Below are 47,652 nucleotides of genomic sequence, written 5' to 3'. Positions count from 1 at the left end.
AGTAAGTCATCGCCAGCTCATTATTCTAAACACCCCCTTCAATAGAAGGGGGTGTTTTTTTATGTGAAAAAAATCGAATTTGAAAATAATTTGAGTAGATATCGCGAAATTTTTGGATTCATTCTGATGTTTAGTGTACTGCTGAAATTTTCTCTAAAAAATATTTTGTCCTTTCATGTCGCTCTAGTGGCTTATTAAAGAAGTCATCAGTCGGGCAATCCTCTAGAATTTTGCCTTGATCCATAAATATCACTCGATCTGAAACTTTTTTTGCAAATCCCATTTCATGGGTAACACACATCATCGTCATGCCTTCTTTTGCAAGTTGGCTCATGACTTCAAGCACTTCACCCACCATTTCAGGATCTAATGCAGAAGTGGGTTCATCAAAAAGCATACAGACTGGGTCCATACAAAGACCACGTGCAATCGCGACACGTTGTTGTTGACCACCTGATAATTGTCCTGGAAATTTATCTTTGTGTGCTGTCAAACCTACTCGATCCAAATATTGTAAGGCCTTTATTTTAGCGTCTTCAGTTGAGCGATTAAGTACTTTGATTTGTCCTATTGTTAGGTTATCTAACACAGTCATATGAGGAAAAAGTTCAAAATGTTGAAATACCATACCTACTCTAGATCTGAATTTTGCTAGATTCGTTTTAGAGTCTTTTAAAGCGGTACCATCAACGATAATATTTCCTTGTTGAAAAGGTTCTAAAGCATTTACTGTCTTAATAAGTGTAGATTTACCTGAGCCAGATGGACCGCATACAACGACAACTTCACCTTTGTTGATAGTGGTTGAGCATTCGCTAAGTACCTGAAAATCTCCATACCATTTGGATACATCTTGAATTTCAATCATTGGCATTTTGATTCTCCTTATCGAATAATGGCTATTTTTTGATGTAAGCGTTTAACTAGTCGTGAAAGTGCAAATGAAATGACAAAATAGACGACAGCAACAACTAGATAGAAAACGGCTTTGGTTTCCGAACCATAGGTATTAGCTAAAGTATTTGCATTGCCTAAGAAATCTGGTGCACTGATGACATAAACCAAAGACACATCTTGAAAAAGAACAATGGATTGCGTCAATATCACGGGTAACATATTTCTAAAAGCTTGGGGTAAAACTACGTATGACATCGTCTGGCGATAATTAAACCCCAAGGCGTAACCTGCATTCACTTGTCCTTTAGAAACTGATTGAATGCCAGAACGGACAATTTCTGAAAAAAAGGCAGCCTCAAAAATGGCGAAGGTTACTACACTTGAAAATAAAGGTCCCCAATAGGTGTGATATTGGAAATCGAAAAACTTAGGAAGTAAAAAGTAAAAGATAAAAATAACTTGAATGAGGGGAACACCTCGAAAAAAGTCGACATAAAATTTTGCAAATCCACTGGCAATTTTATTATTTGATAGACGCATCATCGCGATTGGTGTACCAAGAAGAATCCCACCAATAATCGAAAGAATGGTTACTGTAACTGTAAATTTAAAACCAGCGATCAAACTTGCAACGACATCGGGATGAGTTAGAACACTAAAGTCCATTTTATTTACCTCCCGAACCTAGACCTGGTACAGCCATCCGTTTCTCAATCCATGCCATCAGGTATTTAATTGAATAAGTGATGATGAGATAAACAGGTGTTGAAAGAATTAAAATGACCACGTCTTGAGAGGTTTCTTCTCGCATTGTTTTGGTATATGCAAAAAAATTCAAAACACTTAAGGCAAAAAGTACGGCTGAATTTTTAAATACATTCATTGCTTCTGATGTCAGTGTTGGCCAAACGATTCGATAAGCCACTGGCAGAATGACATAACGATAACTTTGGTTTAAATTTAAACCAATCGCATAAGCTGCATTTTTTTGACCTTGTGAAACGGTATTAATACCTGCTCGAACCTGCTCAGCAATCCTTGCAGCGGTATATAGACCCAGTGCAAATACACCAATAATTGCTGGATTATTATTTAAAATATTTTGCCACCATCCGCCAGGAACCATTTCACCACTTCCAGTACTCATACTTAATGGCAGGAGTTGAGGAAAAACGAATGCCCAGAAAAATAATTGAACGATTAAGGGTATATTTCTGAATAACTCTACATAACAAGTCCCAATGAATGAAAGTAACTTATTGGGTAATGTACGCATAATGCCAATAAGTGAACCAAGTAAAAATGCGATGAAAAAGGCAATGACAGCAGTCCAGATCATGGTCCAAATACCTGATCCAAGTATTTGTAACCAGGTCGGTGCATCAGCAACAGCTGAATAACTTGAACCTCCAATCGCACTACAGATAGATTCAGCCCAATCTTTTTTATCAACGCCATATTCGTTGGATGCCAAGCAAAATGACGTCCAATTTAAAGAACCAACAGCCATTGAAATTTCCTGCAATGGTTACGAGAAAAAAGGGCTTAAGTGTTTTTATTTAAGCCCTCATAATTTTTGTTATTTAATCCCTGCATCATTCGGAGATGCTTTTAATTTTTTAAATGAGCTACTCATAGGCATGTTTAGATTGATATTGCGTGGTGGAATAGGTGATAAGAACCATTTTTTATAAAGGGTATCCATTTGACCATTTTTCCACATTCCAGTTACCACACGATCTGCAATCGCTTTAAACTTGGCATCCCCTTTAGGCAGCATAATTCCGTAAGGTTCTGACGAAAGGACTGGACCTACAATTTTAAAATCTTGAGGTTTTGATGATTTGGCAATGAGCCCTGCAAGAATATTGTCATCCATAACAAATGCAGCTGCACGTCCCGAAGCGACCATTGCAAAAGAATCAGCATGATCTTTACCATAGACATTGGTAACTTTTATTTTTTCTCCTCGTGCACCCATTTTAATATATTTATCCGAGGTTGTTCCTTGCGTTGTGGCAACGGCTTTACCATTTAAATCACCTAAATCTTTGAAAGGCGCTGAAGCTTTGACTGCCATACGTACTTCAGTGGCAAAGTAATTTGTAGAGAAGTTGACTTGCTGTTGTCGCTGGACAGAGTTGGTTGTCGTCCCGCATTCCATATCAATGTTTCCAGCGAGCATTTCAGGAATTCGCGTGGAAGAAGTAACCGCTTTATATTCAACTTTTAAGTTGGGGAGTTTTAAGTCTTTTTTTAATTCGTTAGCTACGTTATTACAGATATCGATGGCATAACCCATAGGTTTACCACCCACGATATATGAGATTGGATCAGAAGATTCACGATACCCGATGATCACTTTTCCATTTTTTTTGATTTTCGCAATGGTGTCAGTGGCATTGGCTTGACTCATTGTTCCGCCAGCGATGATGAAGCCTAATGCGCTGAGAAGGACTTTACCAGATAGACTTTTCATCAAGAAATCTCCATGTCTTGTAGTGCATCGTTCTTATAATTTTGACAGTTCTCAAATTTGGTTGAAATCTATTCAAAATAAACTATTAATTATTTTTATACTTTCTATGAGAATAAGTAAAGAATAAAAAATACTCGAAATTCAAATGAATTTAGATTTTTTGATCAACGCGAAATAAATCATGAGCTTATAAAACCTTGATCATGAGTAAGTGGTTTATTTTTAATCAACCATAACTGCAGATAACGCTAAAAAATTATTTTTTTTAATTTAAACTTGAGTGTTCATATTTTTTTTGAATATTAATTAAAAAAAAGTGATTGAATTATAATATATTTTATACTTGTTTTTTATTAACAATTAAGACTAATTGATTAACCTAGCACTTGAAACTTATGTTATAAGAATTGTAGGCATGATTATTGCTTGAATAATAACGATGTTAGGGGGTAATGATTTATGAAATTAGCGTTAGGACTAAAAGTATCCAATTCTTTGTCTTTGACACCCCAGCTCCAACAAGCGATCCGACTTTTACAATTATCCAGCTTAGAGTTGGAGCAAGAAGTTCAATTGCAGTTGGATAGTAACCCCTTACTTGAAAAGGTGGATGATGATTCTCCAATGCAAAGTTTGGAGGACTTGAATCAGGAAAATTCTGCTAGTGATCTTACTCGAGAATTAAATGCAGATCATTTGCCAAATGATTTACCTGTAGATACGGAATGGGATGATGTATATACCCATCAATCATCATCAATGGAATTACCAGAATATGAAGAACGTGAGGATAATCGATCAATTCAAAATACACTGAAAGATCATATTTTAGAGCAAGTTAATCTTCTAAATTTCTCCCAAACTGATCTTTTGATCGCTTATTGCATCGTAGATGGTTTGGATGAAAAAGGCTTTTTAGATGAGAGCGTTGAAGAAATTCACCACGCAGTGCTGACTTTACTCGCACAGATGGATATTGAAGAAGATGTTGAGATTGATGAAATTTTAGTGGTGTTGAAACATATTCAAAGACTAGAGCCGATTGGCGTTGGTTCACGCAATCTTGTGGAATGCTTATATGTTCAGCTTCAAGTTTTGCCTAATACCTTACCATGCCGTAATGACGCGTTATTGTTATTGCAGCATTATGAATTATTGATTGCCAATGACCTAAATAAATTACTGAAGCAAACAGGTTTTAAACTTGAACAGTTAAAAGCAGCGATACAACTTTTAAAATCATTACAACCCTATCCAGGGTTAATGTTTGAAAATAAAGAATCTGAATATCAAGTGCCTGATGTTGTGGTGGCAAAGAAAAATGACAGTTGGCATGTGCATTTAAATCCGGATATTTTGCCAAAATTACGCATCAATCCTTATTATGCAAATATGATTCGTCGAGCTGATCAAAGTGCAGATAATCAATATTTACGTAATCAAATGCTTGATGCTAAAAATTTTATTAAAAGTGTAGATGAGCGCCACAAAACGCTTTTAAAAGTAGCGACATGTATTGTTCAGCATCAACGAGATTTTTTGGAGTTGGGTGCTGAAGGAATGAAACCTTTGGTGTTGAGAGATGTGGCGGAGGAGGTTGAGTTACATGAATCAACAGTATCTCGTGTAACGACCAATAAATATTTGCTTACTCCGAGAGGGTTGTTTGAACTTAAATATTTTTTCTCAAGCCATGTTGGAACAACGTCAGGTGGTGAAGCTTCTTCAACTGCGATCCGAGCAAAAATTAAAAAGTTGATTGCTGAAGAGAACCCAAGAAAACCATTATCTGATAACAGTTTAGCTAAGTTGTTAAATGAGGATGGTATCGATGTTGCACGTCGTACAGTCGCAAAATATCGCGAATCGTTACATATTCCTGCATCATCCGATCGAAAAGTCTTGATCTGAAATTTGAAGTGTGATTATTCTAGAGGTTCATTATGACGAAATAATGAATCTCTTTTTTTTAGTTACACGAGGTTTAGCCAGCATGATTTCATGACTTAAATTTGCAGAATAATTCTATGTTGAATGTTCTGTCATGCAATCACATGGCTTAACTCAATCAAATCCTTTAGAAGGAGAGGGATAGGATTATGCAAATAACAATTCGTGGACATCATTTAAGTATTACTCCTGCAATAGAAGAGAATATTCGTTGTAAATTCGCCGAAATGACCAAGCACCTTGATCAGGTCAATAGTATGCAGGTGAAACTCACAAAGGATCACCAAGTCGATAAGCGTTCGAAAAAAGGAAGTTCGAATCATATCGCTGAAGCAATCGTGCGTTTACCAGGCGTCGAACTATTTGCTCAGGCATCTGGCGATGATATGTATGCATCAATTAAAAAATTGACTGAGAAAATAAAAAGACAGTTAATGCGATATCGTAAAATGCAAATGGCTTTTCAGCCGCTGCCTATATGACGGTATATAGCTGAAAATAAAAAAAGAGGTATATTGCCTCTTTTTTTTATAGATAAATTGTATAGCTGATGAATTCATTGAATGAGTTATAGTAAAATAATCCGTTTTTACACAATCGATCGTCCCATGAGAGGTCTTTGCAATGAATAGTGAACAGCTCACTGAAATCTTAAAAGCTGCTTTCCCTTCTGCTGATGTTGCTGTAAGTGGACAAGGTGGGAAATTTGACCTCCGTATTGTAGATGATCTGTTTGAAGGTAAAAGAACAGTTGCTCGTCAACAAGCAGTTTATGCTCCTCTTAACGAATATATTAAAAGTGGTGCAGTTCACGCTGTAACCATACGCGCAATGACAAAAGAAGAATGGCGCAAAGCTAGTCTTTTCGGAGCTTAAGGAATAAATGGATAAATTTCTAATCACTGGTGGTAAAAGACTAGAAGGCGAAGTTCGCATCTCTGGTGCAAAAAATGCTGCATTGCCACTTTTAGCAGCAATGATTCTTGCTGAAACACCAATTACGCTCAGAAATGTACCCAAGCTTAAAGATGTTCATACGCTTGTAAAATTAATTGCAGGTCTTGGGATTACCATGAAGTATGAAGGTGATACTGTTGTCGCTGATACTTCAACCCTTGATAATCAATTTGCACCATATGAACTCGTCAAGACTATGCGAGCGTCTATTTTGGTGCTTGGCCCATTGCTGGCGCGCTACGGTAGTGCAAAAGTATCTTTACCTGGTGGTTGTGCTATTGGCTCACGTCCTGTTGATCAGCATTTAAAAGCATTAGAAGCTTTAGGTGCGGAAATTGAAGTCGAAGCCGGCTATGTCAATGCAAAAGTTGATGGTCGCTTAAAAGGCGGTGAAGTTGTTTTCGATATGGTCACTGTAGGTGGGACAGAAAACATCCTCATGGCTGCTGTTTTAGCAGAAGGTGTTACTACCATCCGTAATGCGGCTCGTGAACCTGAAATTACTGATCTTGCACAAATGCTCATTAAGATGGGTGCGAAGATTGAAGGTTTAGATACGGATACATTAATCGTCACTGGTGTAGAAAGTTTGCATGGTTGTGAATATTCAGTTGTTGCTGACCGTATTGAAACAGGATCTTATTTAGCTGCTGCTGCTATTACGGGTGGACGAGTTAAAACGACACATACAGATCCATTGCTGATGGAATCAGTGTTGGATAAATTTGAAGAAATGGGTGCAGAAGTTACGCGCGGTGATGACTGGATCGAACTCGACATGATGGGTAAGCGTCCTAAAGCCGTTAGTTTCCGTACATTGCCTCATCCAGATTTTCCAACAGATATGCAAGCACAATTGATGGCGGTCAATGCAATTGGTCGTGGGTTTGCAACAATTTCAGAAACGATTTTTGAAAACCGTTTTATGCATGTACCTGAATTGTCACGTATGGGCGCTAATATTCAGGTTGAAGGTAATGATGCAGTTGTAACAGGAGTTGAAAAACTTTCAGCTGCACCTGTTATGGCAACAGATTTGCGTGCTTCATTTTCTTTAGTTTTGGCTGCTTTAGCTGCTGAAGGAGAGACTTTAATTGACCGTATTTATCACATTGATCGCGGTTATGAAGATGTTGAAGCAAAATTACAAGGTTTAGGTGCCCAAATTAAGCGAGTGAGCGAGTAAGTTAATGAGCGATATGAGAAACGATGATCCTAATTTTGACGTAATGGGCAATTTTGATCATGGTTTAACCTTAGCATTAAGTAAAGGTCGTATTTTAAAAGAGACATTGCCATTGCTAGAAACAGCAGGGATTAATCTTTTAGAAGACCCAGATAAATCGCGTAAATTAATTTTTCCTACGACGCATAAACATGTTCGAATTTTAATTTTACGTGCATCTGATGTACCAACGTATGTAGAAAATGGTGCGGCTGATATTGGTGTTGCAGGTAAAGATGTACTGATGGAACATGGTGCACAAAATGTCTATGAACCATTAGATCTTAAAATTGCAAACTGTAAGTTAATGACAGCGGGCAAAGTGGGTATGGAGCGTCCGAAAGGTCGTTTGAAGATCGCGACCAAGTACGTGAATTTGACGCGTCAATACTATGCGAGCTTAGGTGAGCAAGTTGATGTGATTAAACTTTACGGTTCGATGGAGCTTGCACCATTGGTTGGTTTGGGTGATTACATCGTCGACGTCGTGGACACAGGTAATACACTTCGCGCGAATGGCTTAGAGCCTCTTGAAGAAATTTGCAAAGTGTCTTCTCGTTTAATCGTGAACAAAGCGAGCTTTAAGCGTAAGCAAGCCTTACTTAATCCGATTCTTGCACAGCTTGAAAAAGCGGTGGATGAACGTGAAGCAGCTAAAAAAGCATAATTTAATTTATGTTTGATAGACCGTCCGAAAGGGCGGTTTTTTTATTCTGCTAGAATATATTTTCTAACTTGCCGTTTATAGATCTTATTATTTTTCATAAATAAATTTCTATAAGAATCAAGGATATCTAATATTTCACCTGCTGATAAATTGTGATTTAAGCAGTTAAATATTGTTCTTTCAAGTTGGTTTAAGAAAAAGGAATAATCATTTCTTATTTTAAAGAAATTAGGATCATCATTTAATTCATAGAGTATCATTGATTTGGAAAGTATTTTCGATGAGTTAGTGGATAAGTCTCTTAAAAAATGTGAAATATCTTCGTTATATATTTCCTGAATTTTTAAATCAGGATTAATAGTTCTAAAAAAGGATGAGATATCTGTAAATATTCTAATATCATCATTAATTGCAATGAGTAATTCTTTAGCTTCATCTGCAAGAATTAGTGAGTTATGCTGCATTTTCCAATTTAAGAATCCGATAATTGCAACTATTGGCGTCAGTACATAAGCGGTTACAGTTACTATATCCACGATTCCAGTTTTAGTAACGGCACACATCAATGATTGACCTTGACAGTAATAAAAGTATTGAAAGAATCCACAAATAGCTAAAACAACGACATAAACACCTAAATAGTATCCAACATATTTTTCTATTTCTTTCATCTAAAATTCCCTCGAATAAAAACGAATAATTTTAAGAATATAGCTGAAAAGAAAATTCAATTTAATCAAAAGTTATTTTCAATGATCTCTATACGAGTTGGTTGAATGAAGATGCCCACAAATCAACAGAAAACAGGTAAACTAAAGCTTCCCTTTTATTTCATTGTGGATAAATTGATGCGACGTTTATCGACTCAAGATCAAAATTTTAAGCAAGACTTTGCTGACTTGCTCGCTTTTGAAACCGTGAGTGACCCAGAACTTTTAAAAACAGTAGACCAAATCATTGCCGATGTTCGTCAACATGGTGATGCTCATGTTCTCAAACTCACACAACAGTTCGATCGACATCCAGCGCATCAATTTTCAGATTTAGAACTGACACAAGAGCAACTTAAAGCTGCATTTGATCACTTAACGACTGAAGTTCGAGAAGCTTTAGAGTTGGCTGCAAATCGTGTCCGTGAATTCCATCAGGCACAAAAACAAGATGGTTGGACCTATGTTGATGCTTTGGGTAACACCTTAGGCCAAAAAGTGACGCCGCTTGACCGTGTTGGAATTTATGTGCCAGGTGGTTTAGCTTCATACCCATCATCAGTACTCATGAATGCAGTTCCTGCACACGTCGCAGGAGTGCCTGAAATTATTATGGTTGTGCCTGCACCAAATGGTGATTTAAATCCATTGGTGTTGGCAGCTGCGTATTTGGCAGGTGTCACTCGTGTATTTACGATTGGTGGTGCGCAAGCGGTTGCAGCATTGGCCTATGGTACTGAAACTATTCCAGCAGTAGACAAAATCACTGGACCTGGCAATCGTTTTGTTGCAGCAGCAAAACGCGCCGTATTTGGTCAGGTAGGTATTGATATGATTGCAGGTCCTTCAGAAATTTTAGTGTATGCTGAAGGGGACAATAATGCAGAATGGCTTGCAATGGATCTTCTGTCTCAAGCGGAGCATGATACTGTTGCTCAAGCTGTATTTATTACGCCAGACGAGCAACTGCTTCATGATGTCGCGATTGCAATTGAAGAGCACTTAAAAGCACTTCCTAAAGCAGAAATCGCACGAACTTCTATTGCTAATCGTGGTGCACTCGTTTTAGTTAAAGACCGTGCCGAAGGTGTGGAATTGATCAACCAAGTTGCCCCTGAACACTTGATGCTATGTTTAGATGAAGCACAAGAAATGGCTGAAGGTATTCGCCATGCAGGTGCTATCTTCATGGGGCGTTATACGCCTGAAGCAATTGGTGATTACTGTGCAGGTCCGAACCATGTATTGCCAACCTCGGGTACGGCACGTTTTTCATCACCACTCGGGGTGTATGATTTCCAAAAGCGTTCAAGCTTAATCATGTGTTCAGAAGATGGCGTGAAAACTTTAGCGAAAACAGCAGATATTCTTGCACAGCAAGAAAACTTAGATGCTCACGCTCGTTCAGCGCGATATCGTTATCAGTAATTTAAACCATAAATTTGGTATGAATATTCCTCTCTAAATCTGTTTTTAAGCATTGCTTGAAATAGAAATGCAAGTGAGGTTAGGTGAGGGTAATTAAAAAATCTCTCCCTAACCTCCTTAGTCAGTGAGGGGAATTTAGAGAATTTAAAAATGAATATTACAGTAGAACAAATGCGTTTTTGGAGTCCAGAAGTACGTGAACTAGAGCCATATGTGCCTGGTGAACAACCCAAAATCCAAAATCTTTTAAAATTAAATACCAACGAGAACCCGTATCCACCATCTCCAAAAGTTGTAGAAGCGGTACAACAAGTTTTAGCAAATGGCGCGGATGTTTTACGTTTGTATCCTGACCCTGATGCATCTGAATTAAAGCAAGCAATTGCGAAACAGCAACATGTTCCAGTGGGACATGTATTTGTTGGTAATGGTTCTGATGAAGTTTTAGCACATATTTTTAAGGCATTTTTTGTTCAAGATTTGCCAATTCTTTATCCAGATATTACCTACAGTTTCTATCCTGTTTATAGCCAATTTTTTGGAGTGAAAACTCAAATTTTGCCTTTAAACGAAAAGTTTGAAATTGTTGTGGATGACTATAAGCAACCAAATGGCGGCATCATTATCACCAATCCAAATGCTCCTACCAGCATTGCACTTGGTTTGTCTGCAATTGAGGAAGTACTTCAATCGAATCCAAATTCAGTGGTTGTGATTGATGAAGCGTATGTGGACTTTGGTGCTGAGTCTGCGGTGGCTCTCGTAGAAAAATATGACAACTTGGTGGTCTGTCAAACGACCTCGAAATCACGTTCGCTTGCAGGATTACGGGTCGGGTTTGCGATTGCACAGCCGCATTTAATTGCAGCGTTAGAAGCAGTAAAAAATAGCTTCAATTCATATCCAATGGATCGTTTTGCGATTGCCGCTGCAGTGGCGTCTTTCGAGGATCAAGCCTATTTCGAAGCGCAAAATGCCAAAGTGATTGCCAGTCGTATAAAGTTAGTTGAGCAACTGCAATCTTTAGGATTTGATGTGTTGCCTTCTGCCGCAAATTTTATATTTGCAACTTTACCATGCAAAGATGCAGGTCAGCTTGCAAATGAATTGCGAGAGCGTGGCATTATCGTAAGATATTTTAATAAACCACGCATTAATCAGTATTTGCGTATCACCATTGGTACCGATGAGCAAAATCAACGTTTAGTAGACACCTTGAAGAATGACATTTTAAAAGTGTGAGTGCTGCAAATTTTTGTTGTGGAAAAAGCGACCAGATAGGTCGCTTTTTTTATGATTCGTACCATTGATTCATCAGTTTTAGCATGGCATCAACCTTATCAAAACATTCTTGATATTCTGCATCGCAATCTGAACTGATTGTGACACCACCACCAGCCCAAATAGACACATCTTGCTGATATTTTTGAATTGTTCGAATCAAAATATTCCAAGAACCAGTACCGTCAAAATTGAAATAACCAATAGAGCCACAGTATGCACCGCGTGGGGACTCTTCAAGTTCTTCAATAATTTCCATCGCTCGAATTTTGGGTGCCCCCGTTATTGAACCGCCGGGGAGCGCTGCGTGTAAAACATCTAATTGATGAACATCGGATTTTAACATGGCTTCAATTTCACTGACCATGTGGTGGACTTGATTAAAGCTTTCAATGTTAAATAATTTTGGTGTCTTGACAGTGCCAGTTTCTGCATAAATGCTTAAATCATTCCTGAGAAGGTCAACAATCATCAGATTTTCGGCCTTATCTTTCTCAGAGTTGATGAGTGTTTGTTTGGATTCTTGATCTTTTTGAGGATCTTTAAAGCGTGGCGTGGTGCCTTTGATCGGTTTAGTGATCATTTTTTTATTGGGTCTAAATTCGATAAACAACTCAGGTGAACAGCTCAAAAGTTCAAGGTTATCAATTTTAAGATAAGCAGCATAAGGAGCATTTGTGAGTGCCCAAAAAGGTTTAGCTACACTCAGTAGCTCACCTTCAGCTTGTGCTACAAACTCTTGAGTTAGGTTAATTTGGTAACAATCCCCAGCAACAATGTAATCTTGTACTCGTTGAAATGCAGTTCGATATTGTTGTTTAGTCCAACGTGCTTGCATGGGTGAACTGAGTTGAAATGATGATGGACTAGATTGCTGAATGCAGTTTAATAATTGCGTATAAAGGCAATCGGCATTATGTTCAGTGCTATAGAAAATCCAATCATTATTTTCATAAATCAAATAGCTTTCATACAAGCCAAAAAACAATTGTGGTTGTTTTTTTACCTTGGTGTTGATTTGAAAATTTGCTGCAAAATTATAATCATAGTATCCAATGTAACCACCTCTGAAATAATGGCGTGCAGAGTCAGAAAGTGGATTTTCACTACATTGAACAAAATCTTTGAGTGAAGAAAATTGACTTTCATACTGATAATTAAAATCAGAGCAACGCACAAATTGACTGAATCCGCCGTTTATATAAACGCAATATTTTTTTGGCAAAAATCCGATAATCGGTAAATCCTGATTTTCAAGATATACCAATCCTGTCAATGAACCAATTTTTTGCAAAAAATCAGCTTTACATAGTCCTGAAATTTTTAAGTTTTGTTTAAAAAATGAAGCACTTACCATTTGTGACTTGTTACACTCTTTTCAGAAAATTTGCATCACCCATTTAATACTAGTTCACACTTATGCCATTTATCGGGAATAGGTCGAATTTTCTTAACAGATATTGATCATAAGATAACATAAGGTTAACTTAATACTGCAAAGCGAACTGCTCAAGGATGAAGTTTCAGTCGTTAAATTATAAAAACTTCAGAAACACGGAGAGCAGTCAAAAAAATGAAAAAAATGCTCTTGGGAGAGTACATAATGAAATTATTCACAAAATTGGCTTTAGTTTCTTCAATGGCGGTGAGCGTGAATGCTATGGCGATGCAGGCAATGGATGATGCATCACTCAGCGCAACGACTGGTCAAGATGGTATTACTATTGCCATTGATACAACTGCTGGTATCGAAATCGATAAGTTATATATTCATGATAATGATGGTTTTACAAATAGCGCTTTGACATTCGGTGATACGACCATTAATACAGCTGGCACTGCTGATCCAACAATTGGTGCTGGTGCAATCACGGTTAACGGTTTAACGATTTCAAAGGGTACTGGAAATACTCAAAACTTAGCAACGTTGAAAGTTGATGCCGCAGATGTTGGTGGTCAAGCGGTACTTAATGTTCTTGCTGAAACTGGTGCTTTAGACATCAATGTTGGTTCTATTGGGGTTGCAAGCTCTGGCACTTACAGTTCTGATGACAATGTTCGTGGTGTTGTTGAAGGTTCTGAAAAACAAATTATTACAGGTTTAACATTATCATTGGGTGCAACCAAAGCAAACGTTCAATTAGGTAATGCACCTCAAGGCGCTATGATTGTTGTTGATTCTGAAATCACTGGTGGTTTATCTACAAGCTTAACTATTAATGATACATCTACATCGGGCGGTGGTAGCATTGGAATCGAGGGCTTGAAAGTTACAAGTTCAGGCAGTAAAAACCTGAATGCTGACGCCAAAATTGGTGTAACAAAAGATGGATTATATATCAGCCCAGCTCAATCACCATTGAATGCTTACATCCAAAAAGTTTCTTTAGGTGAAGCTAATAAGAGTATCGGTTCAATCGAAGTTCAAGGTTTGAATTTGGGTAGCACTTCAATCAAAATTTCTGGTCACTAAGTTTTTATACAAAAAACGCGTGTTGATCACGCGTTTTTTAAATTTTGCGAATTTGAAATTAAAAAGTAAAAGTACTGTATTTTTAGGATGAAAAAGGTATTCTGAATATAAGAATAAATGTGAGTGCAAACTCCAACTACAGAATCATAAAGGCAAGTACGCCGAACTAGAACAGTTAACATTATGATAGAAATTACTTTAGGCTCTGCAATTATGTATTTTTTTGCGAGTCATGCTCTCGAAATTAAAGAAAAACCACGCGAAGCAGTTTATTACAGTGAGATTGCAGACTCACGACATCTATCTTATACAAAAAATCACCGTGAACCTGTAGCTATCAAGCCGGCTATCGAAAATCAGTTTAGAGGAATAGTTCGTCAAGCGTATGACTATAGTTGTGGTTCTGCGGCGTTGACGACAGTTCTTAATGGTCACGCTGGTCTAAATTTGACAGAACAACAAACCATGGAGGGATTGTTGCGATTTGGCGAGTATGATCGAATCATTGAGCGTAGAAGCTTTTCATTATTGGATATGAAGCGCTTCGTCACTGCTTTAGGTTATGAAAGTGGGGGGTACCGTGGTGAATTCAAAGACCTGATTAAACAGACACAACCTGCTATTGTTCCAATTCACTATGCAGGTTTTAAGCACTTTGTTGTATACAAAGCATATAAAGATGGAAGGGTTTATGTTGCTGACCCTGCATTAGGAAATATCAGTTTTGATGAAGCACGATTTAAAGAAATTTGGGAAAACAATACCTTATTTTTAGTGAACGTTCCTGAATCTCAACAGAAAGATCTATTGGCATTACAAGAAACAGATTTAAGACATGTCGATGATGCAACAATTAACCGTTACGCCTTAGTTGATGCACAATTTTCGTCAGATTATATGAATAAAATCGCAGATAAAGCCTCAACTATGCGTAAAGTATTAGATCTTGATCCCAAATCTCCAACGTATAATCAACCCATTACAACATATATGCGGCTTTACTATAAACGTAAGTAATTTAAATGCAATTAAATTGAATTGAAACAAAATCCAAATAATGAAGAATTGTGGTAGGAAGTAAAATGAATAATCAATGGACGAAAAGAACGCTACTCGCAATCAGTATTCAAATGATTGTCACAGGCGTCTATGCAGCACCCGAAACAGTTGAAGCTCCATCAGAAGAGAATATTTCTCAAGATACTCAAAATAATACTGAAAATAGTTCGGCGACCGAGCTTGAACAAGCACAATCAAGTTATACGGCAGAATCTACTGAAAATGTTGATGCAACACCTTCTCTTAAGCCAGGTGTTGAAGGGCAGGCTGCAAATGCGCTCCAACAAAAAGAAGGTGATGCGACGCAAGAGACTAACTTGCAGGAAGTTTTTTCCTCTAATGAGCGACAATATTCACTGATTAAGCGTGGTGAGTTTTCAACGTTCTATGATCTTGATTATTCGTACTATCGGGATTCACAAATAAATGCTTCGATCGATGAAGGACAATTGTATCAACTTCGTATTGATGAAGATGCAAATCATACGATTACCAATACCATCACAGCGCAATATGGTTTAAGAGATAACATCACGCTAAACGCTTCAATTCCATTGGTTGCAAAGTCTGATAGTGTCAAAGATACGACCACTGCTGGATTGGGTGATATTAGTTTAGGGGCGCGTTGGGAGCCATTTCCACTGAAAGAAGGTCGTTTGCCACTTATTTTGTTTGGTAATCTATCGACAAAAACAGGTGATAGCCCCTATGAAATTAATCCTTTGACGGATCTCTCAACAGGTAAGGGGTATTATTCAGTTGGTGTTGGTGCAAGTACAACAAAATATATTGATCCAGTTGTATTGTTTGCGTCAGTATCAACAAATTATGGTTTTAAAGAATCTGGCTTAAATCAAATCCGAGGGGGAGGAAATACTCAAGGTGAAGGTTTAACCGGGCGTAACCGTGTTTTAGATACTTTTGAACCCGGTGTTACGGCTGGATTCTCGTTCGGGTTTGCATATTCATTTAACTATGATGTCTCCTTGACCATGTCTTATCAGCAATCGATGAACATGGGTACCAAATTTACATATGATACAGGTGAATATTACGAGCCTGCGACTCAGACCAGCTCTATGTTTGCGGTGGCACTCGGTGTACGTGTTAGTCCGAAGACGATTGTCAATGGAACGATAGGTATCGGTTTAACTGAAGACTCTCCAGATGTTTCTCTCGGCCTATCGTTCCCATTAGATATACTTGGCTTCGGTAAGAAAAAAGCAAGCTAAAGGAGTTCGGAAATGAGTCAATTCCGTTTGCATCCTTTAGTTATAGCAATTGTTCTGAGTGGATGTAGTACGCAAGTCTTTGCACACCTTGGGCAGAATTTATCTGTAGATGTACGCTCATTATCAATGGGTAATGCTGTCACTGCAGATCCACCCGGGATTAGTGCAATTCACTTTAACCCTGCGGGTTTAACCAAACTCAAAGGTTTACAAACCGACGTTCAAGGCTTAGTTGCTAATTTTGATATTCAGCGTGAATTTTCAGCGCCATCAGGTTATGACGTCTTTGGATATTCTGATGATCCATTAATCTGTAATGATGCGCTTGATAATCCATCAAACCTCTGTACTGATTTTAAGGATTCTGTGAGAGGTGATGTCGAGTACGCATCCTTATATATTCCTATATTGAAAAAAATGGTGGATTTAGGAGAGGGATGGCCAGTAGCAGCTCCAACTGGAGGAATCTCCTACAACCCACCAGGATCTAAGTTTACTTTCGCTACAGCAGTTTACGCACCAATGGTTGCAGGTTTCGGTGCAGAAGATGGTAATCCGGGTAACTTCATGGGGCAGCAAGTTGCCATGGAGCGTATTACATATTTATCACCATCGATTGCATATCAAGTAAATGATGAACTTTCAATTGGTGCTTCAGTGGGCATGTCTTATCAAGCCATTGCCATGAAAACAGATTTACGTTTTCCAAATGAAATGATTGGTCTTCTTCGGATGGTGGATGAGTCTGTCTGTGCCCCTTTCCGTGGAGGGAATGACAATATTGTCACGAATATTTTGTTATTCGGCTTATGTAATACCAATGAGGGCATGAATCCATTTTCAACTTTCGGGAAAATCAATGTTGAAATGGAGCAGAGTTTATCACCAAGCTACAACTTAGGTGTCTTGTGGGAACCCACTGAAGAGTTTGGTTTGGGGCTGGTTTACCAAAGCGGTGCTAAAATGCGCTTGAAGGGTAAATATATTGTAGAAAATGGAAACGCATCCCGAGAATTAATCAAAGGACTAAACTCCTCACCTACGGGGCAAGTTTTGGCAACCATACTTGGTTTTCCAAACTATGTACCTGCGATTGAAACTGGTCTAATGTCTATGGATTTAGAATATCCAGCACATTTCCAAGCGGGGATTAAGTACAAAGTATTCCCGGACTTACAGGTAAATTTCGATGTGGGATGGACTGACTATGCGGCTTGGGATAAGTTTAAATTTGAGTTCGATCGTCAAATTTCTGCTCTGAAGATTGCAAAACTGTTATCTAATGATGTAACAGACTCTTCTTTATCTCTGCCTCTAGGTTTTCAATCTCCATGGAGTTGGGGCGTTGGCGTTGAATATTCTGCCAATGACCGTTTGAAATTCCGTGCTGGTTATGAACCTAGAACAAGTGCGATTCCAGATGGAAAGCGGAATACAATGGTACCGATCAATAATGCACAATTGTTTGGATTGGGTATTGGTTACCGTTTTGATGAAGATACAGATATTGATTTATCAGTCGGGTTCCTTCGGAGCCGCGATAGAATTCCAGCGGGATCAAGTAGCCTAGCCAATCTAGACGCCGTGGATAATTTATTACTTAATCCATATGCTGGCTTAAATGTATCGACGAATACCAAAGTTACGATTTTAGGTATAAATTATAGAACGAGATGGTAATGGACTTAAATCTTGAGCAATTTAAACAAATAAAGACAAGAGTAAGCCAGTCTCTCGGTTGTGTCTTATGCGCAGGTTCTTTTTTAATATGTCCTACATTGAATGCCCAAGACTTTTACACAATTATAGGTCCAGATGGTAGACCGATTGTCATCGAAAGAGCTGCATCTAGTGCTCAAAAAAACGAATCTATTAAAAATCAAAAATCAATTCAAAGAGAAAATGTTCAGCCAAAAATCATTCAAAACAAACCAGCAGATGAGCCTAAAAAAATACAGGTTGAAATCGCTCAGCCGAGTATTAAAGCTCCTACAGCGAGCAAATCAGTTGGGCGCAGTCAAAATGACAATGTTGAACAATCAACAGTGAGTGTTGAAAAAAAGACTCAAGATCAAATGACGAAAATTGATCTTGCACAGACTAAAGTCAATACGAAACATGAGCAGTCATTAACAAAAAATAAATCTACACACGATCAAAATTCTAAAGAAAGCCTTCAACGTGTTGAGCAGATTTCAGATAGCAAAAACGCAGGTGGTTCACTGAAAGCTGAAACAGGAAGTCCTGTAACTGTGATTGATGGTGTTGAATACATTGATCATGAATATCTTGAGGATCATGAGTTTAATCTGGAAGGAAGAAAACGGTTTTATGTAGTTCCTGATACGCTGGGTGTAGGTGCAGCTCGTTTTGAAACGATTGAGCGACAAAAAGGGATTACCAAAGCCGTTTTATCTCAGTTCCTACGGCCGACAGAGCCTACAGCGAAAGAAGCAATGGCTTTATCGAGTACGTACATGCGTATTGAAGCAAAAGATCTTGCAGAATCTTTGGAACATACATGTTTTCAAGATAGAAAAATTCAGAAAGCTAAGCGTTTGAAGGGTGCTCAAGGTGAAATTGGTTTATGGCCAGTTGCGCCATTGAAAGAACGTTTTGCTTACGAGGTGGTGGAGTTAGATGAATCAATTGATCAGATTCAAATTCAATCATTTGCTTCATCTCAAAATAACCCAACTTTTTATTGGCCGATTGCAGTATTTTTGGATCAGCAAGGTTGCATTTTAGAGGGAGCGACTGGTTTTAAAAGTACAGATACTCAAGCCAACGTCACGACATACTCTGCACTCGAAGGTATATTAAAAAAACCACCTCAAACACGATATTTATTACTCACCCCTTTAGTCGAATCAATTGATATTCAAAATCAAAAACTCGTGAATACTGGTCAGCTAAAGCTTAAGGCCATCAAATAAAAGAGAACTAGAATGAAAAAGTCTAATATTATCCCATTCACGTTTTCCACGCTTTTTTTAGCACTGACTGGATGTGGTGGAGAGAGTGCTAAAATAAATGAAGATCCTAACCGTGGTTCCGTTACAACCTCTAATGGTTGTTTAACCTCAAATGATGCTAATTGTCTTGGATTTGTCTTGGACTATCCTGTAGAGGGACTAAAGTTCGATTGTAGTACTGACAAACTGAATCACTATCGAACTGAACTCGATCCTAATGTTGCAACTGGTTCATGCCAAGTGGGAGACAAAGTTACATTTTATATTCAGGGTGAAGCCAGTGCTCGAAAAATTGAGTTAGGGACGGTCGATCTAGGTTCAATTGTGCCTAAGAAAATGAGCGATGTTTATATTCAGATTGGTGTACAAGATATGGCTCAAGGGCTAACTGGTAAGCCAATTGAAAATTTTAATATGTCCGATCCTACCTATAACGCAATGGTCGGAATTATACGAATTTTGCAAACATTAGGTGTAGATCAAATCAGTAATGTACCTGGTGATATACAGCAAGTTGTGCTGTCAAAAGACAATTTGGATGGTCTTCAAGTGATCAGCCAAAATATAACGGCCAATGAGTTCAACAATGGCAGTTATGTTCAGATCCTGAAACCATGGTTAGATGTCGATAAGGTATCAATTGATGATGCGGAAAAAGTAGCACAACAGATCATCAGAATGAGAAGTGTGGGTATTTATCAGGCCAATCACTTACTCTTTATTGGACAAAATACTAATTTCGCAGGGTTTCACGGCTCAAGCCTAAACAATAATCAAGCAATTGCTGATATGAGCGTAATTACTACGCGCGAAGGTTATGCGAGTGGTTATCTCTCACAGTGGAGAGGGAAACCAATTGTTACGGGTAGTAATACTTCAGAAGAGTTAGCACGAGTATTATTAATCAATCAAGTACCACCTGAAAAATTAGATGTCGTTTCTAATTCAAAAGATTGGTTGAATAATATCTCACAAAAAATACAAAAACCTTTAGTTTTTAAAAGTATTGAATCTTCAAATGACAAATTAGAAATCTATAAAGGAACTCTGTTTGGTCAATCCATTATTCCTGGTAATCAGTATGCTTATCAAGGATTCTTAGGCAGCAAGGATACACCTACAAGCACTGAGGTATATGGGGAGTGGCATCAAGATGTCAATTCTGAGCGCTATACAGGTAAGCTTGATATTCTAAAATACAGTCCAGTGAGCTATTTAGATCGTAAAGTGTTCAAAACACGTAAAAATGTTGAAGCTGGGGATCAAATTATTTTCCCATTATACGCAGATTTAGTGTTTAACTTTAATGATAAAACGATTCCATCACAAACAGTGAGTATCGTCATTGATGAAAATGGAGATATACGAACCAATCGTACTGCATCGAGTTTAAAATCTACCACTTGTCCAAGCATTAAGAATACTTCAACCATGACCGATGAATTGGATGTTCAACAATTCATTATTGGTACGACAGGCACAACATATTCAACTGCAAATGATAAATCTCTGACAATACGTATGATTCTAGCGAATCCAATTTTTGGGAACCTAAATGGGGTCAGAGCTGGACTAAATAACAGACCAGACTTTGGAGTCGATTCTAATAGTGAACTTGTGTCATCTGGAGGTGTACGTTTAAATTTACAAAACTTAATCGTAAATAATGACATAAGAGCGGGTATTAATATCACGAGTTGGGATACTAAGGGCTCTACAGCCGCAGCTGAATGGGTGAATACGCATGCGACATACCAACACACGTACAATTCGATTCCAGAGAATAAACCAACGACTGAACAACTTAATCTAGCAAAGCTTAGAACAGGAACAATTGAAATTGCTTTAACACCTTGTTATCAAATAGGTCGAAAAGCTTAACCAAAAAAACTCCATCTTATGAGATGGAGTTTTTTTTAACCTGTTTGATCAAGTCGAGTACCTAAGGTCTCTAAGTGTGTAGGAAAATGATTCGATTTTCGGTCTTCAAAATAATGACGAAGCGTTCGTTCAACACTTGGGAAAGCTAAACTATCCCATGGAATCTCGTGTTCTTCAAATAAACGACTTTCGATGGTTTCTTCACCAGCTCCAAATTTACCTTCAACAAGGTGAGATTTAAATAATACGTAAATTTGACCAATACGAGGGATATTGTACATACAGTACAATTGCTCAATTTCCACTTCAGCTTCAGCTTCTTCACGAGTTTCACGAGCTGCACCTTGCTCCATTGTCTCGAAGAGTTCCATATATCCTGCTGGTAGCGTCCAAAGACCATAGCGCGGTTCAATCGCTCTACGACATAAGAGTACTTTATCTTCCCAAATCGCTAAGGCTCCACAAATGACCTTCGGATTCACATAGTGAATGGTCTTACAATGCGTACAGACTTGGCGTACTTTATGATCACCTAAAGGAATCTGTTCGGTCGTCGGTTGCCCACAGGCCGTGCAAAAAGGCATATGCTGTCAAGTAAAAATGAGATGATTCAGCATACCCCAAAAAAATAACTTTCGCATCATTTATAGCCTTATGCACAAAATTTCATATATGATGGGATGAGAATAAAAAAGAGAGATCGAGCTATTCAAGATGATGGATCATTCATTAACATTGCAACTGCAACAACACCTTAGGTTTTCTAAACGCATTCAAAAAGCTGATGCTGCAGTATTACTTGCAATCACCAATGAAGATGATCCTAAAATTCTGCTGACGCGTCGCTCTATTTATATGAATAATCATGCGGGTGAAGTGTCATTCCCAGGAGGAAAAAGAGATCCGAACGACACCAGTAATATTGTTGTTGCACTCCGAGAAGCATGGGAAGAAACGGCTTTGAATCCGTTCGATGTAAAGTTGCTAGGTGATCTGCCTTCAGAGCGCTCAAAAGCGGGTGTTTTAGTAAAACCTGTTGTTGGATTGATACCGCCTAATGTGAAGCTTGTCCCACAACCTACAGAAATAGATCGTATTTTTTTTGCTTCAATACGCGAAATGATGGATGCTCGCCCAACACCTTATGAAGTTCGATTGGCTAAGCAATCAATCTATTTTCCAAGTTTAAGAGTTGAGAATGAGGTGATATGGGGTCTTACAGCAAGGATCCTGATTTCGTTGTTTCAGTATGGCTTAAATTATAAAAAAAACTGGCCCTTTTTGCTCAATTCCCCAAGTTTTAAATCTTCAATTTTCAAACAACATTAAAATATTAAATGCATAGGATTGCTGCATATGATGTACAAATTTCAAGACAAAACCCCTTCAACGACGATTCAACCATGGAATGGATGGATTGCAGAAAATGCCACTGTGATTGGCGATGTTGAACTTGGACAAGAGGTGAGTGTTTGGTTTGGTGCGGTAATACGCGGGGATAACTGCAAAATTCGTATTGGTGATTTCAGTAATATTCAAGAAAATGCCGTCTTACACACTGATCCCGGCATTGAATTGAATGTTGGGCAATATGTCACCATTGGTCATCAAGCAATGTTACATGGTTGTACGATTGGAGATAATAGTTTGATTGGTATCAACGCCGTCATATTAAATAATGCTGTAATCGGTAAAAATTGCATTATTGGCGCGAATGCGTTGATTCCAGAAGGTAAAATCATCCCAGATAATTCATTGGTGATGGGCTCTCCTGGCAAAGTAATTAAAACATTAGATGAGTTTGCAGAAGCTAAACTCAAAATGAGTGCGATGCATTATGCGCATCATTTCAAAAATTTCACTCAGCTTGAAAAATTTGAATTTTAAATATAAGTGTTGATATTCATACCAGCGTTCAATAATCACTAAATCTGAACAGATCTGCTCTCGCAGGAATAATTCGAGTGGAGTATGATTAGCACCATTTTTAACGATTTATAGGGGCATGCATGAAATTGCTTGCATTAGAAACTGCCAATGAGCAGTGCTCAGTTTCGTTAATTGATGAGAATCAAGTACTTTTTTATAAACTAGATGATCGTGCAAAAGCGCAGACCCAATCTATCCTCCCAATGATTGAAGCAGCTTTTCAGCAAGCTGAAGTACACGTTTCAGATTTGGATGCGATCGCTTTTAGTCGTGGTCCTGGCTCATTCAGCGGTGTGCGTATTAATGCAGCAGTCACTCAGGCACTTGCATGGTCACATGACGTGCCTGTGATTCCTGTTTCATCCCTTCAAGCTCTGGCACAGGCTGCTTATCGAATGTATCAACTGACAGAAGTTACGGCTGTACTTGATGCAAGAATGAGTGAGGTCTACATCGCAAGTTTTCAGTTAAATGCTCAAGGTTTAATGCAGTTGGTGGATGAAGAGCAATTATTAAATTATGAAAATGCTGCAGCCTATCAAAAGTTTCAAATGATTGGTTCGGGAACAAAATGTATTCATCCCGAATTAAATGATTATTCAAATGTCCAAGCAACTGCTGAGGATATAGCGACGATTGCACGTGAACATGCTTTAAAAAAACACTGGCTCAGTGCCGATCTCGCACTACCCGTTTATTTACGTGACAATGCGTGGAAAAAAATTCCAGAACAAGGCAAAGCATAATTAGGAATTTCTATGGATCTTTTACTGCTGCTTAAAGCGGCAATTATGGGTATCGTTGAAGGTATTACTGAGTTTTTACCCATTTCTAGTACAGGCCATTTAATTTTAGCCGCTGAACTCATGAATTTCTGGACCAAGGAAAAAAGTGATGTCTTTGTGATTGCCATTCAAATGGGGGCAATCGCAGCGGTTATTTATGAATATTGGTCGCGCTTATGGGGTGCTGCAACGGGTATGGTCACTGGCGAAGCACAAGGTAGAAGACTCGGATTTGGTTTAATCTTGGCTTCAATCCCAATTGTTGCAATAGGTTTGACCTTTGGGCAAACAGTAAAAGAGCTATTATTTAATAACTACGCGATTGCAATTGGCCTGATTGTGGGTGGTTTAATTATCATTTGGGTAGAAAAAAATCCCCCAAGAATACGTGTCAAAGAAGTTGAAGAGCTCAGTTATAAAGATGCAATTTGGATTGGTTTAATTCAAGTGCTCTCTTTGATCCCAGGTACATCACGTTCTGGTGCTACGATCATCGGGGCAATGTTTTTAGGCGTTTCCCGCAAAGCAGCGACCGAATTTTCATTCTTTCTTGGAATTCCAGTCATTATTGGTGCTGGATTATTAGATTTATATCAAAGCTATGATGTGTTCCAGACTGCTGAAGATTGGGCAGTGTTGACAACTGGGTTGATTGTTTCATTTGTCTCAGCTTTATTACTCATTCGAGCTTTGGTTGCCTATGTCGCAAAACGTGATTTTATGATTTTTGCTTGGTATCGAATTGCTTCAGGTTTAGTGATCCTTCTCTTTGCATTTACAGGTTGGAAATTATGGTAAGCGAAATACGCTTATTTGCTGAACGAGATTTTCTTGAGAAAGCACAGCATTTTAATGCTGTGCTTTCTTCTCGTGGGGTGCAGTCAACAATCGAAGAGGTTGAAAAATTGAATGCTCGATTTTTCAGACATCATCCTGAACTTGCGCTTTGTGTTGATCAAGATGGGTTGTGGCTGTGCGCACAGGGCATGCGTATGCAACCTGATTGGAAAGCCGAAGTCGGTCGCTTAAAACGTGCTAGCTTGAAATCTGAAATGATTGCAAGGGCATGCCAGTTATCTGAAAAACCCCAGCTCATTGATGCCACCGCAGGGCTTGGACATGACAGTTTATTGATGGCACATTTAGGGGCAAATGTTACATTAGTTGAACGACATCCAATTTTATATACTTTGTTAGAATCTACTCATCAACAAGCGAGTCTTGACCCATTTTTAAAGAGTGTTGTTGCGCGTATTCAGCTGGTTTTTTCAGATTCCGCTGATTATCTTAAGCAATGTGCGAACCAATTCGTCAATGCCGATGTGGTGTATTTAGATCCAATGTTTCCACAGCGCGACCAAAATCAAAATGCCATTAAAAAACAAGCGCAAGTTAAAAAACAAATGCAGCTGTTACATCTTCTGTTACCAGAAGATGGAGAGATGGATTTAGGTGATGAATTATTGGCATTGGCTCAAAGCGTTGCTAAGCGAGTTATTGTAAAGCGACCAAGGCATGCTGTTTATCTCAATGCACAAAAACCTGATCATCAATGGTTAGGTGATGCATGTCGATTTGATGCCTATTTTCAAACGATTGTTTCTGAGTAGTTTGGTAAATGACTCAAAAATAATCGAAAAATTGTTATATAGTTAAAAGTAGCATTGATAATTATTTAACCGAGCATAAACTTAAAAAAGCTGATCCAAGCACCTACACAGTAATCTTATGATAGACCTTAAACCTTCAATTAACTTTTGGCATGATTTAAAAAGTAACCAGCTTGCAGGGATTTGGTTATTTTTAGGTTCAAGGAAATCACTACAGATTGTAAGGCCATCAATTCTTCAACTTATTTTTTGGGGAATTCTTGGAGGTTCAGCGAGCTCTTTATTTAGCTGGTTGTTATCGAGTGGTGCTGGAGAATTTAACTCTCAAGGATTAGTGAGTTATGCGCTCTGGCCATTTATTGCTTTAATTGTTGGGATTTTCCTTTCACAGCGCACTAATAATCCACGTTTGATGTTGGTGCCAGCATTACTTTGGTTAGTACTAGACACACATATTGTGTTGATTCAGTGTCTTATCCAATATTATTTTAATAACTTTGACTATCAACCTAATTTCCTTGTTGATCATTTGCAGCACATATTTTCTTTATTGTTTGTTTGGCAAAGCTTAGCTGTTGTTTGGGTTTTTTCGCGTGAATTAAAATGGCCTTGGTGGGAGCGACTGCTCATCATGATCGCCACGTTTTTTACACTTTTTGTGTGGCAGATTTCGTCACAAAGTCAACCAATTTGGAAGGTAGATGAGGCGCCTCCAAGTATTTCAGAACAATCATTTTACGCGCAAAGCAGATTATTAAATCAGGCGCTTGAACAGATCCAATTTGGAGAGTTCGCGAACTCGCATTGGTATTTTATGGGCGTAGCTGGTGCAAGTTATCAAGATGTATTCAAATTGGAAATTCAAAGATTTAAAGATCAATTTGACACGCGTTTCGGAACCTTTGGTCGTTCAATTGCGTTAATTAATAATCCTGCAACTCGCGAAGAATATCCAATTGCGTCAAAGACCAGTATTGATTTGGCATTGCAACGTATTGGCGCTCAGATGAATCGTGAAAGTGATGTCCTGTTTCTTTATATGACTTCCCATGGATTGAGTAACCAATTTCAAATGGAAAATACGCCAATTGATTTGGAAGACATAGATCCAAAATGGTTGCGCCAAACGCTTGATAAATCAGGGATCAGATGGAGAGTCATTGTGATTTCATCATGTTTCTCTGGTAGTTTTATTCCAGCGTTGCAATCACCAGATACATTAGTCATTACTGCAGCTGCAGCAGATCGAGAGTCTTTTGGTTGTTCAAATGATGCAGACTCGACTTATTTTGGACGTGCTTTCTTTGATTTAGCGATGCGTGAAAAAAATAGCTTACGTGAAGCCTTTGAAGATGCATCAGTCAATATTGCGCATTGGGAAAATGCACAAGGGTTTATGCCATCAGAGCCACAATGGGTCATTGGTAAGAATATGGAAATTATGTTGCCGCAACTTGAAAAGAGATTATTTCCTCAGGTTGGATTATCAACCGTAAGTAGTGAACACCAGAGTGATAGTGCTCAGTTTACGAATATGCGATGATGTTTTAAAAATTAAATGTGTGAGGCAGTGCAATGGAATTGGTTCAAAAGAATAAATGTTTTGATGGTGAACAACGTGTTTATCAGATCAATTCAAAGTTTTTGAAAAATCCGACTAAATTTTCTGTATTTTTACCTTCACAGGCACTCGAAGGTCAAAAATGTATTGCGTTGTACTATCTTGCAGGTTTGACTTGTACTGAAGAAACTTTTGTCATCAAAGCACACGCACAACGTTTAGCTGCACAATTGGGAATTATATTGATTGCTCCAGATACATCACCTCGTGGTGACGACGTGGCGGTCGGGGATTCTTGGGATATAGGGCAAGGGGCTGGATTTTATTTAAACGCAACTCAAGCACCTTGGGCTGAGCATTATCAGATGGAGTCGTATCTTATACAGGAGCTGTATTCTCTAGTTCTTACATCGTTTCCTGTACAGGATGAGGGGATTGGTATTTTTGGTCACAGCATGGGAGGACACGGTGCACTCACGCTTGCTTGGAAGTATCCAGACTTATTTAAGTCAGTCTCAGCATTTGCACCGATTTGTGCGCCATCAATTTGTCCATGGGGTGAAAAGGCATTTTCAGCTTACCTCGGAGAAGAACGTGAGTTATGGAAAGCACATGATGCGAATGAACTCGTGAAAGAAAAGGGTGCTCTATATCACGAAGTTTTAATTGATCAGGGGGGTGCAGATCAGTTTTATGCTCAACTTCATGCAGCGCTATTTGCTGAATCATGTAAAACCGTAGGTCAAAAGCTCACATTGCGGGAGCATGAGGGTTATGATCATGGATACTTCTTTATCCAAAGTTTTATTGATGATCATCTGCAATTCCATGCTTTACAATTGCAAAATTAATCTCATTTGAATTTTAAGATATTCATACTTAAGTTCGTTATAATGTGTGCGATATCACATTTAAACCATGTTGAATGATGACATCTCTCGGGATGTCATTTTTATAATCAGAGAAAATAATAATGAATTCATCAGAACACTCCGCTGAACAAGCACCCTTACCATTCATCAACGATCCATTTCCATTATCTGATGCAGATGAAAATCGACCGATTTATATGGGGAAAGTATTTAAATTTAAATTTCATGGCAATGCGATGGAGTACTTTGGCATATGGATCGTCAATATTTTATTGACGATTGCGACATTGAGCCTATATGCGCCATGGGCGAAAGTACGTCGTTTAAGATATTTTTATAACAATACCGAATTTTTTCATCGCTTTTTTGATTTTACTGGTTTACCGACTAAAATTTTGATTGGTCGACTGATAGCCATTGGCATTTGGGCAATATTTGCGATTGCCTCATATATGGATATGACGATAGCAGCATTTGGTGGACTGATTATTTATATTGCTCTTCCATGGTTGGTACGAGCCACAATTCGATTTAATGCGCGCAACAGTAAATTTGGGAACAGCCGTTTTTATTTTTCTGGCACGAATAAAGAAGCCTATAAACAATTTTTAATTGCGCTTGCTATCACCATTTTTACATTAGGAATATTTAGCCCTGTCGCAATTTGGATTTATAAAAAATATACGCTTAATCATTTGTACGTTGGACAACTCAAATTTCAATTAAACAATGACTGGCCTAGTTATATGCGAGCAGTATATGTTCCCATGATTCTCTTTGTATTGATTCTTATGCTCATCGGATTTGGTGGTTCGACATTATCAATACTCAGTGGTCATGGAATGGATATGATGCTGATGATGATCTTTGCCGTTTATGCGATTGGAATGTTGTTTATTGGTCCGTTAATACAGGCACGAATTTTTATTACTACGTGGAATAGCACAACACTCAACAGCAGTCAGTTTAAGACCAGTTGTAATCAATGGCGCTATGCATGGATTGTTGCGAGTAATTGGATCGCTAGAATCTTAAGTTTAGGATTATTGTCAGCATGGGCTGCTATTCGCATTTATCGATACCAAGTTGAATCGATGAGCTTAGAATTAAATGATGATCCAAACCTGATGATGAATATTGCGCAAAGTGATCATAGTGCCATCGCGGAAGAAATTAGTGATATTTTTGATATTGATATTTCACTTTAGGAGTTAATTCAATGAATCAACCTCTCACAGTGACATATTATGATGGTGTTCTTTCTAAGCCTTTTACAGCACAGATTCGCCCTGCTAATCAAGACAGTATCGCTGTCAGTTATACAGATAAAGGCGAAGTGAAAACAGTCTACTATCATGCAGATGAAATGGTATTGCTTGGTAAAATTGGTCGACGTAATCCAGCTTTAGAGTTAACACATGACGCTAGGATTGAATTTCATGAGCGTCAGCTTCCTGAATGGTTGCCTGTTGAGCATAAAAATTTTCATCAAAAAGTATGGAAACTTGAACGTACACCATCGTTGATTATTTTTAGTGTTATTTTCGTGGTCGCACTTGGTTTCTCCGTCATTAAATGGGGAATACCGACGGCATCGCACATTGTTGCTTTCCAGCTGCCAGAAAATACGCTGAATCGTTTGGGTGGACAGGCAGAAGTTTATTTAGCCGAATACACTAAACCTTCTCAGTTATCACAGCAAAGACAGGATCGGATTCTCGCGGATTATCTGAAATATGTTGCTGAGGGTCGTCCCGCTCAGTTGAAATTTAGGGAAGGTACCTCGCTTGGAGCCAATGCACTCGCATTGCCAAACAATACAATTTATCTCACCGATGAATTAGTGAAGCTTGCCAAGAATGATCAGGAAATTATCGGCGTTTTGGCACATGAACAAGCACATTTATTAAAACGTCACAGCTTACAACAAGGTCTTTCGAGCCTAGGATTCAGCGTACTTTATATTGCTATCACTGGTGATGGATCGGATTTAATTGCGACTTTGCCAGTTGCCATGATTGGTGCAGGATATTCACGGAAGTTTGAGTTAGAATCAGATCAGTATGCGCTAGAACTCATGCATAAACATGAAATGGATACAGTGCATTTTGCAAACTTTTTAAAACGTATGAGTGATGATATGGGAGAAGACGAAGATCAATCAAAAATTCTTGATCTCTTTGCAAGTCATCCTGCCACTGAAGAACGAATTCGCCGTGTTACTGAATTTAAACAGCAACAATAATGAAAAGCCGACTTTATGTCGGTTTTTCTTTAACTTTCTCTAGACCATATAACTTGATAGTCAGCTTGAACCATGCGATTGATATGATCAAGCACGACATTTTCTAGTCGTATTAATTCTTCTAAAGATATTTCTTCTTTATTCACAATACTGACATGAAGTTGATCAGGTTGTATTGATAATTCAACTGTCACTTTTGGCATAAAAATTTGATATTGGTCATCGGTATTGGTGACATCAAATTTATGTTTCCAATGATTGCTTAATCGTTTAGCGATACGTAATGCTTCGGAGCTGTCTATCGTTGTGGTTGTTTTCATTATTTACCGTAATGCTTGAAATTTATTGTATCTTAACATTCATCTCACCATAAGGTTGTTCCGAATATGCAACATAGCTTTGCATAAGTCATATTCCGTCCTTGAATATTTTTTAATCAACGATTTGCATTTTGAGTTGAAATTTAAATAGCAGTAATTTCGAAGGAATGAATAAACGAAGTTTTGCTATAATCATCTTTTGAATTCTAATTTCCCGCCAGGTCCTGACATGTCCAAGCCATTCTTAATTGCTCCATCGATTTTATCTGCTGATTTCGCTCGCTTAGGTGAAGAAGTCGAAAATGTACTTGAAGCAGGTGCAGATGTGGTCCATTTCGATGTAATGGACAATCATTATGTACCAAATTTAACTTTTGGTGCTGGTGTATGTAAGGCACTTAAAAAATATGGTATTCAGGCTCCAATTGACGTTCATCTTATGGTGAAACCAGTCGATCGTATGATCGGAGATTTCTTAGAAGCGGGTGCAGATATCATCACTTTTCATCCAGAAGCATCAGACCATATCGACCGTTCATTGCAGCTGATTAAAGCTGGTGGTGCTAAAGCAGGTTTAGTTTTTAACCCTGCAACGCCTTTACATTACCTTGATTATGTACTGGATAAAGTGGATCAAGTCTTATTAATGAGCGTCAACCCTGGCTTTGGTGGACAAAAATTTATCCCAATAACGCTAGATAAACTTCGTGAAGCACGCAAAATTATTGATGCATCTGGTAAAGATATTCGCTTAGAAGTTGATGGTGGTGTTGGTCCAGCAAATATTCGTGAAATCGCTGAAGCTGGTGCTGATATGTTTGTGGCTGGTTCTGCCATTTTTGGAAAGCCAGATTATAAAGCTGTAATTGATGAAATGCGTGCAGAGTTGGCGAAAGTAGGTTCAATTAACGTTTGATCCGAAACATGTATAATACTACACACATCTGTGGATAAGTTTATGGATAACTTGGTGGATATCTGTGTTGATAACAGTCTGGATAATTTGATTAGATTATAATCATATTTAGTTCAATGGTTTGTTTATTAGACAATAAATGTATAAAAAGGACTCATTTGAGTCCTTTTTTACAAAAAATGGATCTTCTTATCCTTTCTGTTGAATTGTTTGGGGGAGAAATTTTCGTTGCTCATTATTTGGCTTATCTTCGTGAATAAGTCTTAAAAGAGCGAGATAAAAAATCAATTTAAATTTAAACATCCTAGACCAGTGATTTTCTATAGTGCAGTGAAGTGTTCTAATTTGGTGCGGATTTAGTCTTCCATCTGACAATAGCGATCGCGTTCGCAATGCAATAGCCTAAAAATGCAGAAATAATCTAGAAAAGCTAGTCCTATAATGACCTATTTTTTGTAGGTGTATTTTGGGTCAAAAATTGTAAAATTGCGCCTATTTTGTGCGTGTGTTGATATAATTCAACCATCATTTGGAGGAACGACCTCCCTCATTTCTCTGAGAAAAATCGTCAGGACGGCCTGACTCTTAAATTATTTTAATTGGGAGCAGGCATCATGGCTTGGTTTATTCTTATTCTCGCGGGTTTATTTGAGATCGTTTGGGCATATAGTATGAAAATGTCTGAAGGATTTACTAAATTCACACCGACTGCAATTACTCTATTTTTTATGGTTCTCAGTTTTGGGTTGTTGGCACATGCCATGAAAACATTACCTCTGGGAACTGCCTATACGATTTGGACGGGGATTGGTGCAGTAGGGTCTTTTTTAGTCGGCATTTTTATTCTGGGTGAGCCTGCGACAGCAATGCGGATGATTGCGGCTATTCTGATTATTTCAGGTTTAGTCATGATGAAATTAGCTTCAGCGTAAGATTTAAGGCAGCGTATCCATGCGCTGCTTTTTAAATTGAGAGAGGGTTTATTTTGGCTTGGTTAGTCTTGATTGTTGCAGGGTTGTTGGAGGTGGTCTGGGCCTATTTTATGAAAGTTTCAGATGGATTCACCAAATTGACACCCAGTATTTTGACGATCGTTTTCATGATCGCAAGTTTTGCTTTACTTTCCCATGCGATGAAAACTTTGCCACTCGGGACAGCTTATACCGTATGGACAGGCATAGGCGCTGTAGGTTCATTTGTGGTTGGGATTTTTATTCTTGGAGAACCTGCAAATGCAATGAGAATGATCGCTGCAGTATTGATTATTTCGGGTTTGGTCTTGATGAAGTTATCATCAACATAGTTAGATGATTCAACTTTCAGGCGATTAAAAAATGACTCAATTTTATTTAAAAAAAATAATGACACCTGTCGGTGAACTTCAATTGGTTGCTCATGATCGAGCATTGATTGTTGTCGCTTGGGAGAATGCACTTCCTCAGTTTATCCGAAATCAAATCGTAATTCAGCGGGATGATCACGAGATTTTATGCATTGCCGAAACACAGCTTCGCGAATATTTTTTAAAACAACGTCAGGTATTTGATTTGCCCATAGAACTTTATGGGACAGAATTCCAACGCTCGGTATGGAATGCGCTGTTAAAAATTCCTTTTGGAGAGTCTAGAACGTATAAGCAAATTGCTGAGGATGTTGGGAATGTAAGAGCGGTTCGAGCGGTAGGCTTGGCCAATGGGAAAAATCCTATCGCGATCATTGTACCTTGTCATCGTGTAATAGGTGTCAATGGCAAGCTGGTCGGATTTTCAGGAGGTGTGGAAAATAAGCTTAAGCTGCTGCAGCTTGAAGATGATAAGTGGTGATGTTATAACAGCATAAACATATGAAATACAAAAATTATGTCTAATGAAAATCCTATAATTACAATTGTTTTTAATCTCATATCGCAGTTATGGTGGTTGATCTTAATTCTAGCAATCATCCCTGTATTCAAAATGTTTGTACCTTATATCAAAGGAAAATTGGGTGAATACATTGTCCAATATCATGCAAAAAAAATTTTGAATGAGGACTATATTTTACTGAATGATCTAACATTTTTGGATCAGGACAATCAGACCACACAGATTGACCATATTTTATTGAGTCCTTATGGAATATTTGTGATTGAGACCAAAAACTATAAAGGTTGGATTTTTGGCTCATCACATCAAAAAATGTGGACTCAAAAAATTTATAAATCTAGCCATAAATTTCAAAATCCATTGCACCAAAACTACAAGCATATAAAGGTTTTAGACGGATTGTTAAAAGATTTAATCGATTCAAATCTGTCGATACATGGGTTAATAGTTTTCGTGCCTAATTGTGAGTTTAAAACACCAATTCCTGTACATGTTCATTGGGGTAAAAGTTGGATTGAAGAAGTTAAAAGCTACCAAATGAAAGTGATTGATGATCGTAGACTACAGAGAATTAAATATCGTATTGAAAAAGCAGCGCTTCAAAAATCGTGGAAAACCAATAGAGAACATATCCGATCAGTCAAAGAAAGACTAAAAGATTAATAAAAAAAAGCCCACAGTCAGTGGGCTTTTTATTTAGAAGCGTTTTGGAATTCTTTGGCCACCTTCAACTGGGATTTCAGCACGTTTTAATACACCAAATAGCCATGTTTCCGCATGGTGAACTGCATTTTTAATTTGATCACCTTGTGCCAATCTCCCTGCAATAAAACTAGCAAGAGAACAGCCTGAACCATGATACTCACCTTCAAGACGAGGACATTTTGTTTCAGAGACCATATCACCGTTAATGTAGAGTGCATTTCTAATATAAGTCGGTGTGTCTTCGTGACCACCTTTGACTAATACAGCTTTAGCACCCATTTCAAATAACTTCTGTGTAGCTTGATCTAAATCTTCACAGCCGGTTAATGCGCGAAGTTCAACGGTATTCGGTGTAAGAATCGTAGCAAGAGGAATCAATTCAACAAAAGCCTTGACCAATGTTGCTTGATTTCCTAATGAGCCACCACTATTGGCAACCAAAACTGGATCGAGTACGTATTGGAAATCAGGATGTGCTCTTAGGAATTCTGCCAAAGCGGCGATATTGTCGGTAGTGCCGAGCATGCCAGATTTCACTACTTTGATAGGAAGATCGTTCACTACAGCATTCGCTTGAGCCAGCAGTAAATCTTTTGAGGTTGCTTCAAATCCAAAAACTTGTTGAGAGTTTTGAATGGTTAACGCTGTACATGCGATTGCTGCATGAGCACCACTTTGGCCGATCGCTTCAATATCTGCTTGTAAGCCAGCACCACCAGATGGATCTAAACCAGAAAAGCACAATACAGTAGGGCGCACAACAATGTCCTTCATTGATCAATTTGGAGTAGTATAGGCAAGTTTCTGAGAAGTCTCGATAGCATTTCTAAAAAAGGTACAGCATGATTAAAAATATTCTCATTGATTTAGATGGAACGCTAACTGATCCTAAAGTGGGTATTACGACTTCTGCACGCTATGGTTTAGAAAAAGTAGGTCATTTTATCGCGGAAGATGAGAATATTGATTGGATTATTGGACCACCTTTAAAAGCCTCTTTGGCCAAAATTTTGAAGGTTGATGTGAATGATGATTTGGCGGAACAGGCTTTACTTGGTTATCGTGAGCGCTTTGCTGTAAAAGGTTTATTTGAAAATTTATTATTTGAAGATGTAGCAGAAACATTGGCAACACTTAAGAACAAAGGTTACAGATTGTTTTTAGCTACTGCAAAGCCTGAAGTGTATGCTCAGCAAATTCTTGAACATTTCAATCTTACACCGTATTTTGATTATGCCTATGGCAGTGAGTTAAATGGTGACCGCACCAATAAAGCTGAACTTATTGCATATATTTTAGAGCAAGAAAAAATCAAGCCAGAAACCTGTTTGATGGTAGGGGACCGAGAGCATGATATTATCGGTGCTCGAAAAAATGGAATTGAAACGATTGCGGTGGAATACGGTTATGGCAGTGATGCAGAGTTAGCCGCTGCTGCACCCAAAGCCAGAATTCAAGCTTTCCATCAAATTTTAAATTATGTTGATTAATCTAAGCCGAAATTTGGGCTCAAGAGCAACTCTCAAGAGATTGCTCTTCGTAGCTTAGCTTAGATCCAAATACAAGGATTCTTTGACCTCTTCCATCACGATGTAACTATGGGAGGATGCTGAGGACGGAAGCATTTTAAGCAGGTCACCCAGTAGTTGGCGATAAGCACTCATTTCTTTTAGTCTCGCTTTCACCAAGTAATCGAATTCACCTGAAATTAAATGACATTCTAAGACCTCAGGTATCTCAACTAAATTCTTGGCGACTTGATCAAAAACATCTCCAGATTTCGCCGATAATTTAATTTCTAGAAAAACGAGTAAATTACGCTCCAATAACTCCGGATTTAATCGGGCGTAATAGCCCATAATAATGCCATCTCGTTCTAGTCTTTTCACTCTTTCCGAGCATGGGGTTGTAGAAAGATTTACTTTTGCAGCCAGTTCACTAATGGCAATACGACCGTCCTTTTGCAGAATATCTAAAATCATACGATCAGTGCGATCTAATTTCCGCATGAATAATTTCCTTATTTTTTAATTTTTTCAGGATAAAACCCTTAAATTACCTAAATTATAACGATTAAAAGAGTGAAAAAAACTATTAAAGCAAAAATATACTAGTGAAATAAACTACACAGTGCTGAGGGATAGTTCATGCGCGTTATTGTATTAGGTAGTGGTGTCATTGGTGTTGCAAGTGCGTATTACCTAGCGCAACAAGGAGCAAGCGTCACTGTATTAGATCGTCAATCAGGTCCTGCCGAAGAAACGAGTTTTGGCAATGCAGGACAGATTTCTCCTGGGTATTCTACACCATGGGCCGCACCAGGAATTCCATTTAAAGCGGTTAAATGGATGTTTCAACATCATGCACCATTAGCAATTAATGTAGATGGAAGCTTGTGGCAGCTGAAATGGATGGCTCAAATGTTGAAGAACTGCAATGCGGCACATTACGCCATCAATAAAGAGCGTATGGTACGTGTTGCTGAATACAGTCGAGATTGTTTAAGAGAATTACGCGAAAATATTGGCATATCTTATGAGAATCGTTCAAAAGGAACATTACAAATTTTTCGTAAGGATGCGCAATTAGAAGCAGTTCAACGAGACATTGAAGTTTTAAAAGAAACAGGTGTCGAATTTGAGTTATTAGATCGTGAAGGTCTAGGTCGAGTTGAACCTGCATTAGCGGAAGTTAAAGACAAATTAGTCGGTGGCTTACATCTTCCAAATGATGAGACTGGTGATTGCTATATCTTTACCAACGCGCTTGCTGAATATGCAAAAGGTATTGGTGTTGAGTTTAAATTTAATCAAAATGTTGAAAAACTCGTAGTTGAGGGCGACGAAATTAAAGGCGTTATTGTAGACGGTCAGGTACTCACGGCAGATCGTTATGTACTTGCCTTCGGTAGCTATTCACGAGATTTTATTAAACCATTAGGTCTAGATTTGCCCATTTATCCTGTAAAGGGATATTCATTAACTATACCTATCGTGGATGCGCAATATGCCCCTCAATCAACTGTCTTAGATGAAACTTACAAGATTGCAATAACTCGTTTTGATCAACGAATTCGTGTTGGTGGGATGGCTGAGTTAAGTGGTTTTAATAAAGAGTTAAATGAGGATCGCCGTGGCACCTTAGAGATGGTAACACGTGATTTGTTCCCAGGTGGAGATATGGCACAAGCCAGTTTCTGGACGGGACTACGACCGATGACACCAGATAGTACGCCTATTATCGGTGCGACGAAATATAAGAATCTATTTTTAAATACTGGACATGGCACGCTCGGCTGGACCATGGCATGTGGTTCTGGAAAGCTGATTAGTGATTTAGTGCTGAATCGGACTCCAGAGATTAGTACCGATGGACTTTCAATTCAACGTTATAACCACGCAGCTTAAAGGCTGCGTGGTTTGCTATTAAAAAATATAATAGGACAAGGAATATGTCTCGCCCGATACAGGCTGTCATTCATTTAAACGCAATCAAACATAATTTGAAAGTTGCTAAGCAACATGTGCCAAATGCCCAAATTTTTGCTGTTGTAAAAGCTAATGCTTATGGCCATGGGATCGAGCGCATTTATTCAGCCTTAAAGGATGCTGATGGGATTGCACTTCTAGAGCTGAGTGAAGCACAACGAGTTCGAGATTTAGGTTGGAAAGGCCCAATTTTGCTTTTGGAAGGTATCTTTCAAGAAGCGGATTTACAGTTGTGTCATGATTTGGAACTTCAATTTACCGTTCATAATGAGATTCAATTCGAATGGATTAATCGGTGCGGTTTAGATGCTCATTTTAATATTTTTCTGAAAATGAACAGTGGCATGAATCGTTTAGGATTCCAACCTCAACGTTACTCTGAAATTTGGAGTCTGTTAACTGAATTGCCGCAAGTGTCATCAATCACTCACATGACACATTTTTCTGATGCTGATGGCGAGCGCTTGAATCAGGTTGGCGTTGACTATCAAATTTCAGTATTCAATCAAATCGTCAGTGCTTTAGGTGGTCCTTGCTCAGTAAGTAATAGCGCAGCGATTCTTAGACATGCCAATCATGTCCACTCTAACATTGTACGTAGTGGCATTATGTTGTATGGGAGTTCACCGGATTATCCAACCCATACTATTCAAGATTGGGACTTAAAACCAACAATGTCTTTAAGAAGTGAATTGATTGCAATTCAAGAAATTAATCCTCAGCAAAGTATTGGCTATGGATCGACATTTTTTGCAGAACAAGCTATGAAAATTGGCATTGTCGCTTGTGGATATGCAGATGGATATCAACGGATTACTCAATCTGGCACAGCAGTGCTTGTGAATGGGCAAAAAACTTCTTTAATTGGTCGTGTAAGTATGGACATGCTAGCTGTTGATATCACGCATATTGAAGATGCAAAAATTGGCAGTGAAGTCGTACTGTGGGGCGTCTCAAAGTATGGAAGTTTGTTACCGATTGATGAGGTCGCTGCAGGAGCGAGTACTGTGGGATATGAGTTAATGTGTGGCGTAACGACGCGGGTTCCATTTGTTCTAGAAATTTAATGTTAAAAATTCAACGATCAACACTAGGATCGATACTGAGTAATCAAGGAATTAATATGCAAAATCAGGATATTCAAAAATTCAATAGTAATGGCGTGATGAGTGCAGTTACAGTCTTTAATCAAGTGGCTTATCTTTCTGGTCAAGTACCTAAGATTACGACGCCTGATATCGCCTTACAAACGAAAGATGTGCTGAATACGATCGACGCTCTTTTGGCTCAAGTAGGCACAGATAAATCTCGTTTATTGTCAGCACAAGTTTTCGTGAAGAATTTGGAAGATTTTCAAATCTTCAATCAAATTTGGATTGAATGGATGGAGGATTCAATACCACCATCACGAGCAACCATTCAGGCTGACCTCGTTAATCCAGAATGGTTAATTGAAATCGCAGTGATTGCTGCATTGAAATAACTGAATATAAGTAAGACTTCACGAGGAAGAGTCATTTATGGCTCCTCTCATAATAACAAAATCTCTCGAACCTCAGTTTGAAGCGGAATTTAGGCTGATCGATTAGATTAGATGGTGTAAAAGGATGTTGAATAATGACAACCACAAATATTGATGAACAATCATCTCCCAATGAATTACAGCGTAAGCTTTCAAATCGACATTTACAACTCATCGCCATCGGTGGAGCGATTGGTACAGGGTTGTTTATGGGCTCAGGAAAAACGATTTCACTTGCAGGACCTTCAATCATCATCATTTATATGATTATTGGTGCTATGTTTTTTTTCTTGATGCGTGCCCTTGGTGAAATTCTTTTATCTAATCTGCACTACAAATCATTTATTGATATGGCACATGATCTCATTGGACCAGGTGCAGGGTATTATATTGGTTGGTCCTATTGGCTGGGATGGATTTTGGTCGGTATTGCTGATTTAGCAGCAATTATCAATTATCTCAGTTTTTGGTTACCTCCAGATCAAATGTTTACCCCAATGGGGCAAGCAGCGATTAGTGCAGGATGTGTCTTATTCATACTCGCAATTAACTTAGTCACTGTAAAACTTTTTGGTGAAATTGAGTTTTGGTTTGCATTAATCAAAATTTTAGCCATTATTGGATTAATCTTGGTGGGTGCCTTCATGGTGTTTACGAGTTTTCAGTCACCAAGTGGTGCTGTTGCAAGCTTCAGTAACATTTGGTCTCATGGTGGAATGTTCCCGAAAGGAACAATGGGCTTTTTGGCAGGCTTTCAAATCGCAATGTTTGCCTTTGTTGGTGTAGAGTTACTCGGGACGATGGCTGCGGAAACCAAAGATCCTGAAAAAAATTTACCAAAAGCGGTTAATGCTATTCCGACACGTATTATCATTTTCTATGTGCTTTCGTTGATCATGATTATGTCTGTGACACCTTGGATCAATATCCCAGCAGATCAAAGTCCATTTGTGACATTATTTTTATTTGCGGGTATTGGTTCAGCTGCTGTGATTATGAACCTAGTGGTTTTGTCTTCTGTGATGTCTTCCATGAACAGTGGCGTCTTTTCTACCAGTCGAATGTTATTTGGATTGGCACGTGACGGCCAAGCCCCTCAAAAGCTAGCAGAACTTTCAAGTCGTGCCGTACCTGCTAAGGGATTAATCTTTTCATGTACATTTATTATGGCCGGTGCAGCATTTCAGTATTTTGTGCCAAATACGATGGAAGCTTTTACATTAGCAAGTTCGCTGTGTGTGATTCTTTTCATTAGTATTTGGGCGATTATCGTGGTGTGCTATATACGCTACCGTAAATTGCGACCTGAGCTACATGAAAAGTCGAATTTTAAAATGCCGGGTGGAGTGGCAATGTCATACGTTGTATTGGCATTTTTGCTATTTGCATTAATCATTTTAAGTTTAGAGCCAGACACGCTGAAAGCTTTGATGATTAGCCCAATCTGGTTGATTTTGTTAGCTGTAACATACCGTGTTCTTTATAAACCACGTATGCGTAAGCGTAACCATAATTAATTTTTAGAGAAAAAAACCTCCACGAATGGAGGTTTTTTTATATTCTTTAGTTAGAATGTAGGTTTGACCACAACTAAAATTACCACTGCGAATAAGATCAATGTGGGCATTTCGTTGAAATAGCGCCAGAACTTATGACTTTTATAGTGTGCATTATCAATGAGTTTTTTACGGTAATATCCACAAACTAGGTGGTATATGACCAGTAATCCGACTAAACCAACTTTTAAATAAAACCATAAAGCTTCATGATAATGTCGAGTTGCATCACCCCAGTCCACTAAAAAATGTGCAGTGATCAATGTTGCGATCATCGCAGGCCACATAATGCCACGATAAAGCTTACGTTCCATGACTTCAAAGCGTTGATGGCTTATGGCATCGTCACTCATCGCATGATAAACATAAAGCCGTGGTAGATAGAACAAAGCAGCGAACCAACATACCACAGCAATAATATGTAATGCTTTTACCCATAGGAAAGCATCTGAAGGAGCATCCATCTAATCACCCATTATGGGCGGAATTAAATTAGCCTTCCCATTTCTTGAAAATGAGGCAGGCATTTACGCCGCCGAAACCAAAACTGTTACTCATTACAGTATTCAGTTTTGTATCGCGTTTTTCAAGTACGATATCAAATGGTTTTGCACCTTCATCAAGCTCAGTAACGTTGATATTTGGTGCAATAAAGTCATTCTGCATCATGAGAATAGAGTAAATCGCTTCTTGTACACCTGCAGCGCCTAAGCTATGACCTGTCATAGATTTTGTTGAACTTAAAGGTGGTACTTGACCTTCACCGAATGCGCGTTCCATTGCTTTCAATTCAGTCACATCACCAGCTGGTGTAGATGTGCCGTGTGTATTTACATAATCAATTTTTTCAACACCATGCTGTTTTGCTTCATCAAGTGCCATCAAGATACAACGTGTTGCACCTTCACCTGATGGTGCGACCATATCAGCACCATCAGAGTTGGCTGCATATGCAACGACTTCAGCAAGAATATTTGCACCGCGCGCTTGAGCATGCTCAAGAGATTCTAGTACCACGAAACCACCGCCGCCAGCAATGACAAAACCATCACGATCAGCAGAGTAAGGGCGAGAAGCGGTTTCTGGTGAGTCATTATATTTTGAGCATAAAGCACCCATTGCATCAAATAATAGACTTTGTGACCAATGATCTTCTTCACCACCACCAGCGAGCATTAGATCCTGTTTGCCAAGTTGAATCAGGTTGTATGCGTAACCAATGGCATCAGCTGAGGTTGCACAAGCACTTGTAATAGAGTGAGCGATACCTTGTAATTTGAATGCCACACCAACGTTAGCAGTAATAGTATTTGACATATTGCGTGGAACAAAGAAAGGGCCAATTTTACGTGCGCCTTTCTCTTCAAGAAGTTCAATCATTTCAGCGACAGAAGCTGTAGAGTTGCCGCCTGAACCACCCGCAATACCATAACGAGGATTGCCCGCAAGATCTTCAGCTGTTAGACCCGCATTTTCAACTGCAGCGACTGCAGCGTTATAGGCATACATCGCACATACACCCATGAAGCGTTTCAGTTTACGGTCAATACCGTCAAAATTTTGTTCTGCTGCAGCACTAACATGACTTTTAAAATTAAGTTCAGCATAAGTTGGGTTAAAACGTGTGCCTGAAATACCATTTTGTAAGGCATGATTTACATCTTCTAATGTATTACCAATGCATGAGTTAATGCCCATACCAGTGATTACAACACGTTTCATTTACAATTCCCTATCATGGTGAAGTCATTTTATGGAAAAATTCACATCGATTTGATTGGATGTAAAAGTCCATAAGATCTTGTCAAAAATTCGTATCATGATATCAGAATCTATTTTAAATTCTTATGGCAAATCAATATCGCAGCGTTAAAACGCTTATTGGCAGATATGTTCACTATATTGCAACCGAATAAAACACGATAAAGTTGAGATAACTCTTGACTGCACATAGAATTTTAAACATAAGTGATAAATGCGAAGGAGGGTTGTAAATGGCAAATTCTAATAATAAGCAATCTAGCGGACTGGTATCAAAAGCATTTGGAGTGGCTAAAAAGCTCAGTGCTACTGGCTTTGAACTGGCACAACATGTTGCACCAGGATCAATTGCGAAATTGACGCAACAACCTGATCCACAAAAAATTATTGACATAACTTTAGATGAGAGAAAAATGACTGAACAAAAAAAGTACGAAACCCCTCAACAATTATTTCGTGATCATGTCCCTCAAGTTTCTCAAAAAATTTTTGGTCGTCATTACAGTAAATTAAATAATGTTGCTTCTTTTATCTTTCCGGACTTAAACAACAAAGTTGCAGATTATTTTTTTGATAAATTGAATGATTTTGTTTCTGAGTTAAGTTCAGTTGAGCATGTATTAAAGGAAGTTGGTGCAAAAAGCTTGGATGAACTTAAATCAAGCCCTGATCGTGCGAATCGTATCGGTGAAGCATTAGCCAATCAAAATAAATTCATTGCAGCGGTTCAGGGGGCAGTGTCTGGTGCGACAGGCGTAGTTGGTACGGCCATCGATATTCCTTTCTCGTTGGCATTTACGTTGCGTAGTATTTACCAAGAAGGGCGCGCGCACGGTTTTGAACTTAATCATCGTCAAGAGCAAGAGATCGTTGAGTATGTATTCAAACAAGTCGATTTAGGTGTTATTGCGGAAAAGCAAACACTTTTAGTGGCATTAAGAACAGTCGCAAATTTATTGGAAACACAAGATACTCATCAGCTACAAACCCTATTGGGCTCTAGTAACGACTTCACGGCTTTAAAAAATTGGCTGAGTAATCCTGAGGGTGGTTATAAATGGAATTGGTTGAATCAGATTCCTCAAATTTCAATTTTATCTAAATTAGCACCTGTGGCTGGTGCTGGTATTGGTGCAGTATATAGCTGGCGTTTGGTGGAAGAGGCTCATTCTAAAGCTAGAGCTGTTTTTTCTGGAGCACAGCAGTACATTCTCCAACATCCAGATGAGCAGGTATCTGTTCAGGAGGCCTTTGAGCGCGGCACAGAATTATTAAAGCAGTCCTCACTCGCATTGAATTCCGCAGCGTCAATCAATAATGAGTTAGTGGTTGAGGTTGAAGAGTTTGCAAAAAAACTTGAAGGAGAAGAGTCTATTCAAGTTGATGAGTCTGCAGTTCATAATGATTCAATTTCAGCAATTAAAATTGAAGCAAAAACTGCGGAGTCTGAAAAAGAAGAAGCGGTCAGTGTTGAGGATGGTCTTAAGGCCTTAGCTGAAAAACATGTGGAATCGGCTTCTAATGAAAGTGTTCAAGACGCTGATAAAGACCAGCCTCAAGGCGAACCTATTGTGCAGGTAAAAGCACCCCCTAAGCGTCGTAATTCAAAAAAGAAAGACGAAGCAGCAAACTCACTACCTACGTCACAGAAAAAGCAATAAATTTAGTTATGAATGGTTGATCAAATCATTCTGAAAATTTCATTGTAAGCACACAATGGTCAATATTTGATGTCATGTTGAATGTTGACCATTTTTACTTCTTGGCTTACAATTGCATGCCCTCAAAAAGTAGTATTTTTTGGGGCTTTTTATTAACGGGAGAATTGCCACATGGCAACAACAAATCAGTTGATCCGTAAGGGTCGTACGACTTTGATTGAAAAATCAAAAGTTCCTGCGTTGAAGGCTTGTCCACAACGTCGTGGTGTTTGTACACGTGTTTACACAACTACACCTAAAAAACCTAACTCAGCAATGCGTAAAGTTTGCCGTGTTCGCTTAACTTCAGGTTTCGAAGTATCTAGCTATATCGGTGGTGAAGGCCATAACCTACAAGAGCACAGTGTTGTTCTTATCCGTGGTGGTCGTGTTAAAGACTTACCAGGTGTACGTTACCATACCGTTCGTGGTTCTTTAGACTGTGCTGGTGTTAAAGATCGTAACCAGTCTCGTTCTAAATACGGTACTAAGCGTCCTAAGAAATAATCTAATTAGATCATTTTCTTAAACGTATAGAACTGCAATCCTTTATCGTCTCGCTTGTCTGATTTCTGCATTTAATTTTGTGAAATTCAAGCGACGTGTAGTAAGGCCAGCGAATAGTACATGACACTTTGTACTGCTGCTGGATAAACCTGAAGTGTCATATTTATAGGTAGTATTAAAATGCCAAGACGTCGCGTAGTCGCTGCTCGTGAAATCCTTCCGGATCCTAAGTTCGGCAGCCAAACAATCGCTAAGTTCATGAACCACGTAATGCAAGATGGTAAAAAATCTATTGCTGAAAGTATCGTTTACGGTGCTTTAGACCGCGTTCAAGAAAAATCTAAAGTAGACCCAGTTGAATTTTTCGAGACTACTCTTGAAAAAGTTCGTCCTATGGTCGAAGTAAAAGCACGCCGTGTTGGTGGTGCTACATACCAAGTTCCTATGGAAGTACGCCCATCCCGTCGTACTGCTCTAGCGATGCGTTGGTTAGTAGATGCTGCTGCTAAGCGTTCTGAAAAAACTATGGCGTTACGCCTTGCTGGTGAGTTGCTTGACGCAGCTGAAGGTAAAGGTTCAGCGATCAAGAAACGTGAAGATGTGCATCGTATGGCTGAAGCCAACAAAGCCTTCTCTCACTACCGTTTCTAAGCGGATAAAACAGCCCCTATTCAGGAGGGTGGTAAGTCGGGTTTCACTGATTTGTCATCGAATCGCTTTAAGCTGCTCAGCAGCTTAAAGCGTCCTGTTTTAAACAACAAAATTTAGGAATGCAAGAAATCATGGCTCGTCAAACCCCAATTTCTCGTTACCGTAACATTGGTATCTCAGCACACATTGATGCTGGTAAAACAACGACTTCTGAACGTATTTTGTTCTACACAGGTGAGAGCCACAAACTAGGTGAAACTCACGAAGGTTCAGCAACAACTGACTGGATGGAACAAGAGCAAGAACGTGGTATTACCATTACTTCAGCAGCAGTAACTTGCTTCTGGAAAGGTATGGGTAACCAGTTCGAACAACACCGTATTAACGTAATTGACACACCGGGACACGTTGACTTCACGATCGAAGTTGAGCGTTCTATGCGTGTTCTTGACGGCGCGTGCATGGTTTACTGTGCTGTAGGTGGTGTACAACCTCAGTCAGAAACTGTATGGCGTCAAGCAAATAAATATAAAGTACCTCGTATTGCGTTCGTTAACAAAATGGACCGTACTGGTGCAAACTTCTTCCGTGCTGTTGAACAAGTAAAAACACGTCTTGGTGGTAATCCAGTGCCAATCGTGATTCCTGTTGGCGCAGAAGAAAACTTCCAAGGTGTAGTAGATCTTATCGAAATGAAAGCGATTATCTGGGATGAAGCATCTCAAGGTATGAAGTTTGAATACGGTGAAATTCCTGCTGACCTTGTTGAGCTTGCTCAAGAATGGCGTACGAACATGGTTGAAGCTGCTGCAGAAGCATCAGAAGAACTCATGGATAAGTACCTAGAAGAAGGTGATTTGACTAAAGAAGAAATCGTTAATGGTCTTCGTGCGCGTACATTGTTGAATGAAATTCAGCCAATGCTTTGTGGTTCAGCGTTCAAAAACAAAGGTGTTCAACGTATGTTGGATGCTGTTATTGAATTCTTACCAGCACCTACTGACGTTGAAGCAATTAAAGGTATCTTAGACGACAAAGATGAGACAGAAGGTTCTCGCGAAGCGTCTGATGAAGCACCGTTTGCTGCGCTTGCGTTCAAAATCATGAACGACAAATTCGTAGGTAACTTAACATTCGTTCGTGTTTACTCAGGTGTTTTAAAAGCTGGTAGTGCAGTTTATAACCCTGTTAAATCTAAACGTGAACGTGTTGGTCGTATTGTACAGATGCACGCTAATGACCGTCATGACATCGAAGAAATTCGTGCGGGCGATATCGCGGCATGTGTAGGTCTTAAAGACACGACTACAGGTGATACACTTTGTGACGAAAACAACGTGATCACATTAGAGCGTATGGAATTCCCAGAGCCAGTAATTGCACTTGCAGTTGAACCTAAAACTAAAGCTGACCAAGAAAAAATGTCAGTTGCTTTGGGCCGCTTGGCGAAAGAAGATCCATCATTCCGCGTTCGTACTGACGAAGAATCTGGTCAAACAATTATTGCAGGTATGGGTGAGCTTCACCTTGACATCATCGTTGACCGTATGAAGCGTGAATTCGGTGTTGAAGCGAACATTGGTAAACCAATGGTTGCTTACCGCGAAACGATTAAAAAATCTGTTGAGCAAGAAGGTAAGTTCGTTCGTCAAACTGGTGGTAAAGGTAAGTTCGGTCACGTATATGTACGTTTAGAGCCAATGGATCCTGAAGCTGGTAAAGACTACGAGTTCGCTGAAGAAGTTGTCGGCGGTGTTGTACCTAAAGAATTCTTTGGTGCGGTTGACAAAGGTATTCAAGAACGTATGAAGAATGGTGTCCTTGCTGGTTACCCAGTTGTAGGCATCAAAGCGACATTGTTCGATGGTTCTTACCATGATGTCGACTCTGACGAATTATCGTTCAAAATGGCGGGTTCTTACGCATTCCGTGATGGTTTCATGAAAGCAGATCCTGTTCTTCTTGAGCCTATCATGAAAGTTGAAGTAGAAACTCCAGAAGATTACATGGGCGATATCATGGGTGACTTAAACCGTCGTCGTGGTATGGTTCAAGGTATGGACGATTTACCTGGCGGTACTAAAGCAATCCGTGCTGAAGTTCCACTTTCTGAGATGTTCGGTTACGCAACACACATGCGTTCTATGTCTCAAGGTCGTGCGACTTACTCTATGGAATTTGCTAAATATGCCGAAACTCCACGTAACGTGGCTGAAGGCATCATTGCTAAGTTCCAAGCTGGTGGTAAAAAAGGTGACGACGAGTAATCTTTCGATTACTATAAGCCCAACTAATTCATAGTTTAAAACCAAGTGCTCATGGAGTGATCCTCCATGAGTAGTTTAAAAAGGAAAATCTCATGGCTAAGGCTAAGTTTGAACGTAATAAGCCACACGTTAACGTGGGCACAATCGGTCACGTTGACCATGGTAAAACAACTTTAAC

General features: G+C 38.8%; 49 protein-coding genes. 37 read left to right on the top strand and 12 right to left on the bottom strand.

The window, feature by feature from the left end; translation table 11 throughout:
* Positions 1-130 precede the first annotated feature (130 nt).
* From AC1M9I_RS13845 to AC1M9I_RS13830, 4 genes are all read right to left on the bottom strand, one after another.
* Entirely contained in the window at positions 131-874 is a 744-nt protein-coding gene (locus AC1M9I_RS13845) for an amino acid ABC transporter ATP-binding protein (protein ID WP_035270823.1), read from the bottom strand.
* A gap of 11 nt (positions 875-885) precedes the next feature.
* A complete protein-coding gene (locus AC1M9I_RS13840) occupies positions 886-1,563 on the bottom strand; it encodes an amino acid ABC transporter permease (protein WP_180028741.1) in 678 nt (225 codons plus the stop codon).
* Position 1,564: 1 nt separating this feature from the next.
* Complete coding sequence (locus AC1M9I_RS13835; protein WP_035270829.1) at positions 1,565-2,407, bottom strand: amino acid ABC transporter permease; 843 nt, start codon at positions 2,405-2,407, stop codon at positions 1,565-1,567.
* A 69-nt stretch (positions 2,408-2,476) separates the two neighbouring features.
* A complete protein-coding gene (locus AC1M9I_RS13830; RefSeq protein ID WP_180028739.1) occupies positions 2,477-3,376 on the bottom strand; it encodes an amino acid ABC transporter substrate-binding protein in 900 nt (299 codons plus the stop codon).
* Between the two features lie 459 nt (positions 3,377-3,835).
* Here AC1M9I_RS13830 and AC1M9I_RS13825 point away from each other — a divergent pair, with 459 nt between their 5' ends.
* From AC1M9I_RS13825 to hisG, 5 genes are all read left to right on the top strand, one after another.
* A complete protein-coding gene (locus AC1M9I_RS13825; RefSeq protein WP_481594030.1) occupies positions 3,836-5,287 on the top strand; it encodes an RNA polymerase factor sigma-54 in 1,452 nt (483 codons plus the stop codon).
* Between the two features lie 188 nt (positions 5,288-5,475).
* A complete protein-coding gene (hpf, locus tag AC1M9I_RS13820; RefSeq protein ID WP_035268921.1) occupies positions 5,476-5,808 on the top strand; it encodes a ribosome hibernation-promoting factor, HPF/YfiA family in 333 nt (110 codons plus the stop codon).
* 142 nt (positions 5,809-5,950) lie between these two features.
* A complete protein-coding gene (ibaG, locus tag AC1M9I_RS13815; protein WP_180000146.1) occupies positions 5,951-6,202 on the top strand; it encodes a BolA family iron metabolism protein IbaG in 252 nt (83 codons plus the stop codon).
* A gap of 7 nt (positions 6,203-6,209) precedes the next feature.
* A complete protein-coding gene (gene murA, locus AC1M9I_RS13810; protein ID WP_180000148.1) occupies positions 6,210-7,469 on the top strand; it encodes a UDP-N-acetylglucosamine 1-carboxyvinyltransferase in 1,260 nt (419 codons plus the stop codon).
* A gap of 4 nt (positions 7,470-7,473) precedes the next feature.
* The gene (gene hisG, locus AC1M9I_RS13805; protein WP_035268927.1) at positions 7,474-8,175 is read left to right on the top strand and encodes an ATP phosphoribosyltransferase; all 702 of its coding nucleotides are present in this window, start codon (positions 7,474-7,476) and stop codon (positions 8,173-8,175) included.
* A 41-nt stretch (positions 8,176-8,216) separates the two neighbouring features.
* Here the strand turns inward: hisG and AC1M9I_RS13800 are convergent, their stop codons facing one another.
* On the bottom strand, positions 8,217-8,846 hold the full coding sequence (locus AC1M9I_RS13800) for a hypothetical protein (protein ID WP_481595148.1): 630 nt from the start codon (positions 8,844-8,846) through the stop codon (positions 8,217-8,219).
* A 165-nt stretch (positions 8,847-9,011) separates the two neighbouring features.
* Between AC1M9I_RS13800 and hisD the strand changes: the two genes are divergently transcribed.
* Together hisD and hisC are read left to right on the top strand one after the other, a co-directional pair.
* Positions 9,012-10,313 carry a histidinol dehydrogenase gene (gene hisD / locus AC1M9I_RS13795; protein WP_481595150.1) on the top strand — a complete coding sequence of 434 codons (1,302 nt, stop codon included), beginning with the start codon at positions 9,012-9,014 and terminating at the stop codon, positions 10,311-10,313.
* Positions 10,314-10,463: 150 nt separating this feature from the next.
* On the top strand, positions 10,464-11,555 hold the full coding sequence (gene hisC / locus AC1M9I_RS13790; RefSeq protein ID WP_481595147.1) for a histidinol-phosphate transaminase: 1,092 nt from the start codon (positions 10,464-10,466) through the stop codon (positions 11,553-11,555).
* A gap of 49 nt (positions 11,556-11,604) precedes the next feature.
* On the opposite strand, the gene pabB is transcribed toward hisC, so the two are convergent.
* A complete protein-coding gene (gene pabB / locus AC1M9I_RS13785) occupies positions 11,605-12,951 on the bottom strand; it encodes an aminodeoxychorismate synthase component I (protein WP_481595146.1) in 1,347 nt (448 codons plus the stop codon).
* A gap of 246 nt (positions 12,952-13,197) precedes the next feature.
* On the opposite strand from pabB, the gene filA reads away from it, so the two are divergent.
* The 6 genes from filA (at position 13,198) to filF (ending at position 21,214) form a co-directional block, all read left to right on the top strand.
* Positions 13,198-14,067 (top strand): putative pilus system protein FilA, encoded by an 870-nt coding sequence (gene filA / locus AC1M9I_RS13780; RefSeq protein WP_092768589.1) that lies wholly within the window; start codon positions 13,198-13,200, stop codon positions 14,065-14,067.
* Positions 14,068-14,250: 183 nt separating this feature from the next.
* On the top strand, positions 14,251-15,084 hold the full coding sequence (filB, locus tag AC1M9I_RS13775) for a putative pilus system C39 family peptidase FilB (RefSeq protein WP_481588027.1): 834 nt from the start codon (positions 14,251-14,253) through the stop codon (positions 15,082-15,084).
* 65 nt (positions 15,085-15,149) lie between these two features.
* On the top strand, positions 15,150-16,358 hold the full coding sequence (filC, locus tag AC1M9I_RS13770; RefSeq protein ID WP_481594033.1) for a putative pilus system protein FilC: 1,209 nt from the start codon (positions 15,150-15,152) through the stop codon (positions 16,356-16,358).
* A gap of 12 nt (positions 16,359-16,370) precedes the next feature.
* A complete protein-coding gene (gene filD, locus AC1M9I_RS13765; RefSeq protein ID WP_481611158.1) occupies positions 16,371-18,038 on the top strand; it encodes a putative pilus system OmpP1/FadL family transporter FilD in 1,668 nt (555 codons plus the stop codon).
* On the top strand, positions 18,038-19,294 hold the full coding sequence (gene filE, locus AC1M9I_RS13760) for a putative pilus assembly protein FilE (protein ID WP_481611157.1): 1,257 nt from the start codon (positions 18,038-18,040) through the stop codon (positions 19,292-19,294). The genes filD and filE overlap by 1 nt, the downstream gene beginning before the upstream one ends.
* Positions 19,295-19,306: 12 nt before the next feature.
* Complete coding sequence (gene filF / locus AC1M9I_RS13755; RefSeq protein WP_481595144.1) at positions 19,307-21,214, top strand: putative pilus system protein FilF; 1,908 nt, start codon at positions 19,307-19,309, stop codon at positions 21,212-21,214.
* Between the two features lie 35 nt (positions 21,215-21,249).
* Here the strand turns inward: filF and AC1M9I_RS13750 are convergent, their stop codons facing one another.
* On the bottom strand, positions 21,250-21,798 hold the full coding sequence (locus AC1M9I_RS13750; protein ID WP_035268253.1) for an NUDIX hydrolase: 549 nt from the start codon (positions 21,796-21,798) through the stop codon (positions 21,250-21,252).
* Between the two features lie 130 nt (positions 21,799-21,928).
* On the opposite strand from AC1M9I_RS13750, the gene AC1M9I_RS13745 reads away from it, so the two are divergent.
* From AC1M9I_RS13745 to AC1M9I_RS13705, 9 genes are all read left to right on the top strand, one after another.
* Entirely contained in the window at positions 21,929-22,543 is a 615-nt protein-coding gene (locus AC1M9I_RS13745) for a CoA pyrophosphatase (RefSeq protein ID WP_035268255.1), read from the top strand.
* Positions 22,544-22,570: 27 nt separating this feature from the next.
* Positions 22,571-23,101, top strand: coding sequence for a gamma carbonic anhydrase family protein (locus AC1M9I_RS13740; protein ID WP_035268256.1), 531 nt, complete (start codon positions 22,571-22,573; stop codon positions 23,099-23,101).
* A gap of 122 nt (positions 23,102-23,223) precedes the next feature.
* Positions 23,224-23,889, top strand: a complete 666-nt coding sequence (gene tsaB / locus AC1M9I_RS13735; protein WP_092768604.1) for a tRNA (adenosine(37)-N6)-threonylcarbamoyltransferase complex dimerization subunit type 1 TsaB — start codon at positions 23,224-23,226, stop codon at positions 23,887-23,889.
* Between the two features lie 12 nt (positions 23,890-23,901).
* Positions 23,902-24,726 carry an undecaprenyl-diphosphate phosphatase gene (locus AC1M9I_RS13730; RefSeq protein WP_035268259.1) on the top strand — a complete coding sequence of 275 codons (825 nt, stop codon included), beginning with the start codon at positions 23,902-23,904 and terminating at the stop codon, positions 24,724-24,726.
* Positions 24,720-25,538, top strand: a complete 819-nt coding sequence (locus AC1M9I_RS13725; protein WP_481595143.1) for a class I SAM-dependent methyltransferase — start codon at positions 24,720-24,722, stop codon at positions 25,536-25,538. Before AC1M9I_RS13730 ends, AC1M9I_RS13725 begins: the two co-directional genes overlap by 7 nt.
* A 118-nt stretch (positions 25,539-25,656) precedes the next feature.
* A complete protein-coding gene (locus tag AC1M9I_RS13720) occupies positions 25,657-27,081 on the top strand; it encodes a C13 family peptidase (protein ID WP_035268271.1) in 1,425 nt (474 codons plus the stop codon).
* A 32-nt stretch (positions 27,082-27,113) separates the two neighbouring features.
* Positions 27,114-27,950 carry an S-formylglutathione hydrolase gene (gene fghA / locus AC1M9I_RS13715; protein ID WP_481611156.1) on the top strand — a complete coding sequence of 279 codons (837 nt, stop codon included), beginning with the start codon at positions 27,114-27,116 and terminating at the stop codon, positions 27,948-27,950.
* A gap of 218 nt (positions 27,951-28,168) precedes the next feature.
* On the top strand, positions 28,169-29,179 hold the full coding sequence (locus AC1M9I_RS13710) for a YjgN family protein (protein WP_257219954.1): 1,011 nt from the start codon (positions 28,169-28,171) through the stop codon (positions 29,177-29,179).
* An 11-nt stretch (positions 29,180-29,190) separates the two neighbouring features.
* Positions 29,191-30,216 carry a M48 family metallopeptidase gene (locus AC1M9I_RS13705; RefSeq protein ID WP_481588035.1) on the top strand — a complete coding sequence of 342 codons (1,026 nt, stop codon included), beginning with the start codon at positions 29,191-29,193 and terminating at the stop codon, positions 30,214-30,216.
* Positions 30,217-30,245: 29 nt separating this feature from the next.
* Here the strand turns inward: AC1M9I_RS13705 and AC1M9I_RS13700 are convergent, their stop codons facing one another.
* Positions 30,246-30,536 carry a DUF2218 domain-containing protein gene (locus AC1M9I_RS13700; RefSeq protein ID WP_481594038.1) on the bottom strand — a complete coding sequence of 97 codons (291 nt, stop codon included), beginning with the start codon at positions 30,534-30,536 and terminating at the stop codon, positions 30,246-30,248.
* Between the two features lie 229 nt (positions 30,537-30,765).
* On the opposite strand from AC1M9I_RS13700, the gene rpe reads away from it, so the two are divergent.
* The 5 genes from rpe to AC1M9I_RS13675 all read left to right on the top strand — a co-directional run bounded on the left by rpe (position 30,766) and on the right by AC1M9I_RS13675 (position 33,980).
* A complete protein-coding gene (rpe, locus tag AC1M9I_RS13695) occupies positions 30,766-31,452 on the top strand; it encodes a ribulose-phosphate 3-epimerase (RefSeq protein ID WP_481594039.1) in 687 nt (228 codons plus the stop codon).
* Between the two features lie 614 nt (positions 31,453-32,066).
* Positions 32,067-32,384, top strand: coding sequence for a DMT family transporter (locus AC1M9I_RS13690; protein ID WP_092768625.1), 318 nt, complete (start codon positions 32,067-32,069; stop codon positions 32,382-32,384).
* Between the two features lie 53 nt (positions 32,385-32,437).
* Positions 32,438-32,755 (top strand): quaternary ammonium compound efflux SMR transporter SugE, encoded by a 318-nt coding sequence (gene sugE, locus AC1M9I_RS13685; protein WP_180000188.1) that lies wholly within the window; start codon positions 32,438-32,440, stop codon positions 32,753-32,755.
* Positions 32,756-32,786: 31 nt separating this feature from the next.
* The gene (locus AC1M9I_RS13680) at positions 32,787-33,275 is read left to right on the top strand and encodes a methylated-DNA--[protein]-cysteine S-methyltransferase (RefSeq protein WP_481611155.1); all 489 of its coding nucleotides are present in this window, start codon (positions 32,787-32,789) and stop codon (positions 33,273-33,275) included.
* A 36-nt stretch (positions 33,276-33,311) separates the two neighbouring features.
* Positions 33,312-33,980: a nuclease-related domain-containing protein gene (locus AC1M9I_RS13675; RefSeq protein WP_481611154.1), complete on the top strand. Its 669-nt coding sequence runs from the start codon at positions 33,312-33,314 to the stop codon at positions 33,978-33,980.
* A gap of 33 nt (positions 33,981-34,013) precedes the next feature.
* Here AC1M9I_RS13675 and AC1M9I_RS13670 read toward each other — a convergent pair whose 3' ends face one another.
* Positions 34,014-34,781, bottom strand: a complete 768-nt coding sequence (locus tag AC1M9I_RS13670; protein WP_035268321.1) for a hydroxymethylpyrimidine/phosphomethylpyrimidine kinase — start codon at positions 34,779-34,781, stop codon at positions 34,014-34,016.
* Positions 34,782-34,864: 83 nt separating this feature from the next.
* Between AC1M9I_RS13670 and AC1M9I_RS13665 the strand changes: the two genes are divergently transcribed.
* A complete protein-coding gene (locus AC1M9I_RS13665; RefSeq protein WP_092768637.1) occupies positions 34,865-35,512 on the top strand; it encodes an HAD-IA family hydrolase in 648 nt (215 codons plus the stop codon).
* 54 nt (positions 35,513-35,566) lie between these two features.
* Here AC1M9I_RS13665 and AC1M9I_RS13660 read toward each other — a convergent pair whose 3' ends face one another.
* Positions 35,567-36,031, bottom strand: coding sequence for a winged helix-turn-helix transcriptional regulator (locus AC1M9I_RS13660; RefSeq protein ID WP_092768640.1), 465 nt, complete (start codon positions 36,029-36,031; stop codon positions 35,567-35,569).
* Between the two features lie 138 nt (positions 36,032-36,169).
* Here AC1M9I_RS13660 and AC1M9I_RS13655 point away from each other — a divergent pair, with 138 nt between their 5' ends.
* From AC1M9I_RS13655 to AC1M9I_RS13640, 4 genes are all read left to right on the top strand, one after another.
* A complete protein-coding gene (locus tag AC1M9I_RS13655) occupies positions 36,170-37,429 on the top strand; it encodes a D-amino acid dehydrogenase (protein WP_481595141.1) in 1,260 nt (419 codons plus the stop codon).
* Positions 37,430-37,473: 44 nt separating this feature from the next.
* Positions 37,474-38,577, top strand: a complete 1,104-nt coding sequence (gene alr / locus AC1M9I_RS13650; protein ID WP_481611153.1) for an alanine racemase — start codon at positions 37,474-37,476, stop codon at positions 38,575-38,577.
* 56 nt (positions 38,578-38,633) lie between these two features.
* Positions 38,634-38,993: a RidA family protein gene (locus AC1M9I_RS13645; protein ID WP_035268302.1), complete on the top strand. Its 360-nt coding sequence runs from the start codon at positions 38,634-38,636 to the stop codon at positions 38,991-38,993.
* A gap of 134 nt (positions 38,994-39,127) precedes the next feature.
* Positions 39,128-40,549, top strand: a complete 1,422-nt coding sequence (locus tag AC1M9I_RS13640; protein ID WP_481595138.1) for an amino acid permease — start codon at positions 39,128-39,130, stop codon at positions 40,547-40,549.
* 50 nt (positions 40,550-40,599) lie between these two features.
* Here the strand turns inward: AC1M9I_RS13640 and AC1M9I_RS13635 are convergent, their stop codons facing one another.
* Both AC1M9I_RS13635 and AC1M9I_RS13630 read right to left on the bottom strand, forming a co-directional pair.
* A complete protein-coding gene (locus AC1M9I_RS13635; protein ID WP_481588043.1) occupies positions 40,600-41,052 on the bottom strand; it encodes a CopD family protein in 453 nt (150 codons plus the stop codon).
* Between the two features lie 28 nt (positions 41,053-41,080).
* Complete coding sequence (locus AC1M9I_RS13630) at positions 41,081-42,310, bottom strand: beta-ketoacyl synthase N-terminal-like domain-containing protein (protein ID WP_035268310.1); 1,230 nt, start codon at positions 42,308-42,310, stop codon at positions 41,081-41,083.
* Between the two features lie 272 nt (positions 42,311-42,582).
* On the opposite strand from AC1M9I_RS13630, the gene AC1M9I_RS13625 reads away from it, so the two are divergent.
* The 5 genes from AC1M9I_RS13625 to AC1M9I_RS13605 all read left to right on the top strand — a co-directional run.
* The gene (locus AC1M9I_RS13625) at positions 42,583-44,010 is read left to right on the top strand and encodes an EcsC family protein (RefSeq protein ID WP_481595137.1); all 1,428 of its coding nucleotides are present in this window, start codon (positions 42,583-42,585) and stop codon (positions 44,008-44,010) included.
* Between the two features lie 171 nt (positions 44,011-44,181).
* A complete protein-coding gene (rpsL, locus tag AC1M9I_RS13620) occupies positions 44,182-44,556 on the top strand; it encodes a 30S ribosomal protein S12 (RefSeq protein ID WP_004648013.1) in 375 nt (124 codons plus the stop codon).
* 180 nt (positions 44,557-44,736) lie between these two features.
* Positions 44,737-45,207, top strand: coding sequence for a 30S ribosomal protein S7 (gene rpsG / locus AC1M9I_RS13615; protein ID WP_004648014.1), 471 nt, complete (start codon positions 44,737-44,739; stop codon positions 45,205-45,207).
* Positions 45,208-45,338: 131 nt separating this feature from the next.
* On the top strand, positions 45,339-47,474 hold the full coding sequence (gene fusA / locus AC1M9I_RS13610; protein ID WP_092768658.1) for an elongation factor G: 2,136 nt from the start codon (positions 45,339-45,341) through the stop codon (positions 47,472-47,474).
* Between the two features lie 92 nt (positions 47,475-47,566).
* Positions 47,567-47,652 (top strand): GTP-binding protein (locus tag AC1M9I_RS13605; RefSeq protein ID WP_001029592.1); only part of this gene is annotated, 86 nt, incomplete at its 3' end.

The organism is Acinetobacter sp. ANC_7553 (genome assembly GCF_056779895.1).
Note: the sequence above shows the minus strand (reverse complement) of the source record. Positions and strands in the feature narration are given on the sequence as shown.

What these genes read in the sequence shown, in the direction of transcription:
- hisG (WP_035268927.1), top strand. Translation starts at nt 7,474, where the DNA reads ATGAGCGATATGAGAAACGATGATCCTAATTTTGACGTAATGGGCAAT.
- rpsG (WP_004648014.1), top strand. Translation starts at nt 44,737, where the DNA reads ATGCCAAGACGTCGCGTAGTCGCTGCTCGTGAAATCCTTCCGGATCCT.
- filC (WP_481594033.1), top strand. Translation starts at nt 15,150, where the DNA reads ATGAATAATCAATGGACGAAAAGAACGCTACTCGCAATCAGTATTCAA.
- AC1M9I_RS13680 (WP_481611155.1), top strand. Translation starts at nt 32,787, where the DNA reads ATGACTCAATTTTATTTAAAAAAAATAATGACACCTGTCGGTGAACTT.
- filF (WP_481595144.1), top strand. Translation starts at nt 19,307, where the DNA reads ATGAAAAAGTCTAATATTATCCCATTCACGTTTTCCACGCTTTTTTTA.
- hisC (WP_481595147.1), top strand. Translation starts at nt 10,464, where the DNA reads ATGAATATTACAGTAGAACAAATGCGTTTTTGGAGTCCAGAAGTACGT.
- AC1M9I_RS13830 (WP_180028739.1), bottom strand. Translation starts at nt 3,376, where the DNA reads ATGAAAAGTCTATCTGGTAAAGTCCTTCTCAGCGCATTAGGCTTCATC.
- AC1M9I_RS13645 (WP_035268302.1), top strand. Translation starts at nt 38,634, where the DNA reads ATGCAAAATCAGGATATTCAAAAATTCAATAGTAATGGCGTGATGAGT.
- alr (WP_481611153.1), top strand. Translation starts at nt 37,474, where the DNA reads ATGTCTCGCCCGATACAGGCTGTCATTCATTTAAACGCAATCAAACAT.
- filE (WP_481611157.1), top strand. Translation starts at nt 18,038, where the DNA reads ATGGACTTAAATCTTGAGCAATTTAAACAAATAAAGACAAGAGTAAGC.
- murA (WP_180000148.1), top strand. Translation starts at nt 6,210, where the DNA reads ATGGATAAATTTCTAATCACTGGTGGTAAAAGACTAGAAGGCGAAGTT.
- AC1M9I_RS13725 (WP_481595143.1), top strand. Translation starts at nt 24,720, where the DNA reads ATGGTAAGCGAAATACGCTTATTTGCTGAACGAGATTTTCTTGAGAAA.
- AC1M9I_RS13665 (WP_092768637.1), top strand. Translation starts at nt 34,865, where the DNA reads ATGATTAAAAATATTCTCATTGATTTAGATGGAACGCTAACTGATCCT.
- AC1M9I_RS13700 (WP_481594038.1), bottom strand. Translation starts at nt 30,536, where the DNA reads ATGAAAACAACCACAACGATAGACAGCTCCGAAGCATTACGTATCGCT.
- AC1M9I_RS13745 (WP_035268255.1), top strand. Translation starts at nt 21,929, where the DNA reads ATGATGGATCATTCATTAACATTGCAACTGCAACAACACCTTAGGTTT.
- AC1M9I_RS13640 (WP_481595138.1), top strand. Translation starts at nt 39,128, where the DNA reads ATGACAACCACAAATATTGATGAACAATCATCTCCCAATGAATTACAG.
- AC1M9I_RS13705 (WP_481588035.1), top strand. Translation starts at nt 29,191, where the DNA reads ATGAATCAACCTCTCACAGTGACATATTATGATGGTGTTCTTTCTAAG.
- rpe (WP_481594039.1), top strand. Translation starts at nt 30,766, where the DNA reads ATGTCCAAGCCATTCTTAATTGCTCCATCGATTTTATCTGCTGATTTC.
- AC1M9I_RS13690 (WP_092768625.1), top strand. Translation starts at nt 32,067, where the DNA reads ATGGCTTGGTTTATTCTTATTCTCGCGGGTTTATTTGAGATCGTTTGG.
- AC1M9I_RS13630 (WP_035268310.1), bottom strand. Translation starts at nt 42,310, where the DNA reads ATGAAACGTGTTGTAATCACTGGTATGGGCATTAACTCATGCATTGGT.
- AC1M9I_RS13845 (WP_035270823.1), bottom strand. Translation starts at nt 874, where the DNA reads ATGCCAATGATTGAAATTCAAGATGTATCCAAATGGTATGGAGATTTT.
- AC1M9I_RS13635 (WP_481588043.1), bottom strand. Translation starts at nt 41,052, where the DNA reads ATGGATGCTCCTTCAGATGCTTTCCTATGGGTAAAAGCATTACATATT.
- AC1M9I_RS13675 (WP_481611154.1), top strand. Translation starts at nt 33,312, where the DNA reads ATGTCTAATGAAAATCCTATAATTACAATTGTTTTTAATCTCATATCG.
- AC1M9I_RS13720 (WP_035268271.1), top strand. Translation starts at nt 25,657, where the DNA reads ATGATAGACCTTAAACCTTCAATTAACTTTTGGCATGATTTAAAAAGT.
- filA (WP_092768589.1), top strand. Translation starts at nt 13,198, where the DNA reads ATGAAATTATTCACAAAATTGGCTTTAGTTTCTTCAATGGCGGTGAGC.
- AC1M9I_RS13800 (WP_481595148.1), bottom strand. Translation starts at nt 8,846, where the DNA reads ATGAAAGAAATAGAAAAATATGTTGGATACTATTTAGGTGTTTATGTC.
- AC1M9I_RS13625 (WP_481595137.1), top strand. Translation starts at nt 42,583, where the DNA reads ATGGCAAATTCTAATAATAAGCAATCTAGCGGACTGGTATCAAAAGCA.
- AC1M9I_RS13740 (WP_035268256.1), top strand. Translation starts at nt 22,571, where the DNA reads ATGATGTACAAATTTCAAGACAAAACCCCTTCAACGACGATTCAACCA.
- AC1M9I_RS13840 (WP_180028741.1), bottom strand. Translation starts at nt 1,563, where the DNA reads ATGGACTTTAGTGTTCTAACTCATCCCGATGTCGTTGCAAGTTTGATC.
- ibaG (WP_180000146.1), top strand. Translation starts at nt 5,951, where the DNA reads ATGAATAGTGAACAGCTCACTGAAATCTTAAAAGCTGCTTTCCCTTCT.
- pabB (WP_481595146.1), bottom strand. Translation starts at nt 12,951, where the DNA reads ATGGTAAGTGCTTCATTTTTTAAACAAAACTTAAAAATTTCAGGACTA.
- fusA (WP_092768658.1), top strand. Translation starts at nt 45,339, where the DNA reads ATGGCTCGTCAAACCCCAATTTCTCGTTACCGTAACATTGGTATCTCA.
- hpf (WP_035268921.1), top strand. Translation starts at nt 5,476, where the DNA reads ATGCAAATAACAATTCGTGGACATCATTTAAGTATTACTCCTGCAATA.
- AC1M9I_RS13730 (WP_035268259.1), top strand. Translation starts at nt 23,902, where the DNA reads ATGGATCTTTTACTGCTGCTTAAAGCGGCAATTATGGGTATCGTTGAA.
- AC1M9I_RS13750 (WP_035268253.1), bottom strand. Translation starts at nt 21,798, where the DNA reads ATGCCTTTTTGCACGGCCTGTGGGCAACCGACGACCGAACAGATTCCT.
- fghA (WP_481611156.1), top strand. Translation starts at nt 27,114, where the DNA reads ATGGAATTGGTTCAAAAGAATAAATGTTTTGATGGTGAACAACGTGTT.
- AC1M9I_RS13835 (WP_035270829.1), bottom strand. Translation starts at nt 2,407, where the DNA reads ATGGCTGTTGGTTCTTTAAATTGGACGTCATTTTGCTTGGCATCCAAC.
- AC1M9I_RS13655 (WP_481595141.1), top strand. Translation starts at nt 36,170, where the DNA reads ATGCGCGTTATTGTATTAGGTAGTGGTGTCATTGGTGTTGCAAGTGCG.
- tsaB (WP_092768604.1), top strand. Translation starts at nt 23,224, where the DNA reads ATGAAATTGCTTGCATTAGAAACTGCCAATGAGCAGTGCTCAGTTTCG.
- filD (WP_481611158.1), top strand. Translation starts at nt 16,371, where the DNA reads ATGAGTCAATTCCGTTTGCATCCTTTAGTTATAGCAATTGTTCTGAGT.
- filB (WP_481588027.1), top strand. Translation starts at nt 14,251, where the DNA reads ATGATAGAAATTACTTTAGGCTCTGCAATTATGTATTTTTTTGCGAGT.
- rpsL (WP_004648013.1), top strand. Translation starts at nt 44,182, where the DNA reads ATGGCAACAACAAATCAGTTGATCCGTAAGGGTCGTACGACTTTGATT.
- AC1M9I_RS13660 (WP_092768640.1), bottom strand. Translation starts at nt 36,031, where the DNA reads ATGCGGAAATTAGATCGCACTGATCGTATGATTTTAGATATTCTGCAA.
- AC1M9I_RS13825 (WP_481594030.1), top strand. Translation starts at nt 3,836, where the DNA reads ATGAAATTAGCGTTAGGACTAAAAGTATCCAATTCTTTGTCTTTGACA.
- AC1M9I_RS13710 (WP_257219954.1), top strand. Translation starts at nt 28,169, where the DNA reads ATGGGGAAAGTATTTAAATTTAAATTTCATGGCAATGCGATGGAGTAC.